Source organism: Actinomadura mexicana (genome assembly GCF_900188105.1).
Lineage (GTDB): Bacteria > Actinomycetota > Actinomycetes > Streptosporangiales > Streptosporangiaceae > Spirillospora > Spirillospora mexicana.
On the sequence record NZ_FZNP01000002.1, the window covers coordinates 115,344 to 172,585 of the forward strand.

The following is a 57,242-nucleotide window of genomic DNA, read 5'->3' on the forward strand; positions in this document are numbered from 1 at the left end:
GCGCCGACCGCCCGGCCCGCCGGGACGGATCCGGTGAAGTGGACAAGGCCGATCCCGGGATGCTCGGCGAGGGGCGCGCCGGCCCGCGCGTCGCCGAGGACGAGGTTCACGACTCCGTCCGGCAGCGAGAGCATCTCGCACAGGCGGACCGCGGACAGCGGCGAGCGCTCCGACGGTTTGACGACCACGGTGTCGCCCGCGGCCAGCAGCGGTCCGATGATCGACAGAAGGGTGGCGACGGGGAAGTTCCAGGGCGTGATGACCGCCGCGACGCCCAGCGGATGACGGACGATCTCGGTCGCGCCCCCGTCGTGCGCGACCGAGGTCGTGAACGGGTAGGTCAGGGCGGCTTCGGCGTCGGTCCGCAGCGCCGCCGCCCCGGCCTCCACGAAGGAGCGGCCGAGCACGACCGGCTGCCCCATCTCCTGGCACTGGAGCCGCGCCAGTTCGTCCGCGTGGGCCCCGACGGTGTCGGCGTACGCCCCGATCCGCCGTACCCGTTCGGCGACGGGCAGGGCCCGCCACCCGGGCTGCGCCGCGGCGGCGGCGGCGACGGCGCGGTCCACGTCGTTCGCGGAGCCGCCCGGGAGGCGGGCCACGGTCTCCTCGGTGGCGGGGTCCACCAGGTCGAGAAGTGAGGGGTCGGCGGACGGGGTCCAGACTCCGCCGACCAGGTTGCGCAGTGTCCGCATGGTCGTCCCCTTTTCAGCCGAGCCGGTCCGCCATCAGTTCGCCCGCCATGATCGCCACGAGGTTCGTGTTGGCGCGCGGCACGGTCGGCAGGATCGAGGCGTCCACCACCCGGAGCCCGTCCAGCCCGAGGACGCGGCAGTCGGGGTCGACCACCGTGCCCGGGGCGGACGGGCCGCCCATGGCGCAGGTGCTGGTCGCGTGCTGGGCGTCGTACGCGGTGGCGAGCAGGTAACCGTCCAGGGCCGCGTCGTCGTCGATGACCTTGAGCAGGTCCTCGTTGAGCCGGTCCGGCGAGTGGGCGGTGATCGGCGCGACCTCGTCACCGCGGGCCAGGTCGGCGACGTGCCGGATGCCGGCCCGCAGCCGGGCGAGGTCGCGGGGGTCGGCGAGCATCCGCTCGCGCACCTCGGGCTGGACGGTCGGGTCGGCGGAGGCCAGCCGCACCGTCCCCCGGGAGTAGACCTGGTTGACCCAGACTCCGAAGGCCCCGGCACCGAAACGCAGGTCGGCGAACTCCATCGCCAGCACGTTCTGGTTGCCGGACGAGAGCAGCATGTCGTTCGGCTGCCCTTCCGGATCGCCGCTGGAGTACCGGACGCACACGTTGGTGTGCCGGTCGTCGGGCGTGCGCACCGCCGACTCGGCGTTCAGCGGGATGCCGAAGAAGACCACGGGGTGGTCCTGGAGCCCCTGGCCGACCGGCAGGTCCCGCAGCACCTCGATGCCCAGCGCGCGCAGGTCGCCGGCCGGGCCGATGCCCGACCGCATCAGGATCGCCGGGCTGTGGACCGCTCCGGCGCTCAGCACGACGAGATCGGCGTACTCGCTGGTCACGGTGCCGCCGGTGAGGACCCGGACGCCGACGGCCCGCCCGCCGGCGATGAGGACGCGATCCACGAGGGAGTCCCCCCGGATGGTCAGCCCGGTTCCGCTCCGCGCCGGTTCGAGGTAGGCGTCGTTCGTGGTGACCCGGCGCCCGCCGCGGGAGTTGATCGGGTAGGGGGAGAGCCCGGTCGCGCCGGGCGCGTTCACGTCGGGAGCCCAGGGGTGGCCCGCCGCGGTGGCCGCGCGGTGCAGCGCGGCATCGACGGCGCCCCATCGGTCCTCCGGCGTCCGGTGGATGGGGATGGGCCCGCCGCGCCCGTGGTACCCCTCGTCACCGAACCACTCGTCGTCCTCCAACCGGGCGAAGTAGGGCAGCACGTCCCGCGGTGACCAGCCGGCGCATCCCGCGCCGGCCCAGTCGTCGAAGTCCTCCATGGGCGGCCGGATCGCGATCTGCCCGTTGACCGCGGAGCTGCCGCCGACGCCGCGGCCCCGCCAGAAGGGCGCCGGGGCCTGCTGCTCGGTCCTGGTCGCGTCGAGGCCCTGCCAGATGAGGCGTTCGGACGCGGTGGGGTCGAGGAGGGCGCGCATCGGGTTCGGCGACCGCCACACCTCCGGCATCTCGGCGGTGGTGTAGTCCGGGCCCGCCTCCAGGAGCAGTACCCGCGCGCCCATCTCGGCCGCGCGGGCGGCGAGCGGGGCCCCCGAGGAACCCGCCCCCACAACGATCAGATCCCAGCCGTTCCCGCTCATGGCGTCCTCCAAGTTCGATTAACGCACAAATGTTCGTCTTTCGCACGAGCCACGCTACGTCCTTCGGGCGCACGGCGCAATGCCCTGACGTGGCGTTCCACCGAAATCTGCCATTGCCAGCGCGGCAGAGTCGCCTTACGATGCTCGAACAGCGCACAGAAGTGCGTTAATCGAACCATATTGGAGCTGCCATGCCCGCACCGGACGTGCTGCGGTCCCTCCCCCGGGCCATGCCTGATCTCGAGGCCGTCTACCGGGATCTGCACGCGCACCCCGAACTCGCCTACGCCGAACACCGGACGGCGGCCGTCGTCGCCGCCCGGCTGCGGTCGGACGGGTTCGCGGTGACCGAAGGGATCGGCGCCACCGGGGTGGTCGGCGTGCTGCGCAACGGCGACGGCCCCGCCGTCATGCTCCGCGCCGACATGGACGCCCTGCCGGTCGAGGAGCAGACGGGCCTCGACTACGCGAGCACGGTCACCGCGACGGATGAGAGGGGCGAGACCGTCCCGCTCATGCACGCGTGCGGCCACGACGTGCACGTGACCTGCCTGCTCGGCGCGGCGCGGCTGCTGGCGGCGTCGGCCGGACTCTGGTCCGGCACGCTCGTCGCGGTCTTCCAACCAGCCGAGGAGGGACGCGGCGGCGCCAAGCGCATGCTCGCCGACGGTCTCCTCCAGGTCGCCGGGAAGCCCGACGTCGTGCTGGGCCAGCACGTCTTCCCCCACCCCGCCGGCAGCGTGGGATACCGGGCCGGTCCGTTCCTCGCGGCCTCCGACGGCTTCGACGTGCGGCTGTACGGCCGGGGCGCGCACGGCTCCTGGCCGCAGTCCGGCGTGGACCCGGTGGTCCTGGCGGCCTCGACGGTGATGCGGCTCCAGACCATCGTCTCCCGCGAGGTCGCCGCGGACGAGCAGGCGGTGCTGACCGTCGGCTCCCTGCACGCCGGGACCAGGGCCAACATCATCGCCGACCACGCCGACCTCAGCCTCAGCGTCCGCAGCTTCGACCGGCAGGTCAGCGCGCGCATGGTGGCCTCGGTGCGGCGCATCATCGAGGCCGAGTGCGCCGCGTCGGGCTCGCCCCGGCCGCCCCGGTTCGCCGAGCTGGCCGGCTTCTCCCCCACGGTGAACGACCCGGCGGCGACCGAGCGGGTCGCCGGCGCCCTGCGGGCGCTGCTGGGAGAGGACGCGGTCACCGAGATCGCGCCGATCATGGGCAGCGAGGACTTCGGCGAGTTCGGCGAGGCCGCCGGCGCCCCCTCGGTGTTCTGGTCGCTGGGCGGCGCCGATCCCGAGGCGTACGCCGCCGCGCTGGAGGCGGGGACGGTGGACGAGGACATACCGTCCAACCACTCCCCGCTCTTCGCGCCGGTCGTGCGGCCCACGCTCACCACCGGAGTGAGCGCGCTGGTCGCCGCCGCCATGGAATGGCTGAGCGCCTCCCATGGCTGACGGGCGCCCCCTCCCACCGCGGCGGGACTTCAGCAGCGACAACGCCTCCGGCGCGCACCCCGAAGTGCTGGCCATGGTGGCGGCGGCCAACATCGGCCACGCGCCGAGCTACGGCGCCGACGCGTGGACCGCGCGGGCGGAGGACCTGCTCTCCGCGCGGTTCGGGGCCGGCGGTCAGACGTTCCTGGTGTTCAACGGCACGGGCGCGAACGTGTCCGCGCTCGCCACGGTGCTGCGGCCCTACCAGGCGGTGGTGTGCTCGGCCGACGCGCACCTGCACACCGACGAGTGCGGGGCCCCGGCCCGCTTCACCGGAAGCACCGTGATCCCCGTGCCCGCGGAGCGCGGGCTGCTCACCCCCGAACGGCTGGAGGCCGCCCTGCCGCCCGGCCGCCGCGGGGAGCACCAGGTCGTCCCCGCGGTCCTGTCGCTCACCAACGCCTCCGAACTCGGCACGGTGTACGGGCCCGAGCAGGTGGCGGAACTGGCCGCCTGGGCCCACCGGCGGGGCCTGCTGGTGCACATGGACGGGGCCCGGCTGGCCAACGCGGCCGTGTCGGCGGGAAGCTCGCTCGCCGAGGTCAGCACGGCGGCGGGCGTCGACGTCCTCTCCTTCGGCGGCACCAAGAACGGGCTGCTCTTCGGGGAGGCCGTCGTCTTCGCGGGGACCGCCGGAGGTATCGCCGCCGCGCGGCACTACCGCCACACCCGCAAGCAGGCGACGCAGTTGGCCTCGAAGATGCGTTTCCTGAGCGCGCAGTTCGTGGCGCTGCTCAGCGACGGACTGTGGCACCGCAACGCCCTGGCCGCGAACACCGCCGCCTCCCGCCTCGCCGCGGGCCTCGGCTCCGTCCCCGGCATCGAGGTCGTCCACCCGGTCCAGGCGAACACGGTGTTCGCGACGCTGCCCCCGCCCGTGACGGCACGGCTGGCGGACGAGTTCTCCTTCCACACCTGGGACCCGGCGGCCGGCACCGTCCGGTTCGTCTGCTCCTTCGACACCGGGACCACCGACATCGATCCCCTCGTCACCACGGCACGGACCTTGATGAACGCCTAGAGGAAGGGCGCCACCATGACCACAACGAGTGCGGACCCGGCAGGACCGGCAAGGATCGTGGACCAGCCGCGAGGCTTGGCGACACTGGTGGGAATCGGCCTGTGGGAGCGATTCTCCTTCTACGGCATGCAGGTCGTCCTGCTGTACTACCTGTTCTTCTCGGTGGCGGAGGGCGGGCTTGGCCTGTCCAAGGCGGAGGCCACGTCGGTCATCGGCGCCTACGGCGGCCTGGTCTACCTCTCCACGGTCATCGGCGGCTGGGTCGCCGACCGGCTGCTCGGCTCGGAGAGGACGCTCTTCCTCAGCGCCATGCTCATCATGCTCGGCCACGTCGCGCTCGCCGTCGTCCCCGGATTCACCGGCGTCTGGATCGGGCTCGCGCTGCTCGTGGTGGGAAGCGGCGGCCAGGTCGGCAACGTGACCTCCTCGGTCGGGCACCTGTACGGGCAGGGGGACCGGCGCCGCGACAACGGATTCCTGCTCTTCTACATGGGGCTCAACGTCGGGGCCCTGGCGGGCCCCCTCCTGACCGGGCTCGCGCGCACCCGCCTGGGATTCCACTACGGCTTCGGTATCGCGGCGATCGGCATGGCCATCGGCCTGGTCCTGCTCTTCGGAGGACGGCGACACCTCGGTCCCCGCGGGCGCAGCGTCCCGGACCCGCTGCCCCGGTCCGCGATCGCGAAGGCCGGCGGGACCGCGGTCGGCGTCCTCCTCCTCGTCGCGCTGGCGGCGACGGCGGGCGTGCTGACGATCCGCCACCTGGCGACCGCGATCACCGTCGTCGTGCTGGCGGTCATCGTCGGCTACTTCGCGACCATGCTGCGCAGCGCGAAGGTCTCCCCCGCGGAACGGCGCCGCGTGTACGGGCTCATCCCGATGTTCCTCATCAACTGCGTCTTCTGGGCGCTCTACCAGCAGCAGTTCACGGTCGTGCAGATCTACGCGGCCACCCGCGTCGACCTCCACGTCCTCGGCTTCGCCATGCCGCCGGAGTTCTTCAGCTCGGCGGTGCCCTTCTTCGTCATCCTCCTCACCCCGATGCTCGTGTCGCTCTGGTCCCGTGCCGGGTCGCGCGAACCGTCCACGCCGGTCAAGTTCCTCGCCGGGGTCGTCCTGATCGGCCTGTCGTTCCTGCTCTTCCTCCCCATGGCCGGAAGCGGCGGCGCGGTCAACCCGCCGCTCGCGCTGGCCGGGATCCTCCTGGTGTTCACGCTGGCCGAACTCTTCGTGTCACCCGTCCAACTGGCGCTGTCGACCGAACTGGCGCCGAAGGCGTTCCAGACCCAGACGGTCGCCCTGCTTTTCCTGTCCACGGCGGCGGGATCCGCCGCCTCGGGCATGCTGGCGGGCTTCTACTCCCCCGAGCGCGAAGGCGCCTACTTCTCCACGCTCGGCCTCGCCTCGCTCGCGGCGGCCGTGCTCTTCGCCACGACCCTCCGCTGGGTCAAGTCCATGGTGAACGGCGCCCGGTGAATCCGCGAGCGCAGTCTCCGAAGGCACGGAAAGGAATCCGATGATCACGCGCTACGACTCGCTCCCCCTGGGCGGCGACTGGGTCGCCCCGGCGACCCGTACGACGATCCGCGTCGTGTCACCGAACACCGAGGAGCCGATCGGCGAGGTGCCGGCGGCCGGGCCGGCCGACGCCGACGCCGCCGTGGCCGCCGCCCGCGCCGCGTTCCCCGCGTGGCGGGACCGCGCCCCCGCGGAGCGGGCCGCGCACCTGCGCCGGTTCGCCGACCTGATCGAAGCCCGCAAGGACCGGTTCGCCGAAGTCGTCTCCTCCCAGAACGGGATGCCGATGGCGGTCGCGTCCCAGCTGGAGGCCCTCTACCCGGCCCTCCTCCTGCGCTACTACGCCGGCCTCGCCGCGGCGCAGCAGGAGGAGAACCGCCAGGGTCTGCTGGGCGGCACCATCAAGGTGCTCAGGGAACCCGTCGGAGTCGTCGCGGCGATCGTGCCGTGGAACTTCCCGCAGACGCTGGGCTTCATGAAGATCGCCCCTGCGCTGGCCGCCGGCTGCACCGTCGTCGTCAAGCCGTCCCCGGAGACCGTCCTTGACGCCTTCCTCCTGGCGCGGACGGCGATCGACGCGGGCCTGCCGCCGGGCGTGCTCACCATCGTCCCCGGCGGCCGGGACCTCGGCGCCCACCTGGTCGCCCACCCCGGTGTCGACAAGGTCGCGTTCACCGGGTCCACCGCCGCGGGCCGCGAGATCGCCCAGACCTGCGGGCGCTTGCTCCGCCCGGTCACCCTGGAACTGGGCGGCAAGTCCGCCGCGATCGTCCTGGACGACGCCGAACTGGACCTCGGGACCATCGGCGGCGACCTCTTCGTCGCCACCCTGGCGAACAACGGCCAGACCTGCTTCCTCGGGACCCGGGTGCTCGCGCCGCGGCACCGCTACGCCGAGGTCGTGGACGTCTTCACCGAGTTCGCCCGCTCGATGAGCGTCGGCGACTCGCTCGACCCGGGCACGCAGATCGGACCGCTGGTCACGGCCCGCCAGCGGGACCGCGTGGAGGCCTGCATCGCCAGGGGCCGGGCCGAGGGCGCCCGCGTCACGACGGGCGGCGGCCGGCCCGCCGGCCGCGACCGCGGCTGGTTCGTCGAGCCGACCGTGTTCGCCGACGTCGGAAACGAGGCCGCCGTCAGCCGGGAGGAGATCTTCGGACCGGTCCTGACCGTCATCCCCTACCGCGACGAGGAAGAGGCGGTGCGGATGGCCAACGACTCCGACTACGGTCTGGGCGGCACCGTCTGGTCCGCCGACGCCGACCGGGCGCTCCGCGTGGCCCGCCGCGTCCGCACCGGGACGATCGGCATCAACAGGTACATGCCCGACCCGGCCGCACCCTTCGGCGGCGTCAAGGCCAGCGGTATCGGCCGCGAACTCGGCCCGGAGGGCATGGCCGGCTACCAGCAGCTCAAGTCCGTCTACTGCTGACGCGCGAAGCGCCGCCGCGTGCGGGACCCGTGAGCGAGCTCCGGGTCCCGCCGCAATCCTCGGGCCTTCCTGCCGGGTCAGTGGTTCGGGTCGACGGCCATGACCACGGCCTTGGGCTCGGTGAAGAACTCGCGGCTGTAGGTGCCGCCCTCGCGGCCGAGGCCGGAGTCCCCGACCCCGCCGAACGGGGCGCGCAGGTCGCGGATGAAGAAGCAGTTCGTCCACACCGTGCCGGCCTTCAGGGCCGCCGACACCCGGTGCGCTCGGGAGAGGTTCTCGGTGAACACCATCGCGTTCAGGCCGTAGGGGGTGTCGTTGGCCGCCGCCACGGCCTCGTGCTCGGTGTCGAAGGGCGTGACCACGGCGACCGGACCGAAGATCTCCTCCCGGCGCACGCGCGCGGTCGGCGGCGCGTCGAGGACCACGGTCGGCCGGACGAACAGCCCTTCGGCGCCCACGCCGCCGGTGGCGATCTTGCCGCCCTCGCCGGGCACCCCGTCGAGGTACGCCTTCACCTTCGCGTAGTGCTCCTCGGAGGCCAGGGGGCCGAGCTGGGTCGCGGGGTCCTTGGGGTCGCCGGGCACGAGGGCCTCGGCCGCGGCGATGAAGCGGTCCAGGAACTCCTGGTAGACCTCGCGCTGGACGAACAGGCGGCTGCCGGCGAGGCAGACCTGCCCGGCGTTGCTGAAAATGGCCTTGATGGACCAGGAGACGGCGAGGTCCAGGTCGGCGTCGGCGAACACCAGGTTGGCGCCCTTGCCTCCGAGTTCGAAGCTGACCGGCGTGAGGTTCGCCGCCGCGGCCCCGGCGATGGCGCGGCCGGTGGCGGACTCACCGGTGAAGGTGATGCGGTCGACGCGCGGGTCCCTGGTCAGCGCCTCGCCGACGGAGCCGGGCCCGTAGCCGTGGACGACGTTCAGCACGCCGGGCGGCATCCCGGCCTCCAACGCCAGGCTCGCCAGCAGGGACGCGGAGGCGGGGGTCTGCTCGGCCGGCTTCAGCACCACCGTGTTGCCCCACGCCAGTGCCGGGGCGATCTTCCAGGTCTCCAGCATGAGGGGGAAGTTCCACGGCGCGATGGCGGCGACGACACCGGCCGGCTCGAAACGGGTGTAGGCGTGGTGGCCGCTGTCCATCGGCAGTGCCTCGGCGGCCGACAGCCGCGCGTGGTCGGCGAAGAACCGGAAGTTGTAGGCCGACCGCGGAACGTCCTTGCCGCGGGTGTCGGAGACGGGCTTGCCCATGTCGGTGGTGTCGGCCAGTGCCAGCTCGTCGAGGTCGGCCTCCATCAGGTCGGCCAGCCTGTGCAGGATCGCGCCCCGTTCCGCGTACCCCATGCGCGGCCAGGGGCCTTCGTCGAACGCGCGGCGCGCGGCCGTGACGGCGAGCCCGGCCTCCTCCCGGCCGCCGAGCGCCACCTCCGCCCAGGGCTGCCGGGTGTACGGGTCGACGGTGGGGAATCGGCTGCTCTGGCGGGACTCGGTCTCCCGGCCGTCGATGACATGGGGGATCAGGTTCATGGCTGTTCCTCGTTGCGTTCTTCGATGGTCACGTCTCCGGCGGCCCAGTGGGCGGCGGGCACCTCGCGGAGGATGACGCGGATGTCGCGCCGGGGTGCCCCGATGGCCGCCTCGGCGGCCTCCGTCAGGCGGGTGATCAGTGTGCGCAGCTGCTCCGCCGGCCGGCCGGCGACCAGGGTCACCTCGATCAGGGGCATCAGCGGCCTCCCGGCGTCCGGACGGTCCGGGCCAGTGCGCCGGCCGCGTCGGCGACGGGGACGACCTCGGCGAAGACGGTGCCCATCAGCCGCAGGCTGCCCAGGTGCAGGTCCTCGACGTATCCGGCGACCGCCTCCCTCGGAACGATCGCGCGCAGGTCGCGGAAGAAGGCGGCGCGGACGGTCGACTCGACGCAGAAGTCGGTGCGCACACCGGCCACCACGAGCGTGCCGACGTCGAGGTCGCGCAGCAGTCCGTCCAGCCCGGTGCGGTGGAAGGCGTCGAAGCGCGGCTTGGTGATCTCGTGGTCGCCCGGGGCGCGGTCGAGACCGGCGAGCAGTTCGCCGCCCCACGTCCCGCGCCTCAGCCCGCTCGCGCGCAGGAACGGGCTCCGCTCGGCCAGCAGCCCCACCTCGGCGTCCTGCGCCCACTCCATCCGCACCCAGATGACGGGCCGGCCCGCGGAGCGGGCGGCGGCGGTGAGGGTGTTGACGTGCCCGACGAGGTCGTCCAGTCCGGTGACGCGAAGCCCGGCCCGCGCGAACACGCCGTCGGGATGGCAGTAGTCGTTCTGCATGTCGATGACGAGCAGGGCCGTCCGCGGGCCGTTCATGTGCCGCCTCCGCGGGCGGCGGTCAGGGCGGCGTGCGCCGCGACGGCCGCGTCCAGGCGGTCGGGGTCGTCGCCCGCGATGGCCTCCACCAGTTCCTTGTGGACGGCCGGTCCGTCCACGTATCTCGTGGACGGACCGTTGGGCGTGACGCCGCGCAACCTGTTCTCCACGAACTCCAGCAGGGAGACATAGGTGTGCTGCAGGACCTTGTTCGGGGTTATCTCGGCGATCCGGCGGTGCAGGGCCCAGTTGGCGGCGAGGTACCCGACACCGTCCTCGGAGTCGCTCTCCACGGCCGCGGCCATCGCCTCGGCCAGCCGGCGCAGCTCCGCGACGTCGCCTTCGGTGCGGTGCCGCATGGCCTCCCGCGCGAGCAGCGGTTCCAGCGCTTCGCGCATGACCAGGCAGTCGGAGACCGAGACCGAGTCTCCGCTGAGTTCGAGCATCTTGCGGCCCAGGCGCACCATCGGGGGCGGGGTCGCGACGAAGATCCCGCCCTTGACGCCGGGACGGACGGAGATCGTGCCGCGCGAGATCAGCAGGCGGACCGCCTCGTTGAGCGTCGCGGCCGCCACGTCGAACTCGCGGCGCAGGCTGTCGCGGGTGCCGAGGCGGTGGCCGCCGGCCAGGGCGTCCTCGGCGATGCGCGCCTCGATCCTGCCGGCGACGGTCTCGGCCAGGGAGAGCCGGGGCAGGTCGGACGCCGCCTTGTCGGTGCTCATGTGGGGTGTCCTTCGACTGGGATGGGGGGAGCGGAGGGTTCTTCGACCCGCTCGGGCGGGTCCGGCCGGGCGACGTGCAATCCGAGCAGCCGCGCGGCGTTGCCTCCCAGGATGGCGGTCTCCTGCCCGGCGTCCACGCCCAACGCGCGCACCGTCCGCAAGGGGTCGTGGTCGACGAGGTCGAACGGGCTGTCGGTGCCCAGGAGGACGTGGGCGGCCGTCATGTCCTTGACCAGCCGGCCGAGGGCCCCGGTGTCGAACACCGCGGTGTCGTACAGGAGCCGGCGCAGGTAGTCGCTCGGCGTGCGGCTCGTCACCCGCGCGACCGGCTTGCGCCGCCAGCCCAGATCGAGGCGGCCGCTGACGGCCGGGACGCACCCGCCGCCGTGCGCGAGGCAGAGGATTAGGTCGTGCCGGTCCAGCACACCGCCGAAGACCAGCCGGGACGTCGCCAGCGCGGTCTCCATCGGGTAGCCGAGCAGCTGGACCAGGTGGTAGTCGGCCAGCCGGTCGCGGGAGGAGACGCGGCTCGGGTGCAGCAGCGTGAAGCAGCGCCGGGCGGCGAGGGCCCGCCACAGTTCCTCGTTGACCGGGTCGTCGAGTTCGCGCCCGCCGCCGAAGGTGCCCATGGTGGCGCCCACCATGCCGAGCTCGTCCAGGCAGCGGGCCAGCTCGTCCGCCGCGCCCGGGTGCCCCACGGGCACGGTCGCCAGCCCGGACAGCCGGCCGCCCGAGCCGGCGACGAATTCGGCGAGCGCGTCGTTGGCCAGGCGCGTGACCTCCAGCGCGAGCCGGTCGTCGCCGGACTCGGAGGCGAACAGGAACGGCGGCGCGGCGACGACCTGGTGATCCACTCCCATCGCGGCGAGGGAGGCCAGGCGGAGTTCCATGTCGTGCTGTTCGGGAGCGAGCGGGATGGGCGATCCGGGCGCGAGCCCGCAGATCGCCGGGTCGAGGTTCAGCACGCGCTCCGCACCGCGGGACAGGTCGGCCAGCCCCTTGCGCTCCAGATGCCGCAGGAGCGGCATCGGCATCGCGTGCGTGTGAACGTCGATGACCGGCGTCCGCGGACGGGGCCCGCGCCCGGTCGCGTCTGCGTGGGGCACGGCCCTACTCACCACGCTCGGCCATGTAGGAGTCGTACCGGTCTCCCAGCAGGGACCTGAGCAGCGCGGTCGCGGCGCCGGAGGTGCCCGCCGTCTCGCCCGTGCCGTAGATCAGCCGTGCGAGCTGGGAGAGCAGGTAGGGGTGCAGGCCGAGTTCGAACAGCGTGCGGAAGTCCCGGTCCAGGATCGCCGTGCGTTCCTCGCCGGTGAGCGGATAGGCGTCCAGCACCTCCTTCTCGGACGACTCGAACCGGGCCCGCAGTTCGCGGTCCCACTTCAGGTCCTGCACCAGATCGTTGGTCCGCAGCAGCGGGTCGAAGTATTCGAGTGCCATTTCCGGGTCGTCCATTCGTGTAGGCGGCGGGGTCATGGAAGGTCCCAGCGGACCGCGCCGAAGCCGCAGCGCCACTGGTCGACGGCCGCGTAGCCCAGCGCCTTGCACGGGCGCGGGCCGATGGCGCCCATGACGACCATCCAGGACAGCAGTTCCGCGGTACCGCCGGAGCCTGCCTCCTCCATCCGCTCGAACGTCGCGTCGGTGAGGACCTTCTCGTGGTCGCCCTCGACCAGCAGGTCCATCCACCAGCGGTCGAACTTCTCGTCGATCTCCATGTAGCGGGGCCCGCCCGGCTCGTGGGAGAGGCCGCCCGAGCCGAGCAGCCCGACCCGCAGGCCCGCGGGCAGCCGGGTGCGGATGGCCTCGCCGAGCGTCTCGCCGAGCGCGTAGCAGACACGCTCGTCCGGGACGGGCGGCACCGTGCAGTTCTGCAGCACGGGGACGACCGCCACCCCGGTCGAGACGAGATCCGCCATGGTGACCGGGACCGAGAGGTTGTCGTCGTAGCGGAGGTTCTCGCGGACCGCGCGAACGCGCGGCGCCCGGTCCTTGACGCTCTCGTACAGGACTTCGGCCACGTCCGGGCGCCCGGGAAGCTCGTAGTCCGCGACGCGCAGCCAGGGCTTGAACCACTCGTCGGGGCCGGAGTGCCGTTCGGCCATGCCGAAGGTGAAGTCGGCGTAGTCGCTGACCAGGCCGTTGGCGATGTGGTCGTTGGCGATGACCAGGAGCACGTCGGTGCGGGACTCCACGACGGCGGCGTGGATCTCGGCATAGGCCGCGAGCACGGTCTTCCGGTCGGCCTCGGGGGCCTTGTCGAACCAGCCGGTGAGGCCGGGAGCGTGGCTCGCGGCCATCGCGACGCTGATCTCAGCCATGGTTCCTCCGTCCTGTTTGGGGGTGGGCCGAAGCGCTCCGCCGCAGGCGATGCGTGTCGCGCCGCAGGCGAAGCATGATCGCCTGCGCGGCCTGCTCGGCGGCGGCGGTCTGGATGCGGTGTCCTTCGGCGGCGTCGGCGGCGGCCGGGTCGCCGAGGTAGCCGGCCGGGGTGACGCGGCGTGCGTGCTCGTGGCCCTGGCGCCATATGGCCAGTTCGCCGGGGCCCAGGCCGCTGGGTTCCAGCCGCGCCCGGACCTCCTCGCGCACCAGCCGCGGGTGGGTGTGCATCATGAGGGACGTCTCCCAGCTCCCCGCGTGGACGTCGACCGGACCGTCCGGCGGACCCTCGTCCGGCCCGTAGAGAGTCAGGTAGGGGTCGTCCGCTTCGAGGCCGATGCGCCGGGCCAGCGCCGGCTCGGTCACGAAGCTCGCGTCCGCGTCCGTGCGTTCGCAGGCCGCTCTGACACCGTCGTGGACGGTGCGGTTGTGCAGCGCGTCGCCGTGCCCGGAGAAGCAGAACACGTGCCGGAAGCCGTCGCGCGCCATCCCGGCGAGCAGGTCGACCATGACCTCCCGCATCGACTCGGGCCGCACGCCGTAGGACGCGGGGAACGCGCCCGAGACCACGTTGACGCCCCAGTAGTAGGGCGGCACGATCAGCGCCTGGACGCCCCGCTCGGCCAGCAGTGCCCGGACGGCTCGCAGCCGGGCCGCCGGCAGGTAGACGTCGGTCCCGGTCGGCAGGTGCGGACCGTGCTGCTCGATCACGCCGAACGCCCAGAGCAGCACCGCGCCCGACCGGGCGGCCGCGTCGACCTCGTGCCAGGTCAGCTCCGCCAGCGTGCCGGCGAAGACGTCACGGGCGCCGTCATCCATCGCGGCCCTCCCCGGGATCGGCGGCGGGACGCGCTCGGTCGCGCCGGTGGTAGGTCTTGGCCTGCTGCACCTGCGAGTAGACGTGCGCGCGCAGCTCAGCGAAGCGCGGATCGGAGCGCGTCGCCAGCTGCTCGCGCTCCGCGGGCAGGTCGATCAGGGTGTCGTCCATGATCACGGTGGGGGCCGCGGAGAGCACCAGGACGCGCTGGCCCAGGTACACCGCCTCCTCGATGTCGTGGGTGACGAACAGCACCGTCATGCCGAGCCGCCGCCACAGTTCGCGGGTGAGGTCCTCCAGCTCCGCGCGGGTCTGGGCGTCCACCGCGGCGAACGGCTCGTCCATGATCAGTACTGCCGGCTCGTAGGCGACGGCGCGGGCGATCGCCACCCGCTGCTGCATCCCGCCGGAGAGCTGCCAGGGGTAGGCGCCCGCCGCGTCCGTCAGGCCGACCGACTCCAGCGCCTCGGCCACCAGCTCGCCGCGCCGCCGCTTGGGCACCTTCTTCTGCTTCAGCGGCAGCTCGATGTTCTGCGTGACGGAAAGCCACGGGAACAGGCTCCGCCCGTACTCCTGGAAGACCACCGCCATGTTCTCCGGCGGCCGTACCACCGGACGGTTCTCCAGCAGCACCTGTCCGCCGCTCGGGGCCAGGAGGCCGGCGACGCACTTCAGCAGGGTGGTCTTGCCTGCGCCCGACGGCCCCACGATGCAGACCAGCTCCCCCGCGGCGATCCCGAACGTGAGGTCGCGCACCGCCTCGACGGTGCGGTCGGCCGCCTGGTAGGTCTTCCTCAGCCCCCGCACGTCGAGCAGGGCCGAGCCGCTCCCGGTGCCGACCGCGGCGGGAGACGCGATATCCGTGCCGGTCATGACTTTCCTCTCTGGGCTTGGCGCCACCCCCGGTACCAGCGCAGCGCGCGGGCCTCGAACCGCCCGAACAGCAGCGACAGCAGGAACCCCAGCAGGCCGAGCAGCAGGATCCCGCTCCACATCTCGGGGATCTCGAACCCGCGCTGGAACTGGACGATCGTGTAGCCGAGGCCGCTGGAGCTGGCGAACATCTCGCTGATCACCATGAGGATGATCGAGATCGACAGTGCCTGCCGCATGCCGGTGACGATCTGCGGGGAGGCGGCCGGCAGCACCAGGCGGCGCAGCCTGGCGGCGCCGGTCAGGCCGTAGGAGCGGGCCGTGTCGGCCAGCACCTCGTCGATCGCGCGGACGCCCTCGGCGGTGTTGAGCAGCACCGGCCACATCGACCCGATGACGATGACGGTGATCTTCATGGTGTCGCCGATGCCGACGAACAGCATCAGCACCGGGATCAGGACGGGCGGCGGGACCGCGCGGAAGAACTCCAGCACCGGCTCGGCCAGCAGCCTGACCCGGCGGCTGGACCCGATCAGGACGCCGACGGTCACGCCCAGCGCCACCGCGCCGAGGTAACCGGCCGCCAGCCGGGCGACGCTGGGAAGCACGTCGTCGACGATGCGGTCGGAGAACCACGTCTCGCCGAACGCGCTCAGGATGGTCCGCAGCGGGGGGAAGTAGAAGTCGGTGCTCGAAGCGGTCAGCACCCACCAGAGGGTCAGCAGCACGGCGGGCAGTCCCAGCAGGTAGCCGAGCCGTCCGGCGCCGCGGAGCACGGTCCTCATGCCGGCGCCTCCGTCCGCATCGACGCGTGCCAGGCCAGGACGCGCCGCTCCAGCGCCCGGGTCAGCAGGTTCACGCAGACCCCGAGCGCACCGGTGACGAAGATCAGCGCGTACATCTCGGCGACGGCGTTGCTCGCCTGGGCCAGCCCGATCGCGCTGCCGAGCCCCGGGGACCCGATGATGAGCTCGCCCGCGACGGCCAGGACCAGCGCCACCGAGGCCGCGAGCCGCACGCCCGTCAGCAGGTACGGCAGCGCGGTCGGCCAGATCAGGTACCGCAGCCGGCCCCACCGGGAGAACCGGTAGGCGGCCGCGGTCTCCCGCGCGACCGGGTCGACGTCCTGAACCCCGTGGATGGCCTGCACCAGCACGGGCCAGCCGGCGGCGTACACCACCAGCAGGAGCGTGGAGCCGAGCCGCGTGCCGTAGAGCAGCACGGCCAGCGGGACGAGGGCGACCGAGGGGATCGGCCGGAGGAACTCGATGGTCGAGGCGGTCGCCTCACGCAGGACCCGGACGCTGCCGATCAGCAGGCCCAGGCTCAGGCCGGCCGCGACCGCGATGGCCAGCCCGTACCCCCAGCCCCGGAGCGTGTCGAGCAGCGAGCCCCAGAACCCGGCGCTGCCGGCCTCGTCGGCCAGCGCCCGGACGATGGCGCTGAACGGGGGCAGCTCGTCCGGCGAGATCACGCCCGTCCGCGGCAGCACCTCGAGGAACGCGGCGAAGGCGGCGACTCCGAGCGGGCCGAGGAGCGAGTCGGGCACGACGCCTCCGCGCCGCCGGCTCTTGATCATCATGATGTCCTCGTCAGGTCGCACGGCAGGTCACTCGTCATGTCACACGGCATGTCACTGGGCGAACAGCTCGTCCAGCGGACGGGTGCTGCCGATCAGGCCGGTGTCGACGGTGAGCTGGGCGAGCGGGGCGATCTCGGTGCGCCCGGCCTCCGGGTTCCAGCCGGGCAGGGTCACCTTGCCGCTGAGCCCCGGGTCCAGCTTCAGATAGCCGTTCAGCGCGGCCCGAGCCTCGTCCGGGTGCTCCTGGGCGTACTGCAGGGACTCCTTCAGCGCGGCGGAGAACCGCTTCACGACGTCGGGGTTCTTGGCCGCGTACTGCTTGGAGGTGAACCAGCCGGCGAACGGCAGGTTCGCGCCCATCGCGGCGTAGCTGACCGGCAGCGGCTCGGCGCCCTGCCCCTTGGCGATCGTGATGAACGGCTCGCTGAGCATCGCGGCGTCCACCTGGCCGGCCTTCAGGGCGGCGGGCATGTTGGGGATGGGCACCTCCACCAGGGTGACGTCGCCGGTCTTCAGCCCGTTCTTCTTCAGGACCGAGGCGACGGCGACCTCGTTGATGCCCTTCAGGGTGTTGACCGCGATCTTCTTGCCCTTCAGGTCGCCCACCTCGGCGATCCCGGGGTTCGCGGTCATCAGCTGCCCGGATCCGTCCTTCATCGCGTCCTCGGAGGCGCGGGCGCCCACGGAGACCATCGTCACCGGCACGCCCTTCTCGCGGGCGACGAGCAGGCTGACGAGGTTGGAGTAGCCGAACTGGAAGTCGCCGCTGACCACGGCGGGGACGATGGCGGCGCCGCCCTGGGCGTCCTGCGTGGTGACCGTCAGCTTGTGGCGGGCGAACACGCCCTTGCTGATCCCGAGCTTCACCGGGGCGATGTCGATGATGGGGATGACGCCGAGCTTCACCTTCGCCGCGCCGGAGGCGGAGACCTCGCCGTCGGCGTTGGAGCCGCAGCCGGTGAGGGCCGTCAGCCCCAGCACGGCCGTGGCCGCGCCTGCGACGAGGGGTGTGAGGCGCCTGGGGCGGCCGCGGTGGAAGAAGGACATGTCGGTACTCCTGGGCGAAGGCGCGGTGGGCGCGGAGGGGGTTAGCGGGTTCCGGTGAGTGACAGGGCTCCGAGTGAGTCGAACGCCACGGAGATGGCGCGGCCGGGATGCAGGGGGACGGCGTCGGTGAGCCCGCCGGTGAGGACGATCCAGCCGGGTTCGATGGCGAGCCCCCGCTCGGCCAGCCCGTTGGCGGCGAGCGCGAGGGCGTTGGCCGGGTGCCCGAGGACGGCCGCGCCGGTCGCGGTGTCGGCGGTCTCGCCGTCGACGCCCAGCCGGCAGGACTCCTCCGCCAGGTCCAGGCCCTCGGGTGAGACGGCGCGGCCGGAGACGACGTACCGGCAGGCGGAGGCGTTGTCGGCCACCACGTCCGGCAGGGCGAAGTCGAAGTCGCGGTAGCGGCTGTCGATGACCTCGAACCCGGCGTGCACGCTCCGGACCGCGCTCATCGCCTGCTCCGCCGTCACGCCGGGGCCGCTCAGCCGCGCGCCCATGATGAAGGCGATCTCGGGTTCGACGCGCGGGTGGATGAACTCCCCCACGGCCACCGGCTCGCCGGGCGCCAGGGTCATCGCGTCGGTGAGCCAGCCGGTCAGCGGGACGTCGACGCCCATCCGCCGCTGCTTCGCCCGCGAGGTCAGGCCGAGCTTCACCCCGACGACGCGCTGCCCGCCGCTCGTCTTGCGGCCGAGCAGGGCGTCCTGGATCCGGTAGGCGGTGCCGAGGTCGAGATCCGGCCACCCTTCGGTGATCTTGACTCCGTCCTCGCGGACGTGCTCGCGGCGCAGCAGTTCGCCGACGGTGGTGTCGATCGTCCACTCGGACATGGCGTGGTCCTTCTCTCGTGCGGAGCCGGGACGGACGTCCCCGGGCGGACGGCTCAGCCGGTCCCGGCCACCACCGGCGCGATGACCTGCGGTGTCGAGGTGTCTCCGTGACGCATCAACCTAAAACACCTAATGGATATATTCAATAGATCCATACGATCTGTTCAAGATCTGGTGAGACGAGGGCGCCATGGGCCGAGGGCAGGAAAGACCACGGCGCCCGCCCCGCGGCTCTTGCCGCAGGACGGGCGCCGTGGCGACCGCGCCGGTCAGATGGCCGCGGCGGGCGGCCTCGTGGTCGAGTTGGTCCAGCGCTTGTTGGTGTCGTTGACGTCCCGCTCGACGGAGGTGAGCTCCACCCTGAACGGGATGCCGGGGCGGCCGCCGACCTTGACCAGGAACCTGCCGCGTCCCGGGGGCTCGCTGTCCCGCTTGAGCTCGGGGTTCCAGGACGGCGGCGTCGACCAGTCGACGATCATGCGTTCCTCGATGGAGGACATCCGGACCACCTCGTTCACCATCGCCATCTCCGCCTGCGGCAGCCCGCCGCAGATCACCATGCCCGCGCGTTCGGCGAAGCCCTTGGCCTTGAGCCGGTCCGCCTGGTCGCTCAGCGACAGCAGGTCGGCCATGGTGTGCGTGATCATCACCTGCCCCGTGCCGCGCTGCCGGTTGAGGCGGGTGAGGGCGTCGACGCGGTCCACCAGACCGCGCCCGGACCGCAGCACCCGCCACAGCTCGTCGAGGACGACGAAGAAGTGCCGCTGCGGTTCGAGCCCCTCGTCTGCCAGCGCGTGCGCGGCCTCGATCGAGCCGAACCCGTCCGACCAGCACGCCAGCAGGACGGCGGCCTGCAACTCGGCGTCGGCGTCGTCGATCCCGCTGATGTCGATGCAGACGCCGCCCGGGTTGTCCAGCTGGATCGCGGTGGTGGTCTGGTGCGCGAACGTCTCGCCCATCGGACCGTCCAGGATCCCGAGCAGCGAGGCGTGCAACGGGTCGACGGCCGCGCGGTACCGCGCCTCGTCGCCGCGCGCGAGGGTCACCGCGCGCAGCCGTTCCGGCCCGTCGTCGATCACCTTGATGAGGTCGGGCAGGACGGGCACGCCGCGGTGGCGCTCGTCCAGCACCCGCAGGGCCGCGTTGAGCACGGTGCGCTCGGTGTCGGCGATCGGCCCTCCGCGCAGCAGCGTGAGCAGCGCGCTGACCATGTTCAGCCGGCGGCCGTGCGCGTCGGCGACCAGCTTGGTCCGCGCCGCCTCCGGGAGCCTGGCCGCCGCGCCCGCCGTCGCGCCGGGGTCGAGCACGTTCAGCGAGCCCAGGCCGCGGCCGAGCTTGATGATCTGCCCGCCCATCGCCCGGACCAGATCGACGTAGTCGGGCTTCAGGTCGCCGAGCACCATGGGGAACACCCCCTGGCCGACCAGCCCGACCACCATCCTGCGGATCAGCGTCGACTTGCCCAGCCCCGGCTTGCCCAGCACCAGGGCCGACGGGTTGTGGATCAGGTTCGCGCGCTGGAACCACGAGATCGGATCGCAGCACAGCGCGGCGCCGGTGGTGAGCTCCCGGCCGAGCGGCACGCCGACCATCGGCGTCCCCGACCCGGCCCCGAACGGCCACAGCCCGCACACCTGGACCGTGGTGCCGCGCCATTCCGACGGCATCTCCACGTAGGAGGCCCGGCCCCCGCCCCTGCGGGTGAACCCCCTGAATCCGGGCTTGATCTCGGGCTTGCCCTTCTTCTTCCCCGTCTTTCCCTTCCCGCCGTCCCGCTCGGCGGGCGGCTCCCCGGCCGCGCCGCCGGGGACCGACTCCGGAGAACGCTTCACAGGGACTCCCTCACCAGCGCCGGCACCTGAAGGTGGTCGGGAAGGACGATGCCCAGAGGGAGGGCGGCCGCGAACGCCGACGCCTGCGACCCGTACATCTGCCGCAACCGCAGCCGCGCGGGGCCCGTGAGCGTGTCGACGGCGGCCGCCGCGACCGGTAGCTCCTCGGCCGAGCGGACGGTGGCGGTGACGAGGACGGTGAACCGGATCACCCCCGCTCCCCTGGCCTCCTCCAGAGCCGACTGGTCGCTCTTGATGACGTCGATCTCGTTCCGGGCGGCGCTGGCGGCGCCGTCGAGGCGGAAGCGCGAGTCCCGCCGGTCCCGTTCCACGATCCGGGCCGCGGAGGCCGGATCGTGCGGCCGGTAGAGGAAGGTGACGCGCTTACGGGCGATGTCGTGGTGCGGGGCCACCAGCCCGGTCATCACGTTGGACAGCACCTCGCCTCGCGGCGCCTCCGACATGCCCCACGTGATGGAGCAGCCGCTGTCGTGGACGTAGTGGTCCCACGACTCCTGCGCCGCGACCGGCCCGGCGTCCTCCCAGCGCGTCTCCTGGTCCTCGGAGGCCTCCAGGACCGACTGCGCGCCCGGGTCGTAGGCGATCCGCACGGCGCGGGCGAGTTCCTTCGCGGTCAGCGCGCGGGCGGATCCGGCGCCGGTCATCGACAGCCCGGAGACCAGCCCGGGGATGCGCATCCCGATCTCCCGCACCATGGCGTCCTGGTCACGGCGCTTGCCCCCGAGCTGCGGCAGGGACGCGTAGGTGACGGCGATACGGGTGGAGACCCGCGCGCTGCCCACCGGGTAGTTCCAGACGATCTCGTCCAGAGCCTGCCGGGCCAGCTCGGGCGCGTTCGGGTCGGTGTTGGCGTAGATCTCCTCCCGGAGGCGGGTTCCGGTGTCGGGGGCCGTCTCGATGGTCACGCTCGCGGCGACCAGGCCCGGCTCGTAGCTCAGCGAGGCCAGCCACTGCCCCCAGTGGGAGACCCACGTGTCGACCTGGCTCTGGTCGACCAGGGCCGCCCCCTCGGCATTGCACTCGAACACCACGGTGTAGTGCTTCGTGGACGGGATCACGACCAGGGCGAACGGGCGCCCGTAGGAGTCGCGCCCCTCCACCAGCCGGGACTGGGCGAGCAGCCCCGGCAGCCGGCACGAGCCGTGCGGGACGACGCTCAACGGTCCCGAACGGTAGAGGTGCCAGCCCTGGGAGCGGCCCGACCACCAGGTCACCCGTGCCGTGAGGGACTGCAGGGCGGTCCGCCCGTGCGCGTCCTGGATGACCAGCGGCAGCATGACCAGCCCCAGCAGCACGGCGCCGACCAGGCTCACCGTCAGCGAGACCGTCGCGATCAGGGTGATGAGGATCAGCCCGACCATGAGGATCAGCGTGCCGGCCAGTCCCAGCCGCCCGATCCCGGGGGACACCGGCTTCCGCCAGTTCCCGTACGTGGGTTCACGATAGTCGGACGTCACGCCGCCTCCACCTCATTCCTTCGGCCTACGCACTGCCGCTTGGACCGCTCGTGCTTCCGCCACTGCCGCTTGGGCCACCGCCCCCGGAAGGGGGCGTGCGCCCGGTGCCTCCACCTGAGGAGGGACCCGGGTCGGGGGGCCGGTAGCTGGGAACCTCGCTGCCGCTGCCTCCGATGGAGGTGAAGTCAGGAGCGGGAACGTCGTACGCGGGAACCTCGTACGGGGGAACACTGGAGGAAGGGTCGGCCCCCGTGGGGCCCTGCGATCCCCCGCCGCCGCCCGAACCGGTGTCCGGACCGCTGCCCGAACCACCACCCGAACCGCCGCCCGTTCCGCCGGGCGGTCCACCGCCCGGTCCAGCACCCGGTCCAGCACCCGGTCCGTTGGTCGGCCTGGGAGTCGACGCTCCGCCACCCGAACCGCCACCCGAACCGCTACCCGAGCCACCGCCCGAACCGCCGCCCGAACCGCCGCCTCTACCGCCCCAGCCGGCCCAACCGCCCCAACCGCCGCCCGAACCTCCACCCGGTCGGTTGCTTCGTACAGGAGTTGACGCGCCGCCACTGCCGCCGCTCATCAGGCCCGCGAAAAGGCCCGTCGCCTGCTTGCGCATGGTCATCGCGGTGCCGCCGTACGTGAAGTGGCCGACCTGGCGGATGCCGAAGAAGCTCTGGCCTTCCGTGGCGGCGGGCATCACGGCGCGCAGGGTCGCCGGCAGGGCGAACACCGACCCGGCGGCGAGGGCCAGGCCGAAGAGCCGGTCGGCCTCGTACTCGGAGGCCATCAGCTTCAGAGCCCCGGCGTCGATCACCGCGATGACCGGCTTGACCGCGGTGAAGGCGACCAGCAGACCGACGCACTGCCTGTAGGCGGCGTTCCCGTAGGTGCTGAACCTGGCCGCGGCGAGGGTCGGGAGGATCCCGACGAGGATGATCAGGGCGCCGCTCCGGAAGAGCATCAGCACGAACTGGATCGCCGACGAGAGCGCCGCGGCGAGAGCGAAGAAGGCGAGGATGAAGGACGTGTCGTCCTTGTCGCCCCCGAGCAGGCCGAGGCCGTTCTTCCAGTTGTCTATCCAGGCATCGTTCTTCGGACCCATGCCCTCGATGATCCAGTGGGAGAACCTGTCCCCGGCGATGTTCGCCAGATTGACCAGCGTGGCGAGCGTCAGGATGATGACGGCCAGTTCGAAGAACTGGGTCATCGCCTGCCGGAAGGGTTCTCCCTTGCGTTGGATCGCGATCCGGAAGGCCGCGACGAGGAAACCGGCGAACGCCATCGCGGCGGTCAGCCAGTTGGTGTACTCGCGGAGCATGTAGAGGACTCCGCCTCTTTCCCCGCCCAGGTCCACGCTGTAGGCGCTGTCGCTCATCCACCAGGTGAGGAACGTCTGAAAACTCGACAGCGCCCAGTCCAGCAGCTTGTTGACGAGCCACGCCCATGCCTCGTTGAGGAGATCATCCACAGAGATCACCTGGACGGCGGGGAGCGGGAACCACGAAGTCGATCAACTCGCGCACGATGGGCTTTCTTCTCAGAAGGGATCGAGCAGAAGGCTGACGAAGGCGATGGCCAGTCCTGAGCCCGCCATGACGCATGCGACCATCACCCATCCCAGGCCGACCGCATGCGCTCCGAACTCGCCCCGCCTGTGCTTGAGCGCCATGGTGCCGCCGACCAGTATGAAGCCCAGCACACAGGCCGCCAGAGCGGTCCAGATCAACCAGCGGAGCATGGGCTCCACCGGTTCGGTGACCCCGCTCACTCCCTTCGCGTGGCCATGCGGCAGCGACGCGTCTGGTCTGGCGTTGATATCCGGCTTTCTTCCGGTGGGAGGCTTGAGCGCGGTCGTCTTCTTATCGGAATGCTCTTTCTTGCACTCCTTGGGGAACATTCCGCTGCTGTGCTGCCACTGGTCGCAGTACTCCTCCGGCCCCCCCACGCAGTCGATCTTCTCCTGGTCGGTCTTCAGATCCCAGCAGGAGTCGTTCTTCTTGTCTTCTTTCGGCCACTGGCCGCTGTCACTGGTGTTGCAGTACCCGTCCGGATCCGAATCGCTTCTGCGAAGGCAGACCTTGAACTGGTACTTCGCATCCGCGGTGCGCTTGTAGCCGGGGATCTCGGCCTCGTCGCACTTCCCTTTTCCGGCCGCACGAACATCGATCACCTCTTGCCCGTCGACAATGGCATAGCCGCGCACGAGGTGGCCGTCGTTGTTGTGGTCGCACGCTCTGATCCGACCGGTGGCAGGGTCGAACTGGAGCTTGCCGCCGGGGTCGGTGTCGATGGTCTCGATGTCCTCCGTCTTGCCCCAGTCGACCGGGGCTCCCAGTGCCGCGTGGCCGACGCTCCTCATCCGGCCCGGCGCCTGAGCGGCGGGGAGGACCTCGACCGCGAGCCGCACCGGGCCCGCGGCGAGCGGACCGGCCGCCTGGGGGCGTCCCGACGGGTCCGCCCCCCGCCGCCCGCTCAGGACGACCTCGGAGGCGGGAGCGGGCAGCAGGCTGACCACGAGCAGGGCGGCGCCCAGCGCGAGGAGCGCGGCGGACAGGACGGACACGCGCCGCCGCACGGGCGCCCGCCTCTGGCGGCCCCTTCCCCATGCCGCGCGGAGGTGCCGGGACGCAGTCATCAAGTGGCGAGATTTCTGACGATCAATCCCGCGCTCACGATGAGCAGGCAGCCGAAACCCACGATGAACATGCTTCCGAGGTGACTTCCCCCCTCGCCCTTCTTGTGCTGGATCCCCATCCTGGCGCCGATGATGACGAAGCCCGCCACACAGGCCAGCAGGCCACCCCAGGCCGCCCAGCCGAGCAGCTTTTCGATCTTGTTCGCGAACGGCGGCGCCTCGCCCTGCCCGGGATTCGGGATGTCCCGGGCGAGGGCTGCCGCATGGTCGAACAGGTGGGCCGTCCACGTGATCGTCGCGTCGAGCATGCGCGTCCTCCGAAGTGATGCGATCGAGGTTCTGGCCGGCCGAGCGCAAGCGGACGGCGGTTCGGCCGGGGCTCACCGCCGCGTCACGGCAGGACCGCCGCACTCTGGTCGATGAGCCCTCTCAGAAGGGGTCGCCGCCGGTCGGGGCTGGACCGGTGGGGCGCCTTCCGAGCACGGTTCTGTATTCGTACTGAACGGTCCGGGAGCCGCAGTGATCGTCAAGCGCCGGGGAGCGGTAACTCTGGCGCGGTCACACGGGGGCCAGACCGCTCATGTCGCGGACCAGACGTGCGTACGCGGAAGGAAGCCGGACACTGTCCGGAGGATCGCCGAGGCGGAAGGCCTCCACCCAGGGCAGGTCCCACAGTTGCGGCAGGCCGCCGGCGATCAGGCGCAGGAGGTCGGCCAGAGGTTTCGGGCGCTTCCCGGGAGCATCGGCCACCACCGCCAGGCCGACCAGTTGCACGCTCGGGAGGCCGCCGGCGGCCCACTGGGCCACGGCGGCCTGGGCTGCGCACAGGCCTGCCGCGTGGCTCCTGGCGACCAGCAGCACATGGGACCGGCCCGCGGGTGCGGGCGTCGGCCAGTAGCGTCCCGCGCTCACGCTGTCGGCGATGAGAGCGGCAAGTGTGGAGGCGCCGGCTCCTCCGTGACAGGAGGAGAGCCAGAGCCCTGGGGTTCGTCCATGATAAGTGACCAGACCGAGCGAGCTCCTCGGGAGGGGGCCCTGCTCGGCCTGTATGACCGCCTGTGCCGCGAACCCCTCGCTCTGGGGCCGCCTCTGCTGAGCCGCGTACGCCGATGGATCCGGCGTGCTCGGCGAGGACTCGGGGCCGATCCCCCCGTACTGCCGGGCGTCGCTCGCTGTTGCCCGCACCACGGGTGTCCACCTCCGGAAAAGTCGCGAGCGGCTCCGCTCTGGCTTGGTCCACCTTCGCACCAGCGAAGATCAACCTACTGGGTCGGACCGTCCGCGAAGCGCCGTTCCCGTCAACCCGAAGTCCGCCCGTGAACTCGCCACCGGGCCGGCTCCACGGCGTCCGCCCGCCGCGCCCGCCGCGCGCGTCCGCAGGACGCACCTTGCATCACCGCGCGTTGACCGCACTGTCTTGGTCGGCGGGTCCCAGGAGGACGGGGCATGCCCCGGAGAGCACGCCGACGGTGGCGGTCCGGCGCTCCACCCCCTCGGCGGGAGGAGCGGCGCCGTCACCGCCGATCTTGGAAGGCCACATCATCAACTGTTCCAGGAATGACCCTCGATGGTGACTTTCAGTCTGGGAAAGTTCATCCTCAGAACGGGCTGCCTCGGGACGGTCGCCATTCTGGTGCTCATGGTCGCGACGCTGTTCGTAGCGATCCAGAACGTGTCTTCGCTCGGCATCACCAATGTGTGCGGACCGCTGAACCCCGACGGCCCCGAACTCCTCAGTCCCGCGCCCAGGCCGAGCCCTGGGACCGGCGGCCCGACCGTGGCACCGGCGGCCTACAACCGTGGTCCGGACGGAGGGCCGCTCGAATCCGGAGCCGTGCAGAACGTCGCCGCTGCGGCCAAGGCCCCCGCGAACAGCATTCCCGCCAACTACGTCAAGCTGTACAAGGCCGCAGGCCCGAAGTACAACATCCCGTGGTATGTGCTCGCCGGAATCGGAAAGGTGGAGACCGACCACGGCCGTTCCACCCTGCCGGGCGTTCACTCAGGGGCGAACTACGCCGGTGCGGGCGGCCCGATGCAGTTTCTGCAAGCCACCTTCGACGCGTATGCGATCGACGGTGACGACGACGGCCGCAAGGACCGCTACAACCCGGCGGACGCGATCTTCAGCGCCGCGAACTACCTGCATGCCAGCGGTGCGCCCGCCCAGACCAGGAAGGCGATCTACGCCTACAACCACTCCTGGGACTATGTGAACCTGGTGTTGTCGTGGGCCGAACGCTACGCGGGCGGCGGATTCTCCCTCGGCGGGGCCAACAATGCCGGAATGTCATGCGCCTCGTTCGGCGGCGGCGCCCCGTCGGCGCTCGGCCAGAGCATCATCTCCTACGCCAAGCGCTGGCTGAAGACCCCCTATGTGTGGGGCGGCGGCAATATCAGCGGCCCCACAGGCGGTGGCTTCGACTGCTCGGGCCTGACCCTGTACGCGGTGTACCAGGCGACCGGCGGGAAGATCCAACTGGCGCACTACACCGGTGACCAGATCAGGGACTCGCGCGGCACGAGGGTGAGCCGCTCGAATCTCCAGCCCGGCGATCTGGTCTTCTTCACCAAGCCCGGCGATGCCGATCCGCATCACGTCGGAATCTACGTCGGCGGGAACCAGATGCTGCATGCGCCGTACACGGGCACCGTCGTCAAGATCGGCCCGATGGACGAGAAGGAATTCAGCGGCGGCGTCCGTTTCTCCGCTCCGGAGACGGTGAAGGCATGAGGCGGACACTTCACCGGCAACGACCGTTCGGGCGCTGCCCCCGCCCGGGCGTTCTGGCCGTCACCGCGCTGCTGCTCGCCTCGGGCTGCGGACTGCCGCCCCGGGGCAGAGCCGACGGCGCCGCCACGTCCCCGCCGGCCGCCGTTCCTTCGACTCCTCCCGCGCCGACCGGGACTCCCCACGGCGGCCTACCCGACCCGAAGACCGTCGACCGGCAGGACGCGACCGCGGTGTCGCAAGCCGCCGTCCAGGTGATGTGGACCGTCGACGCGGCGATCGACCGCGGCCAGGGCGACGCCTACCGGCGGGCCCGGCCCTTCCTGACTCCCGAGTACGCCGCGCGGTCGGACGCCCAGCCGCTCGGAGCGGTCCCCTCGGCCTGGCGCGACCACCGCGCCTACGCCCGCGTCCGCTTGGCGCCCCAGACGCCCGAAGACGGGGTGCCCCCGGACAACGCGCGAACCGCCCACCGCCAATGGGAGGTCACCGTCACCCCCGTCGGCCGGGACGGCTGGAAGGGACCGTCCACCCGCGCTGTCGCCTTCGTGACCCTGACCCGCGGCGCCGGGGACGCCTGGCGGGTCTCCGGGGTCACCACGGCATGACCCCCGGACGATCCCCGCAGCACCGGCGCCCGCCACGGCCCCGGGCCGGAAGTGTCGTTCCCGCTCGCTCCGCTTCCGCGACGTATGGCGTATCCCGGCACGCCGGGACATCACGAATGAGGAGAATCTATGGCCGGTAACGACGACGATGACGTTTACGTGGCCTTCATCGGTATTGGCCTGGTGTGTGCGCTGCTAGGCGGGGCGAGCAGTTTCCTGACATGGCTGGCGGGCCAGTTGTCCGGCGTCCTCTCGGGCGGCGGATGGCCGGACTCCAGCCCCGCGGACTGCCTGCGCATCACCTTCAACCTGGTGCGCCATCCCACAGATCCGCGCGGTGCGTGGCCGCCCGCTGCCGCGGCGGCCCTGGGCTCGGGCCCCGTCTTCTTCACCCTGCTCGCCGTGCTGCTCGCGTCGGCCGCCCTGGGCGCCTACGTTCTGGTCCGGCTCCTGCTGAACTGGCGGCGCCATCGGACGTTCCGCCGGCTGCGGCTGGGATTCGCCTCCGGCTGGGAGGTCCGCCAGTTGCTGAGCGCCCGGACCGTCCAGAGAAAGGCCGCACAGGTCCGGCCGTCCACGCAGAGCCTTCCCAAGCGCTCGGTGAAGCCCGAGGAGGTCGGGTTCTACATCGGGAGGGACATCAGGTCCCGGCGGAAGCTGTACGCGTCCCTGGAGGACACCGCGATCGTCGTCGCGGCGCCGCGGCAGGGAAAGGACGTGCACTTCGTCACGCCGTTCACCATCGACGCGCCCGGCCCCTGCATCGTCACGTCCAGCCGGCGGGAGACGTTCATCAACACCGCCATGGTGCGGGCGCAGTTCGGCGAGGTGTACGTCTTCGACCCCTACAACTGGACCGGCTGGCCGAACCGGATGCGCTGGTCGCCGCTGCAGGGTTGCGAGGATCCGAACGTGTGCGCGGTCCGGTCGGGGACGCTCGTCCAGTCGAGCGGTTTCGACATCGGGCACGAAGGGGGCAGCACGCTCAGCGGCATCGTCACCATCATCCGCTGCCTGCTGCACGCCGGGGCGATCGGCAGGCTCAACTTCCGCGAGGTGATGCGCTGGGTCTACGAGGCCAGCGGGGAGGAGGCCCTGGAGATCCTGCGCCAGGGCGAGCGCGAGGGGCGGACCGCCCCCGGATATGCGGGGGCGCTGGAGTTCAGCATGCGCGACGAGCGCCTGTGGTCCGGCGTGATCCAGGTCATGTCGTGCTTCTCGCAACCCGAGGTGCTGGAGGACTGCACGCCGGATCCCGGAGAGGAGTTCGACTTCAAGAAGTTCCTCCAGGGCCGCAACACCCTGTACTTCGTCTCCAAGAAGCAGAGCGACTGGGGAGGCATCGCCCCCATCGTCACGACCATCATCGAGCAGTACTTCCGCAGCGCGCGCGGCACGGCGATGAAGAACCCGACCGGTCGCCTCGACCCGCCGCTGACGATCGAGTTGAACCAGGTGGCCGACATCTGCCCCCTCGGCGGCCTGGCCACCTACATGGGAGAGTCCGGCGGTTACTCCATCAGCCTGCACGTCTACCTGACGTCGCTGGCGGAGGCCCGCAGGGTGTGGGGCTCGGACGGTGCCTCGTCCCTGTGGGACAACGCCACGGTCAAGATCATCTCGGGTGGTTCCGGTACGGCCAAGGACCTCGCCGACCTCTCCGACCTCGTGGGCAAGCACGACGGGAAGCAGATCCTCAGCCCCGAGGAGCTGCGCACCATGCCCTTCGGGCGCGCCGCCGTCGTCGCCGGCACCGCCCGCCCCGTCGAGATGTGGCTCACCCCCTGGTGGAAGCGCAAGGACCGGGACGCCATCGCGCGAGGCAAGGCGGCGGCCGAAGCCCTGATCCACCAGATGCACGCCGGTCAGCAGGCCGAGACCGCCACCGCTCGCGACGTGGCCATGGCGGGCGACGATGACGGCGACACCTCGGCCATCGTCTGGTGAGACCGATCGTGGGATCGGAAGCGCGAACGGGTTGCGCAACGGCGGCGCGCCCGGACGTCTAGAGGGGATGGCACTACACTCGACGGGTCAGCGAGGAGGGTCTCTGTGCCGACGCCCGACCATCTCGGCCCGAACCCGGCGGCCGAGGACCGAGGCCGCGGGAACCCGCATCGTGCGGTCCGGTCAGGCCGGCTCCGCTAGGTGGGGCCCGAAGTGACGGTCACCGTACCGAGCCTCATCGTGGCAGGGCACCCGGACCTCGCACGGAGGCTGCGCGCCACCGGGCGTTTCCCGGCCGTGTTCGACGTCGCCTCCGCCAGCGGGCTCCGGGACCTGTCCAAGAGCGGCGAGGTCCGCGCCCCGGCGGCGTTCCTGTTCGCGCCGGACTTCGACGAGGACCTGCCCGAAGCCCGGGTCCCCTTCCTGGCCGACAGGCTGGCGGCGAGCGGCCACACCGTGATCGTCCACGGTTTCTTCACCGAGCGCGGCGACGTCTTCGCCCCGGCGGTGATCGCGACGGCCAAGCCGCTGACCCTGGCGGAGCTGCTGGAGCTGCTCGGCGCCGCCCAGCCCGCGCCGGCGCCGGCCCACGCCGGGACGACGTTCACCTGGCCGTCCGACGGTCCACCGCCCGAGCTGCGGGTCGGCGGCCCCCGCGCCGACTCGCCGAGCCTGATACCCGGGTACGGCGGGCTGTCGATCGTCCGTCGCGGCACCGCCTCGGTGACCTACCGCGCCGTGCGCGAGGAGTCCGGCGGCGCGGTCGCCGTCAGGGTGCGGCTCGACGGTTCGGAGACCCCGGCGGAGGAACTGGCCGCCCTCGAACGCGCCTCCCGCAGTGATCACTTGGTGAGCGTGCTGGAGAGCGGCCGCGCCACCACCGGGCAGATGTACACGGTCTCCGTGTACGTCCCCGGCGGCGCTCAGGCGCCGGAGCCCCTCCCGGTCGAGGACGCGGTCGGGAGCGCGGTCTCGACGGGCTGGGCCCTGCAGGCGCTGCACGACGAGGGACTGGTGCACGGCGACGTCCGTCCCAGCCGGATCCTGCGCGGCGAGAGGGGACCGCTGCTCACCGGTACGGCCACCGCACGGGGGCTGGCGACGCACGCCGCGCCGGGCGTCCTGGAGCCGGTCGCCCGGGAACGCGTCGATCCCGGGTTCGCCTCTCCGGAGGCGCTGCTTGGGCAGCCGCAGACCGTGCAGGCGGATGTGTACGGGCTCGCCGCCACCCTGTGGGGCCTTCTGGCCGGGCATGCGCCCTTCGCCGCCGGAGAGCGCGCCTCAGACGACACAGCTCCCCCGGTGCCGCGTGACGACGTGCCGGAGTGGCTCGGGAACGTTCTCGTCAAGGCTCTGGCGAGCGAGCCCGCCGACCGGTACCCGACGGCGCGGGCGTTCGCCGAGGCACTGGAGGAGGGGCTTCGCGCCGTTCCCTCTCGGGAAGTTCCAGTGGCAGGCGCGACGTGGCCGCCGGGGGACGCGGCGCCGGAACCGGATCCGTCTCCGGTCCCCGACCCGGAGCAGCAGGCGCCCTTCGCGGACGAGCAGGTCCACTTCGCGGAGCCGCAGACCCCGGTCGCGGGCCGGCAGGTGCCCGCCGCGGAGCAGCAGCCGCCGTTCGTGGATCAGCCGGTGCACTTCGCGGGGCCGCAGGCGCCCTTCGCGAACCAGCAGGTTTCGTTCACGGAATCACAGACGTCCTTCGCGGAACCGCACGCCCCCTTCGCCGAACCGCACACGCCCTTCGCGAACCAGCAGGCACCTTTCGCGGAGCAGCACACGTCGTTCGCGCAACCGTCCTACGTGCAACCGTCCTACGTGCAACCGCACACGCCCTTCGCGGAATCGCAGGTCCCCTTCGCCGAACCGCTCACGTCCTACGCGAACCAGCAGCCCTTCCCGGGGCAGCAGGCGCCTTTCACCGAACAGCCGGTGCCGTTCGCGGAGCAACCGGTGCCGTTCACGGAACCGCAGACCCCCCTCACAGAACCGCGGGGCCTGTTCGCGCCGCCGCAGCAGCAGGCGGCGCCCGCGGGGGCACGCCGTCGCCCGATCGTGCTGCTGACCCTGGTGGCGGTCGTCCTCGCCGCTGTCGTGTTCGCCGTGGTCTCCCTCTTCGCGGGCTCAGGGACGGCTGAGCGGCGCCGCGCGGACCCCCCGCCGGCGCCCGTTCCCACCGCGCCGGCGCCCGCTCCCACTTCGCCGGCGCCCGGCTTGGGCACGCAGGCGCCCACGTCCGGCCCGACGGCGGTGCGGCCGGAGAACCGGTACAGTCCGAGCCAGGTGCAGATCGTCGACAGCCGGGTCTCGATCGAGATCAGCTGGCGGGACGCCACCGGGGGCAGGGCCGCGTACTACGTGGTCGGCGGCCCGACGGGGCGCACGCCGTCCACCATGGCCAACGTGCCCGCGGGGACGGCGAAGGCCGTGATCCTCGCTCTGAACCCGAGCGTGGAGTACTGCCTGACGGTCGTCGCCGTGCTGGACGTCGACCGGGTCGCCTACGCCAAGCCCGTCTGCACTCACCGCGGCAAGCGGGCGGGCTGAGCCGCCCACAGCGGCGCGCGCGGGTCCCACCACCAGAGCAGGCGGCGCGGGAGCGGCCGGGAGCGGCGCAGCGCGGCGGTCACGGAACGGGCTTCCGCGACCGTGAACGCGGCGTCCTCCAAGGTGACCGAGCCCCCGTAGCGGGCGGCGTTCACCAGTCGGCCCACCCTGCGCAGCCGTTCGGGGTCGATGCGCGGCAACTCCCGCGCGAGCCGCTCCGCCATCTCGACAGGGGTGGCGGACGCGGGGACGGGCAGGCCCGCGACGCGCGTCGCCACCAGCACCTCCGTCCAGGCCGCCCGGATCCGGTCGGGCGCGGTGCCCCGGTGCAGCCTGCGCAACCGGATCGCGCCCAGCAGCGGGGCCCCGAGCAGGAAGGCCAGCAGGGCCACCGCCGGGAGAACGAGCAGGCTCTCCGTGCGCGAGCCCGACCCCGGGCGCCCGCCGCCGCCCGCACCGCCCTGGTCGCCGAGACCCTGGGCGTCGGGATCGTCGGACTGCGCATCGCCTTCCTCGATCTGCTGCCCGGAACCGGCTTGGGGGGACGCCTGCGAACGCTCGCGCGGGTTCGGGTCGTAGGGCACCCAGCCCAGGTCCCGGAAGTAGATCTCGCCCCAGGCCACCGCGTCGCCGGTACGGACCACGCGGTCGCGGTCGCCGCTCCCGGGCCCGAACCCGACCGCCACCCGGCTCGGCAGCCCGGCCGCCCTCGCCAGCACCGCGAACGCGCTGGCGAACTGCTCGGACGTCGCGCCTCCGCCCCTGCGGCCCGGGGTGACCAGCAGCTTCGCGAGTTCGGCGTAGCCGTGCCCGCCCGGGGCGCCCGCCTTGAAGGTGTAGGACTCGCGCAGGTACCCGGCGAGGCGGGACGCGCGCTGGTGCGCGGTGCCGTCCCCGGCGGCCCTGCGGGCGATCTCCTCCAGCTTCGGCGGCGCACCGGGCGGCAACCGGAGGAAGCGCTGGTACCCCTCGCCGGAGTCGATCACGGCTCCGGCCGTCTTCGAGCCGCTCCACTCCGGGACGTCGCCCGTCACGGAGTACCTCCGCCCCGCCACCGGGCCGTCCGAGGAGAGGAGCGTGCCGGAGTCCTCGTCCTGCTCGACCGCGAGGCCGTCCACCCGGGTCGGGATGCCGGGAACCGGCACCCAGCCGCCGGGCAGCGTGCCGACCGAGACGCGCACCCTGGTCCGCACCGTCTTCGGAGGCATGACGGCGGGAGGCAGCAGGCTCGCCCCGCTGGGAAGGTAGGTGCTGTCGGGCAGCCAGGCCGGCCCGGTGAACTCGGAGAGCACCGCCCACCGCAGTTCCGTCCTCGGTCCCGACACGCTCATCAGCGGCACACCGGGATCGGCTGACCACGCCGACAGGTAGGACAGGGGGTTGCGCTGCTCGGTCGGCGCCGCGGGGGGACCGGCGGCCCTGCGGGGATCGGCCGCCTTGACCGGCCACTGCTCCAGCACGCCGGACCCGCCGACCACGGCGACGGCGCCGGGCAGGGCCGCCGCGCAGGCCACCGTCGCGACCGCCGCGCCGATGCGCGGGCTCGGCCGGCGCCGGGCGGGCGTGGACGCCGCACCCGCCGGGTCCGCCACCCGCACGGTGAACCCGGCGCTCGCGGTGTCCGGGCGGGCCTGCGGCGCGGCGGTCAGCAGCACTGCGGCGCCGGCGGCCACCAGGGCGGCCGACCAGTAGCCGGGCCCGGTCGCCTGCGGGTTGAGCGCCGCGGCCCCGCACAGGAGCAGCGCACCGGGCAGCAGCGCGGGCAGGACGCGGCTCTCGCGGAACAGCACCGTCGCGATCGCCGCGGCCAGCCAGACCGCCGCCACCGGGAACGCCAGCAGGTCCACGGTCACCGGAGCCCGCGGCGAGGTCGTCAGGATGCGGGCGCCGGAGTGCAGCACCGCGTCCACGGCGGCCGGCACCGGGCCCTTGACCGGCCCGGGGGACCACGAGGCGAGGGCGACCAGCCAGACGGCGGCCACGGGCAGACCCGCCGAGATCGCGGCTGGTCCGAGCCCGCGCAGCATCCGGTACGCCGCCGACGTCACCGCGACGGCGAGGGCCGCGGTGACCGCCAGCACGGTGAACGCGGGAAGGGGCCGGTCGTACCCGGCCGCCAGCAGCGGCGCCGGCGCGGCGGCGGCCAACGCGACGGCGGCGGACGACAGCGCGGTCCGGATCCGGGTCACTGCGCCCACCATCGGCCCTCGTTCCACCGCTCGGCGAAGCCGGCCGGATCGGCCGCGCGCAGGAGCCGCACCCCGGCGGGCGCCGCGAGGCCCCCGCCGCCGCCCGTGTCGCCAGGGCCGATCAGGCCGACCAGCGAGACGGTGTGCCGCGCCGCGAGCGGCCGCATGGCCGCGGCGGTGTCCTCGCCCGCCGCGCTCGTGGACAGCAGCACGATCGCGCGTCCCGTCGGCGCGGAGCGCAGCCCCGCGCAGGCGGCCGGGAAGTCCGCGCCGGGCCGGGCCGCCGCCTCGGCGAGCACGTCCAGGTGCGCGGTGACGCCCGCGGTCGCGGGAGAACGCACGCCGCCGGCGAGCCGCAACTCGACCGGGACGTCCGGGCCGGACCGCACGATCGACGCCGCGACCTCCACGAGGATGTCCAGCTCGTCCGGACCGTACCGGTCGTCGACCAGCACGGTCATGCCCGTGCCGGCGGAGTCGGCGTGCTCGCGGACCATCAGGCGCCCGCGGCGCGCGGACGTCCTCCAGTGGATCTGGCGGACGTCGTCGCCGGGCGCGTGCTCGCGCAGGCCCGCGAAGGCCCCCTCGGAGGCCCGGACCGACGCCGACGAGGTGTCCCGGCCCCCGCCGCCGGCCGCGGGCACGGGGACGAGGTGGTGGTGGCGCGGATGCACCAGCAGGCGCACCGGCACGTCGTCGGCCGCCCGGACGGCGCGCGCGAGCCCCAGCGGGTCGGTGCGGACCAGGTTGAGCGGCCCCGCCTCCACCACACCGCGCCGCTGCGGGGTCAGCTCGTACCGGATCGCGGGGCGGGCGGGGCCCAGGGGCAGGACGACCGGCTCCCCGACCCCGGTGACGCGCTCGGCGACGGTGGCCCTCCCGGTGCCGCTGCCCGCCGTGACGTCCAGGACGACGGTCACGGGTTCTCCCGCGCGGACCCGCGGCGCCGTGATCCGGCGGCCGACCCGGGCGGCCGGGAGCCGGCCGGCGAGGACCATGGCCAGCGCGACGGCCGGGAAGGCCAGCGCCCCCAGCGCGCCCGGCGCCAGGTAGCCGAGACCGAGGCCCCCGCCGCACAGGACGGCACCGGACGCGAGCAGCGCCCAGCCACGGGCGGTGGGGCGGAGGGTGCCGCCTGCCACGGCCTAGCCGTTCCCCTGCGCCGCCGGGACGGGGACTTCGGCCAGGACGCCGTCCAGGAGCTCCGCGGTCTCCGCCGCGCCGGCGGCGCCCGAGAGCGGCACCAGCCGGTGCGCCCAGACCGGCCGCGCCAGGGCCTTGACGTCGTCCGGGGTGACATAGCCGCGGCCGTCGGCCAGCGCGTAGATCCGCGCCGTCCGGCACAGCGCGATGGAGCCCCGGAGGGAGACGCCGGCCCGCAGGTGCGGATGCCGCCGGGTGCGCTGGGCCAGGCGCAGGACGTACTGGTGGACGGAATCGGCGACCGCGACCCGGTCGGCGGCCGCGCCGAGCCGCGCCATCTCCTCGCCGATCAGCACCGGCGCCAGGTCTTCGGGCTCGGTCAGGGACGAGCCGCGCAGCAGCGACAGCTCCGCCTCCTCGCCCGGATATCCCAGCGACAGCCGCATCAGGAAGCGGTCGAGCTGCGCTTCGGGCAGCGGGAACGTCCCCTCCAGGTCGATGGGGTTCTGCGTCGCCACCACCAGGAACGGGCGCGGCACCGGGTGCGCCTTCCCGTCCACGGTGATCTGCCCCTCCTGCATCACCTCGAGCAGCGCCGACTGCGTCTTCGGGGAGGTCCGGTTGACCTCGTCCACGATGACGACGTTGGCGAACACCGGGCCCGGGTGGAACTCGAACTCGCGGGTCCGCTCGTTGAAGATCGTCACTCCGGTGACGTCGGAGGGCAGCAGGTCGGGCGTGCACTGCACGCGGCCGATCTTCCCGCCGGTGACCGCCGCCAGCGCGCGCGCCATGGTCGTCTTGCCCATGCCGGGCAGGTCTTCCAGCAGGACGTGCCCGCCCGCGGCGAACGCCGTGAGGATCAGCCGCACCGTGGCGGGATCGCAGCGGGCCGCCGACTGGATGCCGGAGGCCATCCGCTCGAAGGCGGCGGCGGCCAGCAGCGCCTCCTCGTCAGGCAGCGCGGGCGGCGCGGTCGTGGTGCTCACTCATAACCCTTCTTAGCCGCAGTTGCCCCAGCCGGCCGAGGCGCTGGCGCCGGACGCGCCGCCGGAGTACCGGACGCAGTCGCCCGGCGCCAGGACGAAGACCGGTCCGGCGTAGTACTTGAACGTGCCGTTGTCGGCGGCGACCTTGCCGCCCTTCTGGCTCTGGAGGCGGACCCAGACGTTGGTCCCCTTGCCGATGTCCGCGGTCTTCATCGTGACCGCGCAGTTCTTCTTGGTGCTGGCGCTGTAGAGCTGGTAGATCCGCCCGCCCGAGAACGACGAGGACCGCTGGACCTGGTAGTTGCCGCCCGCGGTCGCGTTGCAGACCTGCGCCGGCGTGTACGGGTTGCGGGTCTGGGTGGGCTTGGGCTTCGGCTTGGTCGGGGTGGGCTTCGGCGTGGTGGGCTTCGGCGTGGACGGCCTGGGCGTGGACGGCCGAGGCGTGCTCGGCCTGGGCGTGCTCGGCCTGGGCGTCGTCGGCCTGGACGTGGTCGGCCTGCTCGTGGGCGTCGTTGTCCTGGTAGGCGACTTCGTCGTGGGCGCCGTCGTGGGCGCCGTCGTGGGCGTCCGTGAGGGCAGCCGAGGCGACGGAGTACGCGAGCCGGGCGTCGCCGGAGCCCGGGGCGCTTCCGTACGGCCGGTCGCAGGGGGCGTCTCGGGCCTGTGGGACGGCGGCGTCTCGGGCGCCTCAGGAGAGGGCCTCGGGTCGAGCGGGTACGGGAGGACCGGATCGGCGGGCGGTGCCGGCACCGGAGGCGGGCTGCTCGCCCCGTCGCCCGGCGTTCCCGGGCGCTCTGCGCCCCGCCCCGGCCCACCCGGGTACTTGCCGACCTTCCGGGCCACCCCGTCACCGCCGACGACCAGGGCGTCCGTGCTGCCCGGCGCGTTGACGAACAGGTTGCCCTCGCGGACCTGAAGCTCCATGTCGCCGCGCCCGGCCGGCATGGTCAGCATGCCGGTCTGCCGCCCCGCCGGCTCGAAGACCCGGACCTGCCCGGTCTCCCGCACGGGCAGGTACACCTTGCCGGCGAACGGCACGGCGGGCTCCTGGACGGGATCGGTCAGGGGGAACGACCGGACCGGGCCGCCCTTGCGCACGTCGCCCAGCGTGACCACCGAGCCGGCGCCGGGCACCGTGACCGCGGCCAGCGCGCCGTGGGTGCGCGCCGGAACCATCGCGCCGGCGAGCGACACCGGCGCCGTGACCTTGCGGGTGCCGCCGCCCGTCGCGACCACCAGCTCGCGCCCGCCGCGGTCGACCACGAGCGCACCCTCGTCTAGGACGGTCATCGTCAGATCGTGGTCGGGCGGGGCGGCCTCGGACGTCCCGACGACGGTGGCGCCTTGGGCGGAGACCTTCAGGGCGATGACGGTGCCCTGCCGGGGCACGGCCACCCACAGCCGGCCGGCGTCGTCGAACTCACCGCCGACCAGCGGTCCGGGCAGTTGCAGGACCGGGCCCACGGGACGCAGCGTGGCCGGGTCCAGCGCGCGCACCGCGCCGGACGTGCGCTCGACCAGCGCGGCCCCGTCGGCGCCCATCGCCAGGTGCGGATCTCCGCGGGTGCCGATGTCCAGCCGTCCCGAGAAGCCCAGGCCGCTGAGGTCGAGCGACGACACGCGGCCGGTGTCCAGGTCGTGGATGAGCAGGAACTTGTCGTTCTGGGTGACCTGCACCCGGTGGCCGCGGGCGTCCCTCACCTCGCGGCGCTGCTCCACCCGTCCGCTGTCGGGGTTGACCCGGTCCACCTCGCCGGCCGTCCGGCTCCACAGCCAGGCGCTGCCGTCGGTGGCCGCGACGGCGAGACCGACGCGCCCCCCGCCGAGCAGCGTGGCCAGCAGCAGGACCGTGACCAGGACGGCGGCGGCCCACCAGCCGCCTCGCGCGCGAACCATCTCGGCGCCCTTCATCCGCGACTTCACGGCCGCTCCTTCGTCCCGGGGGCTTGGCGTCGCGGGCTCGGCCCGCTCATGTCGGCGGCCATCAGGGCAGGTCTTCTTCCCAGGTCAGAGATGCTTGTCGAACCGGTCGGCGGACGGCCGGTCCGCGCCGGCGTCGGCGATGCCGTGAAGCAGGGCACTGCGGCACCTCCGCCGCCTCGGAGACCGACTCGCGAGTCCATCAGCGGTGGGTCCGCCCGGCCTGCCGCCGCGGCCGACACCACGCTACAGATCACCGTCCGGAGCCCGCACGATCTTGCAACCGCCGAAACCGCCGTGTGGCGGAGACGGACGCGTTCGCCGGCTGGAAGCCCGCGCGCGGGCCGGGGCGAACCTGGGCTGTGCCGTCCCCCGCCTCGGCCGCGGCCGGGCGAACGCACTCGGCATGATCGACCTCGCCCGGGTCACCGCTCGCGGGACCCCGAGCATCTCGTCCGGAGGGTGCGCGGAGTCGACGACTACCCCAGCGCCACGTTGGCGTGCCCCTTCCGATATTCGTTGAGCGTGAAGACGGATCCCGCCCTGTTGCGCGCGATGACCTGAACGGCGAGGAAGGCGTCGACGATGGTCGGCAGCGAACGCAGCGATCCGCCGATCAGCTCTTCGGCGCGGCCGATCCGGTACCGCACCGAGTTCGGGTGGATGTTCAACTCGTTCGCGGTGTCGTTGATGCTGAGGTCGTTCCGCATGTAGACGATCAACGTTTCGAGGAGGTGCTCGCTGGCTTCTATCTTGGCCAGCAGGTCGTGCGACCGCCGTAGCAGCTGGTCTTCGTCGGCGGTGCTGATGGCGATGTCGGCGACGGCGAAGTCCTCGAACCGCTGCACCGCGGGACCGTCGGCCGCGCGGGTCAGGCTGCGGGTGAGTGCCAGCCGCGCGTCCCGGTAGCTGTTGCCGATCAGGTCCAGCGACGCCACCCTGCGGCCGATGCCGGCCGACGCCTGGAACTCGCGGCCCCTCAGGACGCCGACGGCCTCGTCGATGAGGCGGCTGTCGCGGCACTGGAGGATCACGACCGCGACGCCCTCGTGGGAGCCGACGAGGTGGGGCGACGAGGAATTGGAGACCAGCCCCCGAATGATCTGCGTGACGTCCCTCAGCTGCTGCGAATGCAGTTCTGGGTCGAGTCGGCGCTGGCTCCAGTGAGGCAGGGCGACGGCGGCGACGAAGCACGGTCCGTGCGGCTCGAACCCGAAGCGACGGACCTGGTCCCAGCCGAACTTCTCGTAGCCGTTGTTCATGACCAGTCGTTGCAGGACGTCGGCCCGCTGCAGTGCCTCCTCGGTCGCCGCGGCGCGCCGGCTGAGGGCGATGACGTCGAGCAGCTGCTCGACGGTCGTGATCAACTGCGAGACGATCTCCTGCGGGGTCGGATGGCCGCGCCTCGCCAGCACGATCCAGCGGTGCGCCTCTTCCGGCCCGTTGATCAGAGAGGCCACGACGTGCCACTGCCCGACGGTGAACTGCTGCCGCTCTTGGGATGACTTGTCGATGCGCTGCCAGATGACACTCGCGGGGCCGTCCCCCGTGGCCGCCAGGAGCCGCCCGTCGGGGTAGTAGAGGATCACCGTGCTGTTGACCAGGGCGCCGAGACGGCGCAGCAGCGAGTCCGTCGGATCAGGCGTGGAGACGGCGGCGATGAGGCTGGACTGCAGCGCGAGCAACTGCTGGTAGAGGACGAGCTCGCTGCGGGCCACACGTTCGTTGACGGCGTCCTTGATGGAGCGCAGGGACGAGTTGGCCGGCGCTGAGAGCAACGGCATATCCAAGGCCCCGGCGGCTGCCACGATCGCCGGCGGCAGCCGGGTGGCGTCCGCTGCCAGCGTGTGGACGATACCGACCGCGCCCGCCGTCTTCGCGGCGGCGACGAGCGCCTCCGCGCCGCCGGGACCCGCGCCCTCGGGCAGTCCGCTGGTGAGCAGCAGTACCGCACGGTGTTCGGCCGCGGGAAGCCGCCCGAGTTGCAGTACCTCGGCCCGGGCGATCTCCGCGGTCCTGGCCCGGTTGCCCCCGACCATCAGCTGAAGCTCGAGATCGACGTTGCGTTGCAGGTCTCCGATAGTGAACATGGCACTCGTCCCATACGACACATTGACGGGGGAGCGTATCCCACACTCTACGACGCCTCATTGAGTTCGATCCAGCCTGAATTCGCTGGTCAGGAGGCTGAACTCGGGCGAGGACCGGACCGGTCCGGTGACGTCGCCCCACAGGCCGTCATGGGGTCACGTCCCGCAAGCCGTCCCTCGGAGACCGGTCCGGTATGTTCGGGTTATCCGACGGCAGTCGATTCCCGGACGAGAGAGGCCCGGGCGCTCGCCGCCGCCCTCCTCACCTCCGCGCCGAGATCGCTCCCGGGCACCAACGCCTGGCAGTACGCGTCGATGGCCGCGTCGCCGAGCGCGCCCCACTTGTCGAGCCAACCGCGGACCAGGTCACGGTTCGCCTGCCCGTGATCGCCGGATTGCAGGGCGTACTCCACGAGCGCCTGCGACCACTTCTGGGTGCGATCGCTGTCGATGAGCTGGGCACGGCACAGCAGCGCCAGCAGCGTGTCCCCGTTCTCCTGCGCGACTGCCGACAGAGCCCGCAGAATGGCCGCGTCGATCGCCGGCCGGGCCACGAGATTCACCGCGACGAACTGCTCGGCCCAGTCCCACGTGACGAGGGCGCGCTCCATCAGCTCCCGGAACCCCTGCCAGGCGTCGTCGTCCTCCCAGCGGGCGCGTTCCTGACGCCCGAACCCGGTGGAGGGGTGGGAGCCGGCGAGCTCCGCCGTCCGGTAGGCGACGCGCGAGACCCATCGCAGATGGTCGCCCGACTCGAAGATGAAGCAGTTCTCGATCGTGCTCGACGGCGCGAGCGCGGCGAGGTAGGCGGCCGACATCTGCACCGTGTGCAGCAGGTACCGGCTGGGCGTGTAGAGGCGCGCCAGCTGCGCGACCCACTCGTCCGACAGCCCGCTGTCGTGCTCGTTCTTGTTGTGGTCGTCGAGCAGGGCGTCGACATGCGCCTCCTGCCCGTCCTGGATCATGTTGTACGTCCGGTAGACGATCTGGTCAGGATCCCGGAAACCGTCCCAGTCGGCATGCCTGAGGGGCGATTCATTGCGGTATTTGACGTACCACTTGCTCAGCGGCACATCTGGCCCCATGGCCCAGGGAGCCTCGTCGTCGGTGCTCCAGAGCAGGTTCGTGGAGACGATCTCGTACTCGGTCGGCCTGCGCCGGTTCTTCGTGAGGTGACTCCACGTCTTCAACGGCCTGGAGACGTCGTTGGGATCGCTCATGAGTTTCTCCTCGGTCTTGTCCTTGCGGGGGTAGGCGTCAGGACTGCTTCATGAAGTACCAGCGCATGTATTCGTCGTGCGTCTCGATCTGGCCGGAGTAGCCGGTGAGACTGATCTCCAATTCCTGCATCGAGAACGCCCGGCCAAGCAGCTCCTCCATCGTTCGGCGCCGGATCACCAGCCCCCCTTCCGCCTCGACCCGAACGTACGTTCGGTGATCGTCGACAAGAATCTCCTTTTCCGGGTTGTCCCGCTCGATCGCCTCGACGGCTACGACCGACATGTCGCCGCCGCGAAGCAGCGGGCCGGCGAGATTCGACCTGCTGTGCACCGGTGTGCTGGTCATGTTCTTTCCTGTTCTCGCCTCGGTACGGTGATGGACACTCACCGCTTCAGGCGTGCGAATACTTCGGCTTGATTCCCTTGACCGACACGAGCACGTTGCCGTCGCTGACCTTGACCGGGTATCGAGCGAGTTCCGCGTCGTCGGGATTCACACCGTGCCCCGAGGACGCGTCGAACTCCCAGAGGTGGGCCGCACAGGTCAAGGTCGTTCCGTCGAACTCGCCGTTGTCGAGGGGATGCTCCTGGTGCGGGCAGATGCTCTGCAGGGCGCGGACTTCACCGTCGTCGGTGCGGAGCAGCAGCACCTTGACTCCGGCCACCGAGCAGAGCCGCATCTCCCCCACCCAGAGGTCGTCCCCCTCGCAGACCTCATGGAAGTCGGGTTCCGGCGTCGCCGTCACCTGCGCCCACCGCCTTCCGCGCGCCGGTCCGCCGACCCGACCCCTGTCGACGGGTCGGCGGACCCGGCGCAGTTCACTGGCCCTCCGCCACGAACACGTCGATCTGCTGGAAGTGCCGGAGTCCGGCCTCCTCGACCGTCATCGTCCGCGGGAACGGCACCGCGTCGTCGGTCTCGGTGGTCAGCCGGACCAGCAGTGTCGCGCCGGGCTTGGGGTGGCGGGCCTGGTAACCCACCGCGGGGGCCAGGCATGCCTCCACGACCTGGTCCATCGTGTAGCCCGTCTCGACGTCGATGATCCGGGTGTGCGCGTCGTACTGAAGCCGTCCGATCACGGCAAGGGGCGTCGACATCTCAGTCTCCTCTCGTTCCTGAACGACGACCGGCGGCGCGGGCCGCGACCCGCGCCCGGCCGGCGCGGCCGGGGCGCGGCGTCAGGCGTGCGCCCATGCCAGGTCGTGTGCGTCGGTCCCGCCGGGGCTGATGACACCGGCGCCCATGTACCTGAGGATGTTCTCGGGCGTGTTGGGGGAGATCTCGCCGTTGTACATCCGGTCGGCGATGCTGGTGAACGTCTTGTACCGGTCGGGCTCAAGCTCGAAGATCCACTTGCAGACGCTGCTGCAGAAGCTGTACAGCCGGCCCTCGTGGTCCAGTTGGTACGCGCGGGCGTTCCAGACCGTCCCCCCCTTGTTCGAGATCGGGATCTGGCACATGTTGCATATGGCCGGCATCCCGATCGCCTGGGACTTCTCGGGGTGCCCCGCGCGGATGTTCTCGATGATCACGTCCCAGTACTGTCCGAACGTGTCGTTCCAGCCGGGGTACTTGCTCTCCAGCCAGGCGCGCTCGCGGGGGCCGACGTTGCCCGTCGGGTTCCACCACAGCGTGTTGCGCCACGCCCACGTCGCGGCCGCCTGGCAGTGGTGGTGGGTCTCGACGTCCTCAAGGAAGATGTCCCAGTACCACGGGCGCTCCAGCCCGAGGTCGAGCAGCTGGCGTTCGAACTGCTCGCCGACGAACTCGGTCATGTACTCCTTGAAGGAGCGGTCGCGCTTGTCGAGCGGGATCCAGTAGTCCATCGGGATGCCGGTGAGGATCGCGAAGAGCCGGTGGATGCGCCAGAAGGCGATGTCGACCGCCTGCTGCGCCTCGGCCTTCCTGCCGTTCCTGATCAGGATCTCGAGGACCGGGGTGCCGATCTGCGCGTGCCTCGCCTCGTCGGACTGGATGCTGGTGATCAGGTTGGAGAACGTGAAGTCGCCCATGTTGGCCGCGTCCGCCGACAGCCCGATCATCTGGATGTTCGTCAGTCCGGTCTCGAACGCGAAGTTGAGCATGACCGAGGTCGTCACCGCGTCCCGGGTCATCATCACGTCGTCGAGCGCGTGCCTGCCGGCTATCGCGGCCCAGTTCTTGCTGTGGTGTGCCTGGTGGGCCCAGTCGAACTGGCGGTCGAGGCTCACCAGCTGGTGCGGGAAGTACAGCTGGATCTGCCCGTGCCGCATCTCGTCGAGCATGCCGAACGTCGCCATGTTCCGCATTCCCGGCGCTTTCGAGAAGCGGGTCATCCGGGCGTCGGACTGGCACGCCGCGTACTCGGACAGGGCGATCGCCCCGTAGTGCAGCTTCAGCATGCTGAGGTATGCGGGGTCGGCGTCCTCGTAGTAGCGGGACCGAGCGAGCGCGGCCTTCACCGAGTAGGCGCCGGCGTCCTTTTCACGCTGGACGCTCACGTACTCGCGGTACGAGACCTTGTAGGGCTCGTCGAACGACTCCCACTCCTCGGTCGGGATCCCGTACGGATCACTCTGGTCCGGCGGGAAGAGCTCGTCCATCTCGACGTACCGCGGCGTCCAGTTGGTGTCGCGGGCGATGTCGTACCAAGTCGATCGTTCCAGTAGCGCCATGTGGAATCGCTCCTATCGATTTTCCCGTGCGTGTCACGCCGGGGATGGCGACCGTGATGTGTCAGATTTTGTGCCGCTACTCGGCTGCCCAATGCGAGCAGCAACGCTCGCGCAATATCGCGCGGTATTTCTTGGTGGTCTCGGCGAGCAGTTCGCCCGAGCCCCAATCAACGATCACGCCGTACTGCCGGACAAGGTCGTAGGCCGTCAGCTCGCCGTCCTTGTACCGCTGGGCGACGTGCGCCGGGTCGGTCTCAAGGAGGCCCACCCGGGTCGACCGCAGCCTCCGCCGCTCGGCGGCGGTCGCGACTTCGTCGACCCTGTACAGGTCCGGGTCGCCTGCGTCGTGGACCACCACCACGCCGTAGTCCTTGCGGGCCCGGTCGATCGAGACGTAGCCGTCGATGACGTCTTCGCGGACGGACCGGGGAGCCCGCCGGAGGGGATCGCCGTAACCGCCACCGCCCGCCGACGGCCGCTCCAGCGAATCGCCGGGAACCACCGGAACCCGCGACGCCAGGGATCCCAGGTAGCGTTCACCGGTGGAACCCGGGTTGATCCACAGGCCGTGCGGGCAACTGGGCGCCCCGCCGAGGCTGCCGACGATCACCGATCTGGCGCGGTCGGAGCAGTACGACACGACGGCCCCCTCGCAGTCGGTGAGGATCACCTCCTTCACCATCCCGAGCCCGCCGCGAAATTCGCCTGGTCCGCCCGAGTCGGTCTTCAGTTCACAGGTGCGGGTCACGATGGGGGAGGTGAGTTCCTGCATCTCGGTCGACTGCAGGGCGTGACCGACCCCGAAGATCGACGCCGTGGCGTTGGATCCGTCGCTTCCGTTGCGCCCGCCCCAGCCGCCGGCCATCCAGTCGTAGTACATGAACTGCTCGTGCCCGTGGTGGCGGACATCTCTGCCACCGAGCAGCACGTACTCGAGATTGAACGACGTGGCGATCGCGCGCTCGGGCATGATCTGGGACCAGATCTGGAAGATCGCGTTCACGATCTTCTCGTACGGTCCCGCGTAGAATCCGGTGACCGCGGTGGGCCAGGACGCGTTGACCACCGTCCCGCGCGGACCGAAATCCACGGTGACGGCCCGATAGAACCCGGAGTTGAGCGGTACGTCGGGGAAGAAGGTCTTGGTTCCGGCGATCACGGCCGAGTAACTGCCGCCGAAGGCCGAGTTGAGAAAGCTCCCGATGGCGGGATGCGACCCGCTGAGGTCGTAGTGGACACCGTCCCCGGAGATCCGCATCCGCACCTTGATCGGGACGAGGCCCTCGCCCCTGCTCGGGTCGCTGTCGATGTGGTCCTCCGCTTCCCACGACCCGTCGGCCAGCATCGAAAGCCGCCGGCGCACGACGCGTTCGACGTAGGCCTGAGACGCGCCGAACGCCGCGATGACCGTCTTCTGGCCGTAGCGCTCGACGAGCCGGTGGACCTCGCGTTCGCAGACCCGGGTCGCCTCGGCCTGTGCGCGCAGGTCCCCTTCGGCGTCCTCTGGTGACCGCGTGTTCGACGCGATGAGCCGTCCGACATCCGCCAGGTAGCGTCCGCGCGACCAGATCCGGACCGGGGTGATCCGGAGCCCCTCGCCGAAATGTTCCGTCGCGCTGGGATCGAACGAGCCGGTCGCGGCACCGCCGACATCGGCCCAGTGTCCGTTGCACTGGGCAACGGCGATCAGCGCGCCGGCGCTGAAGATCGGCCGCAACACCCTGACGTCGCTGAAGTGCGTGCCCCCGCAGTACGGATCGTTGAGGATGAAGACATCGCCTTCGTAGATGTCCCCGCGGAACGCGTCGAGCACCGCCTTCGCAGCGAAGTGCAACGTTCCCACCTGCACGGCGACGTCTCGGCTGCCCTGGGCGACGGTGTCGCCGCCGGCATCGCACAGCCCGCCGGAGAAGTCACGTGCGTGTATCACGAAGGAGTGGCAGGTGCGCAGCAACTGTTCGGCCATCAGGTCGACAGCGGTCACGAAGGCGTTCCGCAGGACTTCGGCGGTCACCGGGTCGAGGTCGTCCGTCTGGTCGTCTTCTATCATCTGCAGCAGTGCACGCTGAGTGACCATGGGTGCCTACTTGTCCGCGTTCATGGAGATGCGCAGGTTCTCCATCGGGTCGACGACCGCCGCCCAGTCCGGAGGGACCAGCGTCGTCGCGTCGGGTTGAGCGATGACCGCGGGACCGGTGACCTCGGCGCCGGGGTAGAGGTCGGACCGGTTGTACACCGGTGTCTCCAGCCGGCCCCGCGGTTCGATGAACCTGACCATCCGCCGCCCCACCGGTTCGATCGGTCTCCCGTTTCCACTACTGACCGCACCGAACTGCGGCTTGTCGAGGACGCCCAGAGCCGAGACCGACAGGTGGTAGAGATCTACCTCGCAGAGATCGCGGCTGAACCCGAACTCCCCGCGGTGCTGGACGTGGAACTTCTCGACCAGGCCGTCGATCGCGCGGACCGGCTGGTCGACGGCGATGGGCATCGAGCGCGACTGCCCGCGGTACCGCATCTCGATGAACCGCTGCATGCTGATGCGTTCGGTCTCGACGCCGTCCTCCAGGAGGCTCCTGCGGGCGTGCGACTCCAACCTCAGGAACGTCGATTCGATCTCGTACGGGTCGGCGGCGTGCGCCTCACGGATGAACATGGCGCCGAAGTCGTGCCTGATGTCGACGAGCAGGCAGCCGAACGCCGAGGTGACCCCCGGCCACGGGGGGACCACGACCGCGGGGAGGGACAGCTCGCGGGCCAGGTGGACCGCGTGCATGGGGCCGGCGCCGCCGAACGCGACGAGCGCGAAATCGCGCGGATCCTGTCCACGGCGGATTGACACGATCTTCAAGGCGTCGGCCAGATTCGCCGACGCGACGCGCAGGATGCCGACCGCGGCCTCCTCCAGCGAACTGTTCAGTTCCTTGGCGATCCGGCGCACCGCCCGCTTGGCGAGTTCGACGTCGAGGAGCTGCGACCCCGCGGCCAGCGAGGTGTCGATCTGCCCCAGGACGAGCTGCGCATCGGTGGTCGTCGCCGCCGTGCCGCCGAGTCCGTAACAGGCGGGGCCGGGATCCGCGCCGGCCGATTGCGGGCCGACGCGCAGCGCCCCGCCGTCGTCGACCCATGCCATCGAGCCGCCGCCGGCCCCGATGGTCAGTACCTCAAGGTTCGGGAAACAGATCGGGTGCCCGAAATCCACCGACCAATTGCGCGTGATCTTCAATTCTCCACCGGAGACGATGGAGATGTCGGCGCTGGTACCACCGATGTCCAGGCCGAGTGAGTTCTCATAACCACAGGCGAGCGCGATGTGCCTGCTCGCCACCGCGCCTGCCGCAAGGCCGGAGGACGCGAGCCGCGCGGCGTGCTTCTGCGCGGCCTGCGTCGTCATCACGCCTCCGCCGCCGTGCATCAGATGGAGCCTGCCGCCATACCCGGATTCGGCCAGCCGCTGCTCCAGGCAGGTCGCGTAATGGCCGACCAACGGCGACAACAGGGCGTTGGCCACTGTGGTCGAGAAGCGTTCGTGTTCGAGGATCTCGTCCAGCACGGCGCTGGAGATCGAGACCGCGACGTCGGGGAGCTGCGCGCGCAGGAACTCCTGCATCGCGATCTCGTGCACCGGGTTGACATAGGAGTTGACGAAGCAGACGGCGACCGTCCGCACCTGCCTGCGCCGGAGCGTGTCGACCAGCTCCCGGGCCTCCCGCATGTCCAGCGGCTCGATCACGCGGCCGGTCGCGTCGACCCGTTCGGCGACGGCCAGTCGGTCGCGGCGCGCGATGTAGGGAGGGGCGACGTCCTTGTAGGCGTCCCACAGATCCTCCTTCGTCCCCCTCCTGATCTCGATCACGTCGCGGAATCCGCGAGTCGTGACGAGAGCCGCCCGAGGAAACGTCCGGTTGAGCAGTGCGTTGGTGGCGACGGTGGTGCCGTGACAGAAGAACGAGGTGTCGTCCAGATTCGCACCGGTCTGTGCGATGCCACGCATCACACCGTCGATCGGGGACACGGCCGTCGTCGGCACCTTGGCCACGCGGGGCGCTTCTCCGTGCTCACCCAGTACGCAGACGTCGGTGAAGGTCCCGCCGACATCGACCGCGACACGCAATGCCATCCCGCACCTCCGCACCTCGGTTCTCGCACCGGGGCCGGTGCCCTGGTGAGTACCCGATCCAGGGCATCACCCCTGGTCGTTGCCCTAGATACTCGTGCGGCCCCCTGGGGCAAGCAATAGTGAAGAGTGAGAGAAGAGCACGACCGGATTGTTCAGGTCTCCCACGCACCGGCTGTGGATTCGTGATCGCCGTGACGACAGACCCGGGCGGGCGGCGGCCGTGGAGGCGTCCGGCGGCGGGACGAGACCGGGCCTCAGCCGCGCGGCAACCGCCTCTGGCCGGTGGGCCTGTGTACCGGGTCGGGACGGGGCGGCACTGCCAGGCGGCCCACCGACCCTGAGATGACGGCGGACCCGCCGCCGACGGCCCGGTCGCAGCGGATCACCCCAGCGCGGCGGCCGCGTACCGGTCGGCCCGGGGAGGGGATGCACCGATCGGAGACCTGCACAATCCGATCACCCCGTTCTCTCACTCTTCACTATTGCCCGCATTCGGAGGGCCGGACGAGTATTCAGGGCACCCCGCACGGCAAAGGAGCCGGCGACGGCCTGGCGAGATGAACTCCATTCTTCGCATCTGGATGGTGGAGCCGCCATCACGCCCGTTCAGTGTCGACTGAACGTCTGTCTACGAACGTTGGCGAGGGCGTGCCGGCAGGCATCGCTGTCGCAGAAACGCTTTCAGCCGGTGATTCAAGGGATACACCATGAGCGAATCGAACACCGCAGGCCGACCCGCCGACCGGACGTACACGAGCTGCGTCACCGGGTCACGGACCAGTCGGCTCGACCTCACCGACGCGGCCCGTCCGGTAGCCGCCGCCTGCCGGCACACCCACGACACCCTGCTTCGCTGGGGGCTGGCCTCCGACCTGATCGACGAGGCCCTGCTCATCGCCTCGGAGCTGGTCACCGATGCCGAGAAGGGCGAGGCGAGGGCCGGAGGGGCCCAGGAGATCCGGCTCACCCTGCGAGCCGGCCACGTGAGCATCGCGGTCAACGATCCCGATCCCTGCCATCGGTCCTCCGCCGGGCCGTCGCCGATGTCGCCGAGTCACGCCGGGTCCTGAGCATCAGCTCTTCGGCCGGACCGAGGCCGGCGGTTCACCGCCGGCCAGAAAATGACGGGCCGAGCTTGGCGACAAAGGCGACCTGGTCCCGCGCATGCGGCGGCAGGAAATGCCTGTGACCGCACCGGTATCCGCTATCTCGACAGCCTCCAACCGGAGGCTCCACAAACTCCTCTGTCACGGACCCGACGATTCCTCTCCAAGGAGACGGCAATGAGCGAACGCCCGACAACGGGAAACAGACCGCTCCAGATCATCGATCACGACGACCCGGAGGTCGTGCGGAGCGCCTCGACGGAGGACTACGCACTGCATGTCGCCCCTTTCACGTGGCGATCGGGCCGGGTGTCGCTGCTGATGGCCTGGTACGCGTTCGCGAGCGCGATGTTCTGGCTCATTCTCGGCGCCACCGTCGCCCTCGTCGCGGGCACGGTGGACACCCTGATCGGGCTCGGCCTCTCGGTGATCGCCTACAGCGTGATCGGCGGGCTGATCAGCCGCTACGCCGCGCGCACCGGAATCTCGAGCGCACTGTTCTCACGCTGCCTCTTCGGCTACCTGGGGTCGGTGGTGGCGCCACTGATCATCGGGGCCACCGCGCTCTACTACGGCGTGTTCGAGGGATCCGTCATCGCCTCCGTACTGCACCAGTACACCGGAGCGGGCTCCATCCAGCTGTGGTACTTCCTCGTCGCCGCCTACAGCATCCCCCTCGTCATCGGCGGGGTGCGCCAGTGGCTGGACAAGATCAACGGCGTGCTCCTGCCCTTCTACTACATCGGACTCATCGTGGTCATCGTCTGGGCGGTGGCTCGCCACGGCTATTCCAATGACTGGCTCACCGCCGGTCCGGTGACCGACACGTCCCTGCACGCGCCCGGCTGGTTCTTCGCGTTCACGACCTACATGGGTGTCTGGATCATGATTCCGTTCACCTGGGACTACGCGCGGCTGGCCAGGACGAGCGACTCCCGGTACCACCGGCGGCTCACCTTCGGCCCTCTCTTCTACATTCTGACCCTGGTGGTCAACGCGGTCGTCGGCATCTACCTGGCGCACACTCTGGTGACCAATGCCCCGCTCAGCGAGCTCTCCGCGGTCGAGGGCATCGTGAAACTCGCGGGCATCTTCGGCGTGGGGCTGGTGTGGATCAGCCAGACCAGGATCAACACGGCCAACTACTACCTCGCGAGCATCAACGCCGAGAGCTTCTTCGCCCGAGCGCTGAAGATCCACCTCTCGCGGCGCGTATGGGTCGTGCTGGTCGGCATCGCCGCGTTCGGGCTCATGCTCACCAATCCGATCTCGTACCTGCTCAAGTCCCTGCAATGGCAGGGTGTCTTCGTCGTGGCGTGGGTCGCGATCACGCTGGTGTACCTGGCATTCGCCCGGCGTGACGGGCGTGCGGCCGAGGACTTCGAGTTCAGGCCCGGCCGGATTCCCGCCTTCAACGCCGTCGGACTCGTGTCCTGGCTCGTCGCGTCGGCGGCAGGCATCATCCTGGTCCAGGCGGCGGGCTCGTTCGGCGCGACCTGGTCCGCGCCGATCACGTTCCTGCTGGCGGCGGCCATGTACGCGATCGGCCGCTTCGCCACCGGAGAGCGGCACGTTGTGGTGCGCCGCCCGTTCGACCCGCGTTCCGAGGTCGAAGACCCCTGGGAGGCCCGGGTCCTGTGCGCCTCATGCGAGCGGCACTACATCGCTCAGGAGATGGACCGCAACCCCTCGACGCCCGATCGCGCCCCCATCTGCGCCGAGTGCGGCAGCGACGACACCGCCTACCTGCGCGCCTCCTACGCCGAGGCTCGGTCCAGTTCGGTCGGCCACAGCGATGTGAACCTGGTCGCCTCCGACTGACCACACGGTCGCGGGCGCGCGGAACCGCGCGTACGACACCGCTGCCCGCACCGGCGGCCAGCGAACAACACACTGGGCAACTGAAGGACTTCCGATGCAGCAAGGAACTGACACCGTTGGCCAGGGGATCGCCGGATTCACCTCTCCGCCGACCGGGATGCTCGTCGGTGGCGAGTGGCGGGAGGCCCGCGCTGGTGCGAGTCTCCCCGTCTTCGACCCCGCGACCGGAGAAGTCGTCGCGGCCGTCGCGGACGCCCGCGTGGAGGACGCGGCAGAGGCTGTGGACGCGGCGGCGGCGGCATTCCCTCATTGGTCGGCGACATCCCCGCGACGTCGGGCCGCGCTGTTGCACGACGTCTTCATGGCCGTCCACGAGAGGGCTGAGGAGTTCGCGGCGCTCATCACCCTGGAGATGGGAAAGCCCCTGGCGGAGTCACGGACCGAGGTCGCCTACGCCGCCGACTTCCTGCGGTGGTACGCGGAGGAGGCCGTCCGCGTCACGGGCACCTTCCGCACCGCTCCCGACGGCTCGGCCCGGCATCTCACCCTGAGCCGGCCGGTCGGGCCGTGCCTGCTGGTGACACCGTGGAACTTCCCCCTCGCGATGATCACTCGGAAGGTCGCGCCGGCGCTCGCGGCGGGCTGCACGGTCGTCCTCAAACCCGCCGAGGAGACACCTCTGTCGGCATTGCACTTCGCCCACGTGATGGCCGAGGCAGGACTGCCCGCAGGGGTGGTCAACGTGCTGAGCACGAGCCGACCCGGCCCACTCGTCGAGGCGATCCTCCGGGACCGGCGGATCCGCAAGCTGTCCTTCACCGGATCCACTGGAGTGGGGCGCAGGCTGCTGGCACTGGCCGCGCCCGGCGTGCTCCGGACCTCCATGGAACTGGGCGGCAACGCGCCCTTCATCGTCTTTGACGATGCCGACGTCGACGCGGCCGTCGACGGCGCGGTCGCGGCGAAGCTGCGCAACGGCGGGCAGTCCTGCGTCGCGGCGAACCGCTTCATCGTCGCCGACTCGGTCGCACCGCAGTTCGTCGACGGACTGGCCGACCGGCTACGTGCGCAGGTCGTCGGCCCGGGGGCCGACCCCCGATCGACCCTCGGGCCACTGATCAACGGAGCGCAACGGGATCGAGCGGTCGGGCTGGTCGACGACGCCATGGCCCATGGCGCCGACCCTGTCGTCCACTACGGCACGGCCGCCCCCGGAGACGCGTTTCTGAAGCCGGTCCTGCTCGACCGGGTGGCACCCTCCGCGAAGATCGCGCGACAGGAGATCTTCGGGCCCGTCGCCACGGTCTGTCGGTTCTCGACCGAGCAGGAGGGCCTCGCTCTGGCGAATGACACGGAATCCGGTCTGGTCGGCTATGTCTACACCCGGGACCTGGATCGCGCCGTCCGGGCCATCGAGGCGATGGAGTGCGGGATGGTCGGGGTGAACCGGGGACACATCTCCGACGCCTCGGCACCGTTCGGCGGTGTGAAGCAGTCCGGCCTGGGCCGCGAGGGCAGCGAGGTCGGCATGCAGGAGTACCTCGAGACCAGGTACGCCTCGATCAGCGCCGCTCCCTGAACGGTGGGCATGTCGACCGCCGTCATCGTCGGTACCTCGATCGGTGGCGTACGAACCGCGAGGGCGCTGCGTTCGGCGGGGTACGCGGGCGAGATCGTGCTCGTGGGCGCCGAGGACCACCTGCCCTACGACAGGCCGCCACTGTCCAAGGACTTCCTCGCCGGAACGGCGACACGGGAGGACCTGACGCTGCTCGACAGGGACGCGGCGGACGCCGCGGGAATACGGCTGGAGCTGGGAACTCCCGCGACGGCCGTAGACCTGGCCGGCAGCGCGGTGGATCTGGCCGACGGCCGGCGCCTGGAGTTCGATGAGCTCGTCATCGCCACCGGGGCACGCCCGCGTCCCTCACCGTGGGGCGCCCCGCGCGGCCTGCACGTGCTGCGGACTCTCGACGACGCCCTCGCACTGCGCGAGGATCTGGGCCGCGGCGGACCGCTGGTCGTCATCGGCGCCGGTTTCGTCGGCGCCGAGATCGCAGCCACCGCCACGACCTCGGGGCTCGCCGACGTGACGCTCGTCGACCCGATGCCCGTTCCGCTCGGCCGCGTACTGAATCTCGCCGTCGCCGAACGCTTCGTTCGCCTCCATGCCGACCGCGGGGTGGCCACTCGGTTCGGGACCGCCGTCACGGGTGTCGAGGTCGTCGACGGCGGGCTCGTCGTCATGCTGGAAGGGGGGACGAGTCTCCCCGCGGCCACGGTGGTCGTGGGTATCGGGGCGGTACCGAACGACGGCTGGGTTCGCGGCTCCGGGCTGACCGTCGCGGACGGCATCGTCTGCGACCAGTACTGCCGCGCCGAAGGCGCGGCGAACATCTACGCCGTGGGTGACGTCGCTCGCTGGTTCCATCCCCGCCACCGCCGGCTCGTCCGCGCCGAACACTGGACCAACGCCGTCGAGCAGGCCGGTTGCGTCGCGCACAACATCACGCATCCGAACGATCCGCGGGCGCACGCACCGATCGAGTACGCATGGACCGATCAGTACGGGTGGCAGATCCAACTGGTCGGCCGCACCGGAGGAAGCCTGGACCACGTCACCCTCGCCGGCGCCGATCCGGACCGCAGCTTCGCGGTCCTGTACGCCCACTCCACCGGGGAGTTCGCCGGTGCGGTCACGGTCAACTGGCCCCGCGCGGTGATCACCTGCCGGAGGGCGCTGCGCACTCCGGCGCCCCTCGACACCGTCCGGGAGAACATCACGGCGGCACGACGGCGGTGATCGGCAGCAACGCCAGGCCGGCGGCGAGCGGGGAGTACCCGCTGGTGATCTGCAGTTGCAGCGGCACGAGGAAGAACATCCCGGCCACCGCGCCGTAGATGCAGAACGACGCCGCGTTCGCCGCGCTGAAGCTGCGGTGCGCCAGCAGGCCCAGCGGCAGCATCGGCGCCGGCCGCCCCCTCGTCTCGGGTCTCGGGTACGTGGCGGATCACCGCCGCCGCCACCGCGACGGCGACCGGGACGTTGATCCAGAACACCCAGCGCCAGCCCGCGAGGTCGACCACCGCGCCGCCGAGGAGCGGTCCGGCCGCCCCTGCCGTCCCGCTCACGCCCGACCATGCGCCGACCGCACGCGCCCGGTCGTCGCGATGGAACGCCGCCTGGACGAGTGCGAGCGACCCGGGCACGAGCAGCGCACCGCCGACGCCCTGGTGCGCCCGCGCGGCGATCAGCCAGCCGATGCTCGGGGCCAGGCCGCCCAGCAGCGAGGCGATCGCGAACAGACCGAGGCCGGCCAGGTAGACCCGCCGCCCGTAGCGGTCCCCGAGCGCGCCGCCGAAGAGGACCGTCGCAAGGCCGCCCCGGTTCCCCCGCGCTCTCTTCGACCACTTCACGCCGCCCGCGACGCCCGCGGGCGAACCGATCCACCGCACCTACGACCTCGGGGAAGGCGACGCCTACGGCACGGCGGTGGCCGCGGTCGCCCGCGGCCACATCGTCCACCTGAGCGCCGACATCTTCACCGCCCTCCTGGCCCACCGCGACGACCTCAAGCTCATCGCGATCCACGACATGCCCGATATCCCGATCGGCCTCATCTGGGTCACCGCTCGCCAGAACGCCAGCATCCGCGCCCTCGCCGACACCGCCACGAGCCTCACCGCGACGCCGAACCCCGGGTGAAGGGCGTGCCCGCGGCCAGGCCTCCCCGGCGGCGGGGGGCGGGTTGCGGAAAGGTGCCCGCACGGAACTGAAAACTGGCCGTGGCGGTCAGGTGAGGCACTCACATAGCGGGCGGGCAGGGTCCAATCGGTCGTCGAATTGCTTCGTTCTTCCGATATCGACGGGTCGGTGCGGCCGGCTTTCCTGCCGTTGACCGGCCCGGCGCCCCTTGTTATGGTCACTCTGCGTAAAGGAATGCACACGCAGAGTTTGCCGACGTCCGTCCCGCGGGCCGCCGAATAGCGACGAAGAATGGCGCGCCGGCGGCCGAGAGCGCAAGGAGGGTGAGCCGTGAGGTCTGGCCCGAAGCCGCCCAGCGACCTGACGAAGCACAAGGGCATCGAGACCGTCCGCCAGATCCAGTTCCTGATGGTCCTGTGCTCGGTGCTGCCGCCGGACGGGAAGGCGCGCGAGATGCTCAGGCTCGCGCTCGACGTCCGCAACGAGGAGTTCCCGGACGGTGTCGAGCCGATCCGCGACCTCCACCCGCAGGCCACCAAGACCTGGCTCGAGTTCTTCTGGACTCGGGTCGGCATCTCCCCCGAGGAAAGGGAGTTGATCGACTGGCAGAACGACAAGCCGAGCATGGACATCGCCGTCGAAGAGCTCCAGGAGGCCGAGCGCAGACTCGGTATCAGGCTGGCGCCTCGAACGGTCGAGTGAGCAGCAACGAACCAGGAGGAAGAAATGTCACCCAGCACGATTCTGCGGCACGCCGCCGCCGACGCCGACGTCCGCACGGAACTGCTCGCCGGAGCGGGACGGTTCGGCGTGCCCGCCGCCGCCGTCCCCGCCGCCGTCGCGCAGCCGGACACCGCCTCACTGGGCTACTGGACCGAGGGCGTCGCCGCCGTCGACGCCTACGCCTGCGCGTCCACGTGCAGCTCGGGGCCGTTCACCTTCGCGTGCGACGGAAGCACCAAGTAACGCGCCCGCGTTAGCGCCCGGCCCTCGCGCCGGGCGCGCGGAACACCGATGGGCCGAAGCCATCGGCCCATCACCCCCGACCTTCCCCCACAGGCGAGACCTTCCCACAGGCGAGGAGCCCGTCCGCGTGAAGCCGACCTTTCCCGTGGACCTCGCGGCCCGGGCCGCGAGCCTGTCCGAGCGGATCCAGATCGTGTCCGCCCTCGGCCCGCCGTCCGGCGCGGAGCCGCTGGACGCCTTCGACGCCTGGAGGATCGACCGGCTGGCCGCCAAACTGGCCGCCAAGTTCGGCGCGGAGACCAGCCCGCGCCCGGAGCGGCACACGGAGGAGTCGCTGCGCGAGATCCTGCGGGCCTACCGCGCGCACGAACTCGGCCTCACCGACCCCGAAGGCCGTACGGGCCGGATGCTGGCGGACCTCCATCAGGGCTGGCTGCCGGTCTACCGGGCGACGCTGGACGGGTTCGATCCCGGCGACGAGGCGTTCGCGGCGGCGGACTGGCGCGCGGACGACGTCTACCACGGCCGGCTCGCCACCGCCTGCGAGCCCTTCCTGGTGGAGCTCGGCCGCCGGCTGACCAGCGCGATCGACGGCGGCGGGCCCGCGGTCCGCGTCGACTCCCGGCTGGTGGCCGACTTCCAGGCCTACCTGCTCGACCGGTTCGAGCTGGCGCTGGCCTGGGCGGTGGAGACCGACGCCAAGGTGCACTGCCGGCTGCACGGGATCGACCCGGCGAGCGCGACCCGCGACGACTACCTCGCCTACCTCGACAAGACGTTCGCCGACGCCGCCGCCTACCACCGCTTCTACCTGGAGTTCCCCCTGCTCGGCCGCTGGCTCGCCCAGACGACCGGGCAGCTCGCCGAGCACGGCGCCCAGATGGTCGGCAGGCTCCGCGACGACGCCGCCGAGCTGGCCGAGGCGTTCTTCGGGCAGCCTCTCGCGGCGGTGCGCACCGCGCGGCTCGGCCGTTCCGACCACCACGCGGGCGGCCGCAGCGTCGCGATCGTCGAGGTCGAGCTGGCGGACGGCGCGCTGGAGTCCGTGGTCTACAAGCCCCGCGGCCTTGAGGGCGAGGCCGGGTTCCAGGGGCTGCTGGCGCGGCTGCGCGACGACGGCGTCCTCGACTATGCCGAGCGGGCCGTGCTCCCGAGGGACGGCTACGGCTTCGAGGCGCTGATCCCGCCGGGACGCAACCGGGTCGCCACCCGGGAGGAGGCCGAGCGCG

Annotated in this window: 50 protein-coding genes and 1 pseudogene (2 of these 51 cut by a window edge); 16 read left to right on the plus strand and 35 right to left on the minus strand. The window is 71.5% G+C overall.

Annotated features, from left to right (window positions below; translation table 11 throughout):
• A protein-coding gene (locus CHC11_RS04945) for an aldehyde dehydrogenase family protein (protein ID WP_089310410.1) crosses the window boundary here: on the minus strand, window positions 1-692 show its 5' portion. The gene continues 730 nt to the left of window position 1, outside the view; the window shows 692 of its 1,422 coding nt (coding positions 1-692); it begins with the start codon at window positions 690-692; the stop codon falls past the left edge of the window.
• Between the two features lie 13 nt (window positions 693-705).
• On the minus strand, window positions 706-2,271 hold the full coding sequence (locus tag CHC11_RS04950; RefSeq protein WP_089310411.1) for a GMC family oxidoreductase: 1,566 nt from the start codon (window positions 2,269-2,271) through the stop codon (window positions 706-708).
• A 191-nt stretch (window positions 2,272-2,462) separates the two neighbouring features.
• Here CHC11_RS04950 and CHC11_RS04955 point away from each other — a divergent pair, with 191 nt between their 5' ends.
• The 4 genes from CHC11_RS04955 to CHC11_RS04970 are packed head-to-tail and all read left to right on the plus strand — an operon-like array spanning window position 2,463 to window position 7,735.
• Complete coding sequence (locus CHC11_RS04955; RefSeq protein ID WP_179278692.1) at window positions 2,463-3,725, plus strand: amidohydrolase; 1,263 nt, start codon at window positions 2,463-2,465, stop codon at window positions 3,723-3,725.
• Complete coding sequence (locus tag CHC11_RS04960; protein ID WP_089310412.1) at window positions 3,718-4,785, plus strand: threonine aldolase family protein; 1,068 nt, start codon at window positions 3,718-3,720, stop codon at window positions 4,783-4,785. The genes CHC11_RS04955 and CHC11_RS04960 overlap by 8 nt, the downstream gene beginning before the upstream one ends.
• 15 nt (window positions 4,786-4,800) lie before the next feature.
• A complete protein-coding gene (locus CHC11_RS04965) occupies window positions 4,801-6,261 on the plus strand; it encodes a peptide MFS transporter (RefSeq protein ID WP_089310413.1) in 1,461 nt (486 codons plus the stop codon).
• A 40-nt stretch (window positions 6,262-6,301) separates the two neighbouring features.
• On the plus strand, window positions 6,302-7,735 hold the full coding sequence (locus CHC11_RS04970; RefSeq protein WP_089310414.1) for an aldehyde dehydrogenase: 1,434 nt from the start codon (window positions 6,302-6,304) through the stop codon (window positions 7,733-7,735).
• 77 nt (window positions 7,736-7,812) lie between these two features.
• On the opposite strand, the gene CHC11_RS04975 is transcribed toward CHC11_RS04970, so the two are convergent.
• The 19 genes from CHC11_RS04975 to CHC11_RS43660 all read right to left on the minus strand — a co-directional run bounded on the left by CHC11_RS04975 (window position 7,813) and on the right by CHC11_RS43660 (window position 25,503).
• Complete coding sequence (locus CHC11_RS04975) at window positions 7,813-9,255, minus strand: aldehyde dehydrogenase (RefSeq protein WP_089310415.1); 1,443 nt, start codon at window positions 9,253-9,255, stop codon at window positions 7,813-7,815.
• Window positions 9,252-9,452, minus strand: coding sequence for a tautomerase family protein (locus CHC11_RS04980; protein WP_089310416.1), 201 nt, complete (start codon window positions 9,450-9,452; stop codon window positions 9,252-9,254). Before CHC11_RS04980 ends, CHC11_RS04975 begins: the two co-directional genes overlap by 4 nt.
• Window positions 9,452-10,066, minus strand: a complete 615-nt coding sequence (locus tag CHC11_RS04985; RefSeq protein WP_089310417.1) for a cysteine hydrolase family protein — start codon at window positions 10,064-10,066, stop codon at window positions 9,452-9,454. Before CHC11_RS04985 ends, CHC11_RS04980 begins: the two co-directional genes overlap by 1 nt.
• On the minus strand, window positions 10,063-10,788 hold the full coding sequence (locus CHC11_RS04990; RefSeq protein WP_089311016.1) for a FadR/GntR family transcriptional regulator: 726 nt from the start codon (window positions 10,786-10,788) through the stop codon (window positions 10,063-10,065). Before CHC11_RS04990 ends, CHC11_RS04985 begins: the two co-directional genes overlap by 4 nt.
• A complete protein-coding gene (locus CHC11_RS04995) occupies window positions 10,785-11,909 on the minus strand; it encodes an amidohydrolase family protein (RefSeq protein WP_342749951.1) in 1,125 nt (374 codons plus the stop codon). Before CHC11_RS04995 ends, CHC11_RS04990 begins: the two co-directional genes overlap by 4 nt.
• Complete coding sequence (locus tag CHC11_RS05000) at window positions 11,899-12,243, minus strand: extradiol ring-cleavage dioxygenase (RefSeq protein ID WP_245918758.1); 345 nt, start codon at window positions 12,241-12,243, stop codon at window positions 11,899-11,901. Before CHC11_RS05000 ends, CHC11_RS04995 begins: the two co-directional genes overlap by 11 nt.
• Window positions 12,244-12,260: 17 nt before the next feature.
• Complete coding sequence (locus tag CHC11_RS05005; protein WP_089310419.1) at window positions 12,261-13,109, minus strand: DODA-type extradiol aromatic ring-opening family dioxygenase; 849 nt, start codon at window positions 13,107-13,109, stop codon at window positions 12,261-12,263.
• Window positions 13,102-13,986 carry a creatininase family protein gene (locus tag CHC11_RS05010; RefSeq protein WP_089310420.1) on the minus strand — a complete coding sequence of 295 codons (885 nt, stop codon included), beginning with the start codon at window positions 13,984-13,986 and terminating at the stop codon, window positions 13,102-13,104. Before CHC11_RS05010 ends, CHC11_RS05005 begins: the two co-directional genes overlap by 8 nt.
• Window positions 13,979-14,857: an ABC transporter ATP-binding protein gene (locus CHC11_RS05015; protein ID WP_089310421.1), complete on the minus strand. Its 879-nt coding sequence runs from the start codon at window positions 14,855-14,857 to the stop codon at window positions 13,979-13,981. Before CHC11_RS05015 ends, CHC11_RS05010 begins: the two co-directional genes overlap by 8 nt.
• Window positions 14,854-15,642, minus strand: a complete 789-nt coding sequence (locus CHC11_RS05020; RefSeq protein WP_089310422.1) for an ABC transporter permease — start codon at window positions 15,640-15,642, stop codon at window positions 14,854-14,856. The genes CHC11_RS05015 and CHC11_RS05020 overlap by 4 nt, the downstream gene beginning before the upstream one ends.
• Entirely contained in the window at window positions 15,639-16,460 is an 822-nt protein-coding gene (locus tag CHC11_RS05025) for an ABC transporter permease (protein ID WP_245918760.1), read from the minus strand. Before CHC11_RS05025 ends, CHC11_RS05020 begins: the two co-directional genes overlap by 4 nt.
• A 30-nt stretch (window positions 16,461-16,490) precedes the next feature.
• Window positions 16,491-17,486 (minus strand): ABC transporter substrate-binding protein, encoded by a 996-nt coding sequence (locus tag CHC11_RS05030; RefSeq protein ID WP_089310423.1) that lies wholly within the window; start codon window positions 17,484-17,486, stop codon window positions 16,491-16,493.
• Between the two features lie 41 nt (window positions 17,487-17,527).
• On the minus strand, window positions 17,528-18,313 hold the full coding sequence (locus CHC11_RS05035) for a 2-keto-4-pentenoate hydratase (RefSeq protein WP_089310424.1): 786 nt from the start codon (window positions 18,311-18,313) through the stop codon (window positions 17,528-17,530).
• Between the two features lie 269 nt (window positions 18,314-18,582).
• Complete coding sequence (locus CHC11_RS41085) at window positions 18,583-20,145, minus strand: P-loop NTPase family protein (protein ID WP_089310425.1); 1,563 nt, start codon at window positions 20,143-20,145, stop codon at window positions 18,583-18,585.
• Entirely contained in the window at window positions 20,142-21,623 is a 1,482-nt protein-coding gene (locus tag CHC11_RS05045; protein WP_179278693.1) for an SCO6880 family protein, read from the minus strand. The genes CHC11_RS41085 and CHC11_RS05045 overlap by 4 nt, the downstream gene beginning before the upstream one ends.
• A 25-nt stretch (window positions 21,624-21,648) precedes the next feature.
• Window positions 21,649-23,088 (minus strand): G protein-coupled receptor family protein, encoded by a 1,440-nt coding sequence (locus CHC11_RS41090; RefSeq protein ID WP_179278694.1) that lies wholly within the window; start codon window positions 23,086-23,088, stop codon window positions 21,649-21,651.
• 69 nt (window positions 23,089-23,157) lie between these two features.
• A complete protein-coding gene (locus tag CHC11_RS05060; RefSeq protein WP_089310428.1) occupies window positions 23,158-24,195 on the minus strand; it encodes a hypothetical protein in 1,038 nt (345 codons plus the stop codon).
• 59 nt (window positions 24,196-24,254) lie between these two features.
• A complete protein-coding gene (locus tag CHC11_RS05065) occupies window positions 24,255-24,563 on the minus strand; it encodes a hypothetical protein (RefSeq protein WP_089310429.1) in 309 nt (102 codons plus the stop codon).
• Window positions 24,564-24,813: 250 nt separating this feature from the next.
• Window positions 24,814-25,503 (minus strand): DUF6668 family protein, encoded by a 690-nt coding sequence (locus CHC11_RS43660; RefSeq protein WP_342749952.1) that lies wholly within the window; start codon window positions 25,501-25,503, stop codon window positions 24,814-24,816.
• 319 nt (window positions 25,504-25,822) lie between these two features.
• On the opposite strand from CHC11_RS43660, the gene CHC11_RS05075 reads away from it, so the two are divergent.
• From CHC11_RS05075 to CHC11_RS05090, 4 genes are all read left to right on the plus strand, one after another.
• Window positions 25,823-26,989 carry a C40 family peptidase gene (locus CHC11_RS05075; protein ID WP_089310431.1) on the plus strand — a complete coding sequence of 389 codons (1,167 nt, stop codon included), beginning with the start codon at window positions 25,823-25,825 and terminating at the stop codon, window positions 26,987-26,989.
• Window positions 26,986-27,594, plus strand: coding sequence for a hypothetical protein (locus CHC11_RS05080; RefSeq protein WP_089310432.1), 609 nt, complete (start codon window positions 26,986-26,988; stop codon window positions 27,592-27,594). The genes CHC11_RS05075 and CHC11_RS05080 overlap by 4 nt, the downstream gene beginning before the upstream one ends.
• Before the next feature lie 129 nt (window positions 27,595-27,723).
• On the plus strand, window positions 27,724-29,541 hold the full coding sequence (locus CHC11_RS05085; protein WP_089310433.1) for a type IV secretory system conjugative DNA transfer family protein: 1,818 nt from the start codon (window positions 27,724-27,726) through the stop codon (window positions 29,539-29,541).
• A 213-nt stretch (window positions 29,542-29,754) separates the two neighbouring features.
• Window positions 29,755-32,088: a serine/threonine protein kinase gene (locus CHC11_RS05090; RefSeq protein WP_089310434.1), complete on the plus strand. Its 2,334-nt coding sequence runs from the start codon at window positions 29,755-29,757 to the stop codon at window positions 32,086-32,088.
• Here the strand turns inward: CHC11_RS05090 and CHC11_RS05095 are convergent.
• The 12 genes from CHC11_RS05095 to CHC11_RS05150 form a co-directional block, all read right to left on the minus strand.
• Window positions 32,064-34,289: a transglutaminase TgpA family protein gene (locus CHC11_RS05095; RefSeq protein WP_089310435.1), complete on the minus strand. Its 2,226-nt coding sequence runs from the start codon at window positions 34,287-34,289 to the stop codon at window positions 32,064-32,066. The two genes, CHC11_RS05090 and CHC11_RS05095, sit on opposite strands and share 25 nt — an antisense overlap.
• A complete protein-coding gene (locus CHC11_RS05100) occupies window positions 34,274-35,419 on the minus strand; it encodes a DUF58 domain-containing protein (RefSeq protein ID WP_089310436.1) in 1,146 nt (381 codons plus the stop codon). Before CHC11_RS05100 ends, CHC11_RS05095 begins: the two co-directional genes overlap by 16 nt.
• 3 nt (window positions 35,420-35,422) lie before the next feature.
• Window positions 35,423-36,409 carry an AAA family ATPase gene (locus CHC11_RS05105; RefSeq protein WP_245918762.1) on the minus strand — a complete coding sequence of 329 codons (987 nt, stop codon included), beginning with the start codon at window positions 36,407-36,409 and terminating at the stop codon, window positions 35,423-35,425.
• A 12-nt stretch (window positions 36,410-36,421) separates the two neighbouring features.
• Window positions 36,422-38,332, minus strand: a complete 1,911-nt coding sequence (locus tag CHC11_RS05110; protein WP_089310437.1) for an NHL repeat-containing protein — start codon at window positions 38,330-38,332, stop codon at window positions 36,422-36,424.
• 476 nt (window positions 38,333-38,808) lie between these two features.
• Entirely contained in the window at window positions 38,809-40,419 is a 1,611-nt protein-coding gene (locus CHC11_RS05115) for a helix-turn-helix domain-containing protein (RefSeq protein WP_089310438.1), read from the minus strand.
• Between the two features lie 203 nt (window positions 40,420-40,622).
• On the minus strand, window positions 40,623-41,639 hold the full coding sequence (locus tag CHC11_RS05120) for an aromatic/alkene monooxygenase hydroxylase subunit beta (RefSeq protein ID WP_089310439.1): 1,017 nt from the start codon (window positions 41,637-41,639) through the stop codon (window positions 40,623-40,625).
• Window positions 41,640-41,676: 37 nt separating this feature from the next.
• Complete coding sequence (locus CHC11_RS05125) at window positions 41,677-41,985, minus strand: MmoB/DmpM family protein (protein ID WP_089310440.1); 309 nt, start codon at window positions 41,983-41,985, stop codon at window positions 41,677-41,679.
• Window positions 41,986-42,031: 46 nt separating this feature from the next.
• Window positions 42,032-42,385, minus strand: coding sequence for a monooxygenase system ferredoxin subunit (locus CHC11_RS05130; RefSeq protein ID WP_218825944.1), 354 nt, complete (start codon window positions 42,383-42,385; stop codon window positions 42,032-42,034).
• A 73-nt stretch (window positions 42,386-42,458) separates the two neighbouring features.
• Window positions 42,459-42,737, minus strand: a complete 279-nt coding sequence (locus tag CHC11_RS05135) for a toluene-4-monooxygenase system B family protein (protein WP_089310441.1) — start codon at window positions 42,735-42,737, stop codon at window positions 42,459-42,461.
• Window positions 42,738-42,818: 81 nt separating this feature from the next.
• On the minus strand, window positions 42,819-44,294 hold the full coding sequence (locus CHC11_RS05140) for a YHS domain-containing protein (protein WP_089310442.1): 1,476 nt from the start codon (window positions 44,292-44,294) through the stop codon (window positions 42,819-42,821).
• A gap of 76 nt (window positions 44,295-44,370) precedes the next feature.
• Window positions 44,371-46,371: a hydantoinase B/oxoprolinase family protein gene (locus tag CHC11_RS05145; RefSeq protein WP_218825945.1), complete on the minus strand. Its 2,001-nt coding sequence runs from the start codon at window positions 46,369-46,371 to the stop codon at window positions 44,371-44,373.
• Between the two features lie 6 nt (window positions 46,372-46,377).
• Window positions 46,378-48,414: a hydantoinase/oxoprolinase family protein gene (locus CHC11_RS05150; protein WP_089310443.1), complete on the minus strand. Its 2,037-nt coding sequence runs from the start codon at window positions 48,412-48,414 to the stop codon at window positions 46,378-46,380.
• 707 nt (window positions 48,415-49,121) lie between these two features.
• Between CHC11_RS05150 and CHC11_RS05155 the strand changes: the two genes are divergently transcribed.
• From CHC11_RS05155 to CHC11_RS05170, 4 genes are all read left to right on the plus strand, one after another.
• Complete coding sequence (locus CHC11_RS05155) at window positions 49,122-49,484, plus strand: hypothetical protein (protein WP_089310444.1); 363 nt, start codon at window positions 49,122-49,124, stop codon at window positions 49,482-49,484.
• Between the two features lie 213 nt (window positions 49,485-49,697).
• Entirely contained in the window at window positions 49,698-51,341 is a 1,644-nt protein-coding gene (locus CHC11_RS05160; RefSeq protein ID WP_089310445.1) for a purine-cytosine permease family protein, read from the plus strand.
• Between the two features lie 157 nt (window positions 51,342-51,498).
• A complete protein-coding gene (locus CHC11_RS05165) occupies window positions 51,499-52,920 on the plus strand; it encodes an NAD-dependent succinate-semialdehyde dehydrogenase (RefSeq protein WP_218825976.1) in 1,422 nt (473 codons plus the stop codon).
• Between the two features lie 9 nt (window positions 52,921-52,929).
• On the plus strand, window positions 52,930-54,144 hold the full coding sequence (locus CHC11_RS05170; protein ID WP_089310447.1) for an NAD(P)/FAD-dependent oxidoreductase: 1,215 nt from the start codon (window positions 52,930-52,932) through the stop codon (window positions 54,142-54,144).
• Here CHC11_RS05170 and CHC11_RS41990 read toward each other — a convergent pair.
• Together CHC11_RS41990 and CHC11_RS43765 are read right to left on the minus strand one after the other, a co-directional pair.
• Complete coding sequence (locus CHC11_RS41990; protein WP_218825995.1) at window positions 54,122-54,307, minus strand: hypothetical protein; 186 nt, start codon at window positions 54,305-54,307, stop codon at window positions 54,122-54,124. The genes CHC11_RS05170 and CHC11_RS41990 overlap by 23 nt on opposite strands.
• Before the next feature lie 40 nt (window positions 54,308-54,347).
• Window positions 54,348-54,797, minus strand: a pseudogene (locus tag CHC11_RS43765) (MFS transporter); the annotation flags it as partial.
• A 37-nt stretch (window positions 54,798-54,834) separates the two neighbouring features.
• Between CHC11_RS43765 and CHC11_RS05180 the strand changes: the two are divergent.
• From CHC11_RS05180 to CHC11_RS05195, 4 genes are all read left to right on the plus strand, one after another.
• Complete coding sequence (locus CHC11_RS05180) at window positions 54,835-55,047, plus strand: hypothetical protein (protein WP_089310448.1); 213 nt, start codon at window positions 54,835-54,837, stop codon at window positions 55,045-55,047.
• Between the two features lie 330 nt (window positions 55,048-55,377).
• Window positions 55,378-55,749, plus strand: a complete 372-nt coding sequence (locus CHC11_RS05185) for a DurN family substrate-assisted peptide maturase (protein ID WP_089310449.1) — start codon at window positions 55,378-55,380, stop codon at window positions 55,747-55,749.
• 24 nt (window positions 55,750-55,773) lie between these two features.
• Window positions 55,774-56,013 carry a cinnamycin family lantibiotic gene (locus CHC11_RS05190; protein ID WP_089310450.1) on the plus strand — a complete coding sequence of 80 codons (240 nt, stop codon included), beginning with the start codon at window positions 55,774-55,776 and terminating at the stop codon, window positions 56,011-56,013.
• Between the two features lie 127 nt (window positions 56,014-56,140).
• Window positions 56,141-57,242, plus strand: partial view of a type 2 lanthipeptide synthetase LanM family protein gene (locus CHC11_RS05195; RefSeq protein WP_089310451.1) — the 5' end (the start) only. 2,093 nt of this gene lie beyond the right edge of the window; only the first 1,102 of its 3,195 coding nucleotides appear in the window; its start codon is at window positions 56,141-56,143; the stop codon falls past the right edge of the window.

What these genes read in the sequence shown, in the direction of transcription:
- CHC11_RS05010 (WP_089310420.1), bottom strand. Translation starts at nt 13,986, where the DNA reads ATGGATGACGGCGCCCGTGACGTCTTCGCCGGCACGCTGGCGGAGCTG.
- CHC11_RS04990 (WP_089311016.1), bottom strand. Translation starts at nt 10,788, where the DNA reads ATGAGCACCGACAAGGCGGCGTCCGACCTGCCCCGGCTCTCCCTGGCC.
- CHC11_RS04970 (WP_089310414.1), top strand. Translation starts at nt 6,302, where the DNA reads ATGATCACGCGCTACGACTCGCTCCCCCTGGGCGGCGACTGGGTCGCC.
- CHC11_RS04965 (WP_089310413.1), top strand. Translation starts at nt 4,801, where the DNA reads ATGACCACAACGAGTGCGGACCCGGCAGGACCGGCAAGGATCGTGGAC.
- CHC11_RS05000 (WP_245918758.1), bottom strand. Translation starts at nt 12,243, where the DNA reads ATGGACGACCCGGAAATGGCACTCGAATACTTCGACCCGCTGCTGCGG.
- CHC11_RS04960 (WP_089310412.1), top strand. Translation starts at nt 3,718, where the DNA reads ATGGCTGACGGGCGCCCCCTCCCACCGCGGCGGGACTTCAGCAGCGAC.
- CHC11_RS05115 (WP_089310438.1), bottom strand. Translation starts at nt 40,419, where the DNA reads ATGTTCACTATCGGAGACCTGCAACGCAACGTCGATCTCGAGCTTCAG.
- CHC11_RS05170 (WP_089310447.1), top strand. Translation starts at nt 52,930, where the DNA reads ATGTCGACCGCCGTCATCGTCGGTACCTCGATCGGTGGCGTACGAACC.
- CHC11_RS05080 (WP_089310432.1), top strand. Translation starts at nt 26,986, where the DNA reads ATGAGGCGGACACTTCACCGGCAACGACCGTTCGGGCGCTGCCCCCGC.
- CHC11_RS05085 (WP_089310433.1), top strand. Translation starts at nt 27,724, where the DNA reads ATGGCCGGTAACGACGACGATGACGTTTACGTGGCCTTCATCGGTATT.
- CHC11_RS04985 (WP_089310417.1), bottom strand. Translation starts at nt 10,066, where the DNA reads ATGAACGGCCCGCGGACGGCCCTGCTCGTCATCGACATGCAGAACGAC.
- CHC11_RS05030 (WP_089310423.1), bottom strand. Translation starts at nt 17,486, where the DNA reads ATGTCCTTCTTCCACCGCGGCCGCCCCAGGCGCCTCACACCCCTCGTC.
- CHC11_RS04980 (WP_089310416.1), bottom strand. Translation starts at nt 9,452, where the DNA reads ATGCCCCTGATCGAGGTGACCCTGGTCGCCGGCCGGCCGGCGGAGCAG.
- CHC11_RS05125 (WP_089310440.1), bottom strand. Translation starts at nt 41,985, where the DNA reads ATGACCAGCACACCGGTGCACAGCAGGTCGAATCTCGCCGGCCCGCTG.
- CHC11_RS05020 (WP_089310422.1), bottom strand. Translation starts at nt 15,642, where the DNA reads ATGAGGACCGTGCTCCGCGGCGCCGGACGGCTCGGCTACCTGCTGGGA.
- CHC11_RS05160 (WP_089310445.1), top strand. Translation starts at nt 49,698, where the DNA reads ATGAGCGAACGCCCGACAACGGGAAACAGACCGCTCCAGATCATCGAT.
- CHC11_RS04950 (WP_089310411.1), bottom strand. Translation starts at nt 2,271, where the DNA reads ATGAGCGGGAACGGCTGGGATCTGATCGTTGTGGGGGCGGGTTCCTCG.
- CHC11_RS05075 (WP_089310431.1), top strand. Translation starts at nt 25,823, where the DNA reads ATGGTGACTTTCAGTCTGGGAAAGTTCATCCTCAGAACGGGCTGCCTC.
- CHC11_RS05190 (WP_089310450.1), top strand. Translation starts at nt 55,774, where the DNA reads ATGTCACCCAGCACGATTCTGCGGCACGCCGCCGCCGACGCCGACGTC.
- CHC11_RS05015 (WP_089310421.1), bottom strand. Translation starts at nt 14,857, where the DNA reads ATGACCGGCACGGATATCGCGTCTCCCGCCGCGGTCGGCACCGGGAGC.
- CHC11_RS05155 (WP_089310444.1), top strand. Translation starts at nt 49,122, where the DNA reads ATGAGCGAATCGAACACCGCAGGCCGACCCGCCGACCGGACGTACACG.
- CHC11_RS05150 (WP_089310443.1), bottom strand. Translation starts at nt 48,414, where the DNA reads ATGGCATTGCGTGTCGCGGTCGATGTCGGCGGGACCTTCACCGACGTC.
- CHC11_RS41990 (WP_218825995.1), bottom strand. Translation starts at nt 54,307, where the DNA reads ATGCTGCCGCTGGGCCTGCTGGCGCACCGCAGCTTCAGCGCGGCGAAC.
- CHC11_RS04955 (WP_179278692.1), top strand. Translation starts at nt 2,463, where the DNA reads ATGCCCGCACCGGACGTGCTGCGGTCCCTCCCCCGGGCCATGCCTGAT.
- CHC11_RS05095 (WP_089310435.1), bottom strand. Translation starts at nt 34,289, where the DNA reads ATGGTGGGCGCAGTGACCCGGATCCGGACCGCGCTGTCGTCCGCCGCC.
- CHC11_RS05120 (WP_089310439.1), bottom strand. Translation starts at nt 41,639, where the DNA reads ATGAGCGATCCCAACGACGTCTCCAGGCCGTTGAAGACGTGGAGTCAC.
- CHC11_RS05165 (WP_218825976.1), top strand. Translation starts at nt 51,499, where the DNA reads ATGCTCGTCGGTGGCGAGTGGCGGGAGGCCCGCGCTGGTGCGAGTCTC.
- CHC11_RS05005 (WP_089310419.1), bottom strand. Translation starts at nt 13,109, where the DNA reads ATGGCTGAGATCAGCGTCGCGATGGCCGCGAGCCACGCTCCCGGCCTC.
- CHC11_RS05135 (WP_089310441.1), bottom strand. Translation starts at nt 42,737, where the DNA reads ATGTCGACGCCCCTTGCCGTGATCGGACGGCTTCAGTACGACGCGCAC.
- CHC11_RS04975 (WP_089310415.1), bottom strand. Translation starts at nt 9,255, where the DNA reads ATGAACCTGATCCCCCATGTCATCGACGGCCGGGAGACCGAGTCCCGC.
- CHC11_RS05140 (WP_089310442.1), bottom strand. Translation starts at nt 44,294, where the DNA reads ATGGCGCTACTGGAACGATCGACTTGGTACGACATCGCCCGCGACACC.
- CHC11_RS05035 (WP_089310424.1), bottom strand. Translation starts at nt 18,313, where the DNA reads ATGTCCGAGTGGACGATCGACACCACCGTCGGCGAACTGCTGCGCCGC.
- CHC11_RS05065 (WP_089310429.1), bottom strand. Translation starts at nt 24,563, where the DNA reads ATGCTCGACGCGACGATCACGTGGACGGCCCACCTGTTCGACCATGCG.
- CHC11_RS05145 (WP_218825945.1), bottom strand. Translation starts at nt 46,371, where the DNA reads ATGGTCACTCAGCGTGCACTGCTGCAGATGATAGAAGACGACCAGACG.